Below are 57095 nucleotides of genomic sequence, written 5' to 3' on the forward strand. Positions count from 1 at the left end.
GCGCCGATGTTGCCAAGTCCGGCGGCGCCGGCCAGCCCCGAAATGAACCGCCCTTTGCCTTCGAGCTGGATCGACACGGTGACTTCCGTGCCGACCAATTTGTCTAGATCGAGATCGGCCGTGCGACTGGGGGAGACCGCATAGGCGTCGTCGGCTCGCAACGTGACGAGATAACGGCATGCATCGAGACGGCCAATGGTTTCGATGCCTTGCAACCGAACTGGAACAAAGACCGACAGCGCATCCATGCCGTAGGTGGGTAACGCCGCGCCGGAGATGGACAGCGTTCGGGCCTGAGTAAAAATCTCCATTTACTCTGCCCCTGCCGTTCGCTGGCCAATGACGATTGCACCGCAGCCGGTTTTGTCGCCGCGATATCCGACCAGGCGGCCATGGTGCGTGCTTGGACCGCTTGCCAGCAGCGGAAAGACGCCACCACATTTCGGATAACGAACGCCATGGCCGTCCAGCGCCACGCCGATTCCAAGATGTTTCAGGTCGTTCGCGCATTCGATGACTTCGCCGTCGTGGTCGGTTTGGTCCCCCAGGCGGACCATTTCATGGCCTTGTCCATTCTTCATCAGTGATCTCGCATCTCACGTGGAACGAGATTGATAACGCGGAAATGCAGCGTCGCCTATGGGATGAATACGATTTTTCCGATCTTGATCGTGAGGCGGGTACGCACCCATCATCAACGGGAGTGATGACACTCCCCTTTTTCTGCGGATTTGACCGGGGCCGGCTGCACCGACAACACTAGCCCGCAGTGCCGCATGCGTAGCGACGAAGACGGCACGCGCCCGCCCCCCTTCAGAGTCCGCCATGTACCCGACCGACACCGTGCAATCCCCGAGCGCCGCCCGGCCGCTCGCCGACCGGCAGCTTCGCCGGATCGTCATCGCCTCCGTCGCCGGCAACGCGATGGAGTGGTACGACTTCTTCGTGTACGGCACGGCCGCCGCGCTCGTGTTCGGCCACGTGTTCTTCCCGCCCGGCGCATCGCCGCTCGCGGGCAGTCTCGCCGCGTTCGCGGCGTTCGCACTCGGCTTCGTCGCGCGGCCGCTCGGCGGGATCGTGTTCGGCCATGTCGGCGACCGCTACGGGCGCAAGGCGTCGCTCGTGTGGACACTGCTGATCATGGGTGCGTCGACGTTCGCGATCGGCCTGCTGCCGACCTACGCGCAGGTCGGCCTGTGGGCACCGGCGGCGCTCGTCGTGCTGCGGCTGCTGCAGGGCATCGCGTCCGGGGGCGAATGGGGCGGCGGCGTGCTGATGATCAGCGAGAACGCGCCGCCGGAGCAGCGCGGCTACTACGCGGCGTGGAGCCAGCTTGGTGTGGGCGGCGGCTTCGTGCTGTCGTCGGCCGCGTTTCTCGCCGCGCAGGCGCTGCCGGACGACGCGTTCCGCACCTGGGGCTGGCGGCTGCCGTTCCTCGCGAGCATCCTCATCTTCGCGATCGGCATCTATATCCGTCGCCATCTGCCGGAAAGCCGCGACTTCGAGCAGGCCGGCAAGCGCGGTGCGCATACGCATCTGCCGATCGTCGAATGCATCCGCCGCCATCCGAAAGAGATCCTGCTCGCGATGGGGCTGCGCGTCGCCGAAAACGGCGGCGCCTACATCTTCCTCGCGTTCTCGCTCGTCTACGGCAAATACGTCGGCATCCCGAACGGCGTGATGCTGACCGGCGTGATGATCGCGATGATCGTCGAAATGGGTGCGATGCTCGCGTGGGGCCGGCTGTCCGACCGGATCGGCCGCAAGCCCGTGTACCTGATCGGCGCGCTGAGCCTCGTCGCGTGTGCATTCCCGTTCTTCTGGCTGCTCGACACGCGCGCGACGCCGCTCGTGTGGCTCGCGCTGACGGTCGGCACCGCGGTGAGCCACGGCGCGATGATCGGCACGCTGCCCGCGCTGGTCGGCGAGCTGTTCAGCACCGAGGTGCGCTATTCGGGCGTCGCGCTCGGTCATGAAGTCGCGTCGATCTTCGCGGGCGGGATGTCGCCGCTGATCGCGACCGCGCTGCTCGCGCACTGCAACGCGTCGTGGCCGGTGTCGCTGTTCCTCGTTGCGCTCGGCCTCGTGACGGTCGCGACGCTATGCGCGATGCGCGAAACGCGCATCGTGCGGGCTGGCGATTCGCACGGCGACGGGGCGTGAGCGTGCGGCGCGCCCGCACGCAGGTCGGGCCACGTCCGCCCGCCTGCTGTGGCCGATGCAGCAGCGCGCCGTGCGGCGCGGGCACCCCCACCCTGCCCGCACCGGCCGGCGCCCACGCGGCCCTGCCGCGACGGCTACATACCCGATGCCCGCTCCCGCGCGCCGTCGAATACCGGCGCCAGCCCCAGATGATCGAGCAGGCGCCCGAACTCGCCGAGCCGCTGCCGCATGTACGCGGCGACGTCGACATCCGCATAGTCGTGGAAGCCGGCCCCCGTGCGCACGCCGTCGCGCCCGGCCTCCATGTTGCGCACGACGCTGTCGGCGGGCGCAAAGCGCGGGCCGATCTCGCCGGCGAGATACGTCGACGCGTAGTACAGGATGTCGCAACCGCCCCAGTCGATGAACTCGAGCAGCCCGAGCACTGCGAAGCGCGGGCCAAAGCCGGTGCGGATCGCGGTGTCGATATCCTCGGCGCTCGCAACGCCCTCTTCCACCATGCGCGCGGCCTCGTTCATCGCGAGCGCCTGGATGCGCGGCACGATGTAGCCGGGCGCGGGCCCGCAGATCACCGGCTTCTTGCCGACGCGTTCGAGCAGCGCGGCCAGTGCATCGACGACCCGCTGATCGGTCGCATCGCTGCGGCTGATCTCGACGAGCGGCATCAGCAGCGCCGGGTTCAGCCAGTGCGCGTTCAGCATCCGTTCAGGATGCGCGACGTGGCGCTGCAGCTCGGTAATGACAAACGTCGATGTCGTCGACGCGATCGTTGCGCGCGCATCGACATGCGCGCCCAGCCAGCGCAACGCGTCGGCCTTCGCATCGAGCACTTCGGGCAGCGCTTCGAACACGATGCCGGCGTCGCGCACGGCGTCCGCCGCACCGTCGCGCGCGACCAGCGCGATACGCGCGACGACGGCGTCGGCCTGCGCGCCGTCGATACGCCTGAGCGCGACCTGCGCATGCAGCGGCCGCAGGATCTCTCCGCGCGTGCGATCCTCGAACGCACGCCATCCTTGTGCGTCGCGCGGCTTGAAGTCGATCAGCGTCACGTCGAGGCCCGCGAATGCAAAGACGAGCGCGATCCCCTGCCCCATGCGTCCTGCGCCGAGCACGTGCACGCGCGTCACGTCGATGGCGGACGTCATGCGGCGTACCCCGCATCGAGCAGCGTGCGCATCGCCTCGCGCGACAAGGCGGCAAGGCCGAGCCCGTCCAGCGTGCGCCCTTGCGCATACAGATCACGGCCGGTCACCGCCGACGCAACGCTCAGCAGCCCCTGCGCAACGGGCGTCGGCACGTTCGCCCAACGTCCGCACGACACGATGAACGACAGCCCGAGCCGGGTGTCCTCGAGCATGTAGCGATGCGTGCTCAAATCGATCTTCTCGCGCCAGTCGCCGCTGTCGGTCAGCTTGCCGTGTGCGCCGCGCCCGTACATCCATTCGTCGCCGTCGGTCGCGTAGTGGTCCGCGAGCGGAAAATGCGGCGCGCGGTAGCCGAGCGCTTCGCGCACGGCGATGCGTTCGGCGTCGAGCGCGTTCGTCACGCGGCGGATCGACGGTTGCGTGCCCTCGTTGTGGATGTCCCACGCGTCGAAGTGTTCGAGCGGCCCGGCGTTCATCAGGATCAGCGGCGGGTGGATCACCGGGCCCGCATTCATCAGCGCGCCGGACAGTGCGTCCTCGACTGGCTCGACCGACGGATAGCCCGCGCGCAGCACGTCGAACGCCCAGCCGGCAGCGTTCGCGGGAAACACACCGGTCGGCAGGCGCGTCGCATACGCGCTGATCACGACCGCGTTCTCGCCATGCTTGCGCACCAGGTACGGCAGCGTGCCCGTCTCGGCGTACGCGACGCGCGCACGGTTGCCGGCGTCGGCCGCCGCGCGCGCGAACACGAAGCTGCCGAACGTGCCGGGCGGCAGGAACACGACCTGGCCGTCCTCGAGCAGCGGCGCGACCTGCGCGGCGAGCGCGTCGTGCGAAACGGCCGGCAGCGGCACCACGACGAGCCGCGCGCCGCGCAGCGCGGCCGCGAGATCGTCGGTCAGGCGGACCGCGCCGGGCGCGTCGCCGAGCGGCACCGTGCGCTTGCCGCGATAGTCGGTCACGTCCAACGCGCCGAGCTCGCGCAGCCGCGCATGCGGTTCGCGGTCGCGCCGCCACCACGTCACGTCGTGGCCCTTCTCGAACAGGTCGATCGCGGCCGCATGGCAGCCGTGGCCGCCGCCCAGTACACATACCTTCATCGTTGTCTCCTGGTGAGTGAGTGGTTCCGAGATTACGGGGCGGCGCGCATCGCGTCGCTTCGAAACGCGCAACGGCACGCCCGTTCGCGCAACGCAATCGCGGCGACACGCATCGCGCCGCGCCCACGCATCCGACACGAGGCCACCCCATGGATATCGCGCTCTCCCGACATGCGCCGAACCGGCTCGGCACGCTGCATGCGCCCGACGAAGTCGAACGCGCGGTCGCGCACCGGCTCGGGCCGCACCGGATGGCCGCGCGCGGCCGCGATCCGTTTCACGCGGAGCTGTACGAGGTGCCGCTGCATCGCGGCGCGCTGCTCGAGCTCTGCTACGGCCGCGAAACGCGCATCGATTTCGGCGACGATGCCGATCATTTCCTGTTCCGGCTGACGCTGTCGGGTGCGTGCGAGCTGCGGGCCGGCCATGGGGTCGCGCGTGCGGGCCCCGGGGAACTGACCGTATCGTCGCCGGCGCGCGCGAGCCGCCTGAGCACGAGTCCCGATTGCCGCAACCTGGTGCTGCGGCTCGAACGCGGCGCACTCGAACGCAAGCTGCAGGACATGCTGCACGCGACGCTCACGCGGCCGCTGCACTTCGATCTCGCCGCCGGCGGCAACGGCGCGGGCACCGCGCTCGTGCTGCCGACCTTCGAATACCTGTGCCGGCTCGGCGCGCAGCCGCACATCGGCGCGTCGGCGACGACGTTCGGCGCCGATCTCACGGCATGGCTGATGTCGCTGCTGCTCACGCACCTGCGGCATTCGTACAGCGATGCGCTCGCGCGCGGCACGCCACCGCTGCCGGCGCACGTGCGCCGTGCATGCGACCACGTCGACGCGCATTTGGGCGACCCGCTCGCGCTCACTGCGCTGGCGGCCGTCGCGGGCGTCGCGCCGCGCACGCTGCAGCACGCGTTTCGCGCGTTCCTGAACACCACGCCGGCCGCCTACGTGCGCGAGCGCCGGCTGGCCGCGGTGCACGCCGCGCTGCAACGCGGCGACGCACGCAGCGTGACCGACGTGCTGATCGCGCACGGCATTCACGGCTTCGGCCATTTCGCGAAGGCCTACGCGCGGCGTTACGGCCACGCGCCTTCCGTCACCGCGAGGCAAGCACGATGACGCACTCCGCCACCGGCCGGCCGCCGGCCCGCAACGAAGCCGCGCCGCACGACGCGGACGCACCCGACGGCCTGCGCGTGCAGGACCTCGACCTGAACCTGTTGAAGACGTTTCGCGCGGTCTATACGGAACGGCATGTCGGCCGAGCGGCGTTGCGGCTCGGTGTCACGCAGCCGTCGGTCAGCTACGCGCTCGGCCGATTGCGGCTGATGTTCCGCGACGCGCTGTTCGTGCGCACCGGCACCGGCGTCGAGCCGACGCCGCGCGCGCAGCGGCTCGCCGTGTCGGTCGACAAGGCCCTCGCGATCCTGCAGGACGTGCTCGACGAAGGCTCGCGGTTCGCGCCGGACAGCACGCAGCGCGTGTTCCGGCTGCACATGAGCGACTTCGCGGCGAGCGCATTCCTGCCGACGTTGCTCGCGGCATTCGACCGGCGCGCACCGGGCGCGGTGATCGAGACGCTGCACGTCGACGAATGCCAGCTCAACGTCGCGCTCGAATCGGGTCGCATCGATTTCGCGCTCGGGCATTTCGCGGACGCGTCGAGCCATTTCCAGCGCACCGCGCTGCTGCACGAGCGCTGCGTGCTGCTGATGCCGCGCCGCACCGCGCAGCGCGTCGCGCTGCCCGACGATTTCGTGCTGGACGGCGACACGCCGGACACGTTGCGCTTCGTTGCGGTGACCGCGCATCCGCAGTCGATGCAATTGCTGGCGCGGCACGGGCTGATGCCGCGCGTGCGTGCGGCGCTGCCCGACTTCATGGTGGTGCCGGCCTTGCTCGAACAAGGCGATTACGCGCTGATCCTGCCGGAAACGATCGCGATCACGTTCGCCGCGCGGCAACCGTGTGCACTGTACGAGATCGCCGGTGCCGGCGAATGGGCGGTCAATGCATACTGGCACCGGCGCTTCGATGCGGACCCGGGCCACCGGTGGCTGCGTGCGCTGCTGCTGGAGTTGTTCGATATCGGCCGGCAGGCGCCGTTCGACGCATGGCTCGCGCCACAACCGCCCGCCTGCGCGTAGCGGCGCGGGCGGACAGGGGCAACCGTCGGCGATCAGAACGACGTGAGGATGCCCGCGACGATCGAGCTGGCGGTCGCGCCGGGTTTGGCGACCGCGACGCCGCCGCCCGCCGCGCCGTTGACGACGAAGCGCGCATGCGCGCCGTTGCGCACCATCGCGGCGCCCGTGTACAGCACCGTGCGTTTCGACAGCGGATAGTCGAAGCGGATGCCGTACGAATCGGCGTTGCCGTCGCTGTCGGCGACCTTCCGGTAATGGCCGATGCTCAGCAGCAGCGATGCGCGTCCGATCGGCACCGTCGCGCTGAGTTCCATCGTGTCGCTGTGCGGATACGCGCTCTGGCTGTCGATCGCCGCCGCGACGTCCGGGCCGCCGCGATGCCGCATGTACAGCGCGGCGACCTTCACGACGTTGAAGTCGTACGAGATCGCGCCGACCGTGTAGTTGCCGTTCGCGGCCGGGCTCGTGTCGCCGAGCGCGGACGCGGCGACCGGGCTGAACTTCTGCTGCATGTAGTCGACGTCGACCGACAACCCGCCGCGTACATAGTTGAGCCCCGCGCCATACGTGTCGCCGAGCGTCGCCGGCTGGCCGGCCGCGCCGTTGGTGCCGCGCGCGGCCATCGCACGCAGCATGAAGCCCGCATAACGCGGCGACGTGTAGCGCATCGAGTTGCGCACGCGCAGGAACGCGGGCCCGACGAAGTTATTCGTCGCGTTGCCCCATGCGAGGCCCGCGCCGAGGCCCGGCAGGCTGTACGTGACGAGCGTGGTGTGCACGATCGTGTAGAGCTCGCCGAACTGCACGCCGCCGAACGGCCCGGTGATGCCGACCCACGCCTCGCGGCCGAACAGCGCGCTGCTGTTCGACAGCGCGCCGCTCGCCGCGTTGAAGCCGTCCTCGAGCTTGAAGATCGCCGCGTAGCCGCCGCCGAGATCCTCGACGCCCTTCAACCCCCACTGCGATGCCCACAGGTTGCCGCTGCCCATGCGCGTTACATGGTTCGGCCCGGCGTTCACGTACTCGATCGCGGTATCGACGCGGCCGTAGAGCGTCACGCTCGATTGCGCGGCAGCCGGCAGCGATGCGCACGCAAGAACCGCGGCAGCCAGCGTGGCAAGCGGTGCGGCAAGCCGGTCGGCCCGCCCGTTCGGATGGTTCATCTTGGTCGTCCCGTAGAGATTGCGGCGCCTGTCGGCATCGCGCCGCTTGATGTGAAGCGCGTTCGCCATCCCGTGCGAACGCTGCCGATCAAAAACGGGCCGAGTCTAGGAACGACAATTTCGGACGTCGACGCAATCCGCTCTATAACGCTTATAGATGTGCCGCATGATGCGCGCGCGCCCCGCCGCACGCACGTTGCGCGGCGGCCCGTGCGCACGGCCTCGGTGTTTTCTTTATCCGGGTCGGTAAATGTCCGTGTGGCGCGGCTGTCACTCCGGCTATGGCGGCCGAATTTGGCCGACTACGCTGCATCTCCGATCGTGTCACCCGCACGCTTTCGCGCCGCGACGGCGCCCGGCCCGCGAGGCCCACGCCGCGCTTTTTCACCGCCCGCTCCTGGAGAATCCGCATGTCCGCACCCACGGCCCGCGCTGCCGACGGCAAGCGCTATACGTACGAATGGTATGTCGTCGTCATCTGCATGCTCGCGTATGTCTTTTCGTTCGTCGATCGCCAGGTGCTCGTCCTGATGATCGAACCGATCAAGCGCGACCTGCATCTCACCGACACGCAGTTCAGCCTGCTCAACGGCTTCGCGTTCTCGCTGTTCTACGCGGTGATGGGGCTGCCCGTCGCGTATCTCGCCGACCGCTACGCGCGCCCGCACATCATCTCGCTCGGCATCGCGCTGTGGAGCGTCGCGACCGCCGCGTGCGGGCTCAGCCAGCAGTTCGTGCAGATGTTCATCGCGCGGATGGGCGTCGGCGTCGGCGAGGCCGCGCTGTCGCCCGGCGCGTATTCGATGCTCGCCGACTACTTCCCGAAGGAGAAGCTCGGCCGCGCGATTGCCGTGTATTCGCTCGGCTCGTTCATCGGCGGCGGTGTCGCGTTCCTGATCGGCGGCTACGTGATCGCGCTGCTCAAGCATGCGAGCGCATTCACGCTGCCGGTCGTCGGGCAGGTGCACGCCTGGCAGGTCACGTTCCTGATCGTCGGGCTGCCGGGGATTCTCGTCGCGCTGCTGTTCGCGGCGACCGTGCGCGACCCGCAGCGCAAGGGGCTCGCGCAGGATCGCTCGGGCACCGTGCGGCGCGTGTCGATGCGCGACTCGTTGCGCTTCGTCGGCACGCATCGCGCGACCTTCGCGTGCCACTACCTCGGCTTCTCGTTCTATGCGATGACGCTGTACTGCCTGCTGAGCTGGACGCCCGCGTTCTATATCCGCCGCTTCGGGATGACCGCCGTCGAAGCCGGCTACACGCTTGGCATCGTGCTGCTCGTCGCGAATACGGCCGGCGTGTTCTGCGGCGGCTGGCTCAACGACTGGCTGCTGCGCCGCGGCCGCACCGATGCGCCGATGCGTGCCGGCGCGATCGGCGCCGCGTGCATGGTGATTCCCGCGACGCTGTTCACGCAGCTCGACAGCCTGCCGGCGTCGCTCGCGATGCTCGTCGTCGCGATGTTCTTCGCGTCGTTCCCGATGCCGACGTCGACCGCCGCGATGCAGACGCTCGCGCCGAACCAGATGCGCGCGCAGATCTCCGCGCTGTTCCTGCTCGTGTCGAACCTGATCGCGCTCGGCATCGGCACGACCGTCGTCGCGCTGTTTACCGATCGCGTGTTCGGCGTGCCGGCGGCGGTCGGTCATTCGATGTCGATCGTCAACGTCGCGGCAGCCACGCTCGCCGCGCTGCTGCTGGCGGTCGGATGCCGGCACTATCGCTACAGCCTCGATCGCGAACGTGGCCATGCGTCGGTAGCCGCGCCGCAGGCGGCAGAGGCAGGCAACGCGATCGCCGTCCGCTGAACATCGAGCGTAATCGGTCGCTCGACCATCATCCATCCCACTGATTCAAGCATCGCTTTTTAATCGATTTGATTTATGCGATGCCCATCCCTATTCTCGGTTGCATGACGGCGCGGCATCAGCCGCGCCGGTTTTCTCCCTACCCCACGGAACACCCCATGCAAGCGAACCGCCACCAGGTCCGGATCGACGCGCTGATCGACGCGGCGCAGGACATCCGCTGTTTCCGGGTCTCGCGCGTCGACGGCCAGCCGTTCGATGCGTACGAACCGGGCGCCCATATCGACGTCACCGCGCCATCCGGCGTCACGCGGCAATACTCGCTGTGCGGCCGCCCCGACGAGCGCGGCAGCTATCTGTTCGCGGTGAAGAAGGAAGCGCAGTCGCGCGGCGGCTCGCGCTCGCTGCACGACGACGTGCGCGTCGGCGCCGAGCTGTCGATCGGCGCGCCGCGCAACCTGTTTCGTCTGACGGATGAGGCGAGCGAGCATGTGCTGGTCGCAGCCGGGATCGGCATCACGCCGCTGCTGTCGATGGCGTATGCGCTCGAGCAGCGCGGCGCGCGCTATCGGTTGCACTACTTCGCGCGCAGCCGTGAACATGCGGCCTTCGTCGACGAGCTGTCTGCAGAACCGTTCGCGTCGCACGTGACGTTTCATTACGGGATCGACCCCGATGCGCTTGCGGCCGAACTCGGCCGCTGCGTCGAGGCGATCGACTCGAAAGCGCACGTCTATACGTGCGGCCCCGGTCCTTTCATGGATGCCGTCGTCGCCGCGGCGGCAACTCGGATTCCCGAGGACGCGATTCATCTCGAACGCTTCGCGGCGGAACCGGCCGCGGCCGACGCCGCCGCGGATGCCGCCCCGGCGGAAGGCTTCGAAGTGCGCCTGCAGCGCAGCGGCCAATCGGTGCGCGTCGCGCCCGACACGTCGATCGTCGATGCGCTCGCGCAAATCGGCATCGAGGTCGATACGTCATGCGGCGAAGGCGTGTGCGGCACCTGCATGGTGCCGGTGCTCGACGGCGAGCCCGATCATCGCGATCACTGCCTCAGCAAAGCCGAGCGTGCGAGCAACACGGTGATCTGCTGCTGCGTGTCGCGTGCGCGCTCGGCGGTGCTCGTCCTCGATCTTTGATGTGTCGGATGTGTCGGATGTGTCGGATGTGTCGGATGTGTCAATGTGTCGATGTGTCGATGTGTCGATGTGTCGATGTGTCGATGTGTCGATGTGTCGATACGCCGATGCGTCGATACGCCGGATGCATCGATGTACTGACATTCCGGCACGCGCGCCCGCCACGCGCCCGCCGCCCGCCACGCGCCGCGCACCGCGCAGCCGTCACGCGTCGAACCGCTCGACGATCTCGGCGAGCAGCGCGCGCATCCACGCGTTGCCCTCGTCTTCGTGGAAATGCTCGTGCCAGTGCATCGTCACCGGCGCGGGCGGCAGCGTGACGGGCAGGTCGTAAAGCCGGAACCCGTTATCGCGGTTCAGAATCTGCGCGAGCCGCTTCGGCAGCGTCGCATAGAGATCGGTGACCGACAGCACGCTCGGCAGCGCGACGAAGTGCGGCACTTCGAGCGCGATGTTGCGGCCAACGCCCTGCGCGCGCAACGCATCGTCGAGCGCGTGGTGACTGTGCTCGACCGATTTCACGTTGACGTGCGCGGCGCGCACGAACTGGTCGAGGCTCAGCGCGGCGCCGCTCGGCAGCCCGCGCCGGCGGCCCGTCATGCACACGTAGGTTTCCTCGAACAGCACCTGGTGGCGCGTGCGCGGCATCAGCTCGGGCAGGTTGCCGATCGCGAAATCCAGCCGGCTCGCGCGCAACGCTTCCTCGATCTCCTCCACCGGCAGCGGCTGCACGCTCAGCGTCACGCGCGGTGCACGCTCGCGCAGCGCCTGGCAGATCGCCGGCAAGTACGCCATCTCGCCCGCATCCGACAGCGACAACCGGAACGTGCGCGTGCTGGTGGCCGGATCGAAGCGCTCCGCGTAACGCAGCGCCACGCGCACCATGTCGAGCGCCTTGCCGACGATGCTCGCGAGTTCGAGCGCGACCGGCGTCGGCTGCATGCCCGCGCGCGTGCGCACGAACAGCGGATCGTCGAACAGCGTGCGCAGCCGCCCGAGCGAATAGCTGACGGCCGGCTGCGACAGCGCGAGCCGCTCGCCGGCCTTCGTCAGGCTGCGTTCCTCGACGATCGCCTGGAATACGCGCAACAGGTTCAGATCGAGATGATCGACCGATGTCATCGTGACCTCCATCATTTGCCATATTTATTTGACCATCAATTTTAGATCAATTTGACGGATATGTAGCGAAAGACGAGACTGGTCTTCCGACGCTGCGCACGGCGCGGCCCGATTTCGCGACTCTTTCCCCACGACGACGATGAGCGACATTCCCTACCAGACGATCGACACCCGCGCGCTGCACGGCTTCGCGCAGCCCGACCGCATCGCGCCCGCGATGTATCACGACCCCGCGCTGTTCGAGACCGAGCTCGACCGCATCTTCTACCGCACCTGGATCTGGGTCGCGCACGAAAGCGAGCTGCCGAACCCGGGCGACTTCATCACGACGACGATCGGCCGCCAGCCGGTGATCGTCGTGCGCGACAAGACCGGCGAGATCAACGTGCTGCAGAACCGCTGCCGCCATCGTGGCGCGACCGTGTGCGAATCGCACAAGGGCAACGCGAAGGGCTTCACGTGCCCGTATCACAGCTGGTCGTACGCGCTCGACGGCACGCTGCGCGCGCTGCCGTACGGCGACGGCTACGAAGGCGTGTGCGAGAAAGGCGACCTGCCGCTCGTGAAGCTGCGCGTCGGCGTGTACCAGGGGCTGATCTTCGCAAGCTTCAACGACGCCATCGAACCGCTCGAGGATTTCCTCGGCGGCGCGAAGCCGTGGATCGACCTGTTCATGAAACAGGGCGCCGGCTACCCGATCAAGGCGAACGGCGAGCACAAGTTCAAGTTCAAGGGCAACTGGAAGATCCAGCTCGAGAACACGACCGACCTCTATCACTTCCCGGTCGTGCACAAGTCGTGGATGAAGTCGATCGACGACGAGACGGCCGCCGCGATCACGAGCTTCATGACGAGCGAGGACGCGTTCTGCCGCGGGCTCGGCAACGGCCACAGCCTCGCGGTGCTGATGCCCGAACTGATCGATCTCGATGAAGACGACGGCGCGCCGCTGCCCGAGCGCTTCGCGCCGCTCGCGGCGAAACTCGCCGAGCGCCACACGCCGGAAGAAGTGCGCCGCATCGTGCGCTCGCTGATGGGTGTCGGCTTCAACCTGAACCTGTTCCCGAACCTCGCGCTGTCGATGGCGTTCTTCCGCGTGCTGCGGCCGATCTCCGCGAACGAAACCGAGATTCGCCACGTCGCGCTCGCGATGGACGGCGGCCCGGACGAAGCGAATCGCGAGCGGCTGCGCATCCACGAGCACTTCCAGGGCCCGTTCGGCTTCGGCAGCCCCGACGACGCGGAAGCATGGGAGCGCGTGCAGCGCGGCGCGCATGCGGGCCCCGACGTGCCGATCCTCGTGAATCGCGGGCTGAACCGCGAGACGACCGCCGCGAACGGCGAAAAGACCGCGCATGCGACCGACGAGACGGGCATGCGCGAGGCCTACCAGCAATGGCGAAAAATGATGGAGCAACAGTGATGGACGACCGCAACGCCCTTTTTTCCGAGCAGACCTTCGCCCGCGCGGTCGAATTCGTGTGGCGCGAAGCCGAGATGCTCGACCGCCGCGACTATCGCGGGTGGCTCGACCTGTGGGAACCGGCCGGTCACTACGTGGTGCCGATCGATCCCGATGCGACCGATTTCGCCGCGACGCTGAACTACGTGTTCGACGATCGGGACATGCGCGAGAAGCGCGTGCAGCGGATGGTGTCCGGCTACTCGGCGTCGGCGACCGACGCGGCGCGCACGGTGCGCACCGTGTCGCGCTTCACGCTGGAAAGCGGCAGTGCCGGCACCGTCGAGCTGAAATCCGCGCAGGTCGTCGTCGCATACAAACGCGGCGTCGCGACGCTGTTCGCGGCCGACGTCACGCACAAGCTGCACGTCGATGCCGAAGGCGAGATGCGGATCGCCGAGAAGGTCGTGCGCCTGATCGACTCGACCGAAGCGCTCAGCGCGATCGGCTTCCTGCTGTAAGCGATCGCCGGTTCGCCGCCGCCAGCGTAACGGTGAACCAGTCACCTTCACCTGTAAGCGGCCACCGGTTCGCCGTCGCCGGCGCAACGGTGAGCCGGTCACCTTCACCTGTAAGCAGTCACCGGTTCACCGTCGCCAGCGCAACGGTGAGCCGGTCACCTTCACCTTTCCCGACGACCATGCCCACACTCGAAGTTTTCCTGCCGGCCGGCCATGACGACGCACGCAAGGCCGAACTGATCGCACGGCTCAGCCACGCGACCGTCGACGCGATCGGCGCGCCGATCGAATCGGTGCGCGTGCTGCTCACCGAATTGCCGGCGACGCATATCGGTCTCGGCGGCCGCACGGCGGCCGATGGTGCGCCGCCGTCGCTGCCGGTGATCGTCGCGATCCTGATCGCCGGCCGCACCGACGAGCAGAAGCGCGCGTTGATCGCGGCACTTTCCGACGCCGCCGCGACCGTGCTCGATGCGCCGTTGCAGGCGACGCGCGTGATCATCAAGGACATCCCGAACACCGATTTCGGGATCGGCGGCCAGACCGCGCGGGCGCTGGGGCGCTGATCATGGGCCGGGCGTCGCTCCATCGTGCGCCGCCGCCCTGCCGTGATGTCAGTGATGCCCCTGGCGGCCGCGACGCAACGCAGCGGCTATGTGTGCGCTGCGCCGGCGAGCGGCAGCGTCACGCGGCAGTCGAGCCCGCCGCCTTCGGCCGGGCTCGCGCGGATACGGCCGCCGTGGCGCGTGACGATGCTCTTGCACAGCGACAGCCCGATCCCGTTGCCGCCCGCCTTCGACGACGAGAAGCCGTCGAACAGCCGGTCATGCGCACCTTCAGCGATACCGGGGCCGTTGTCGATCGCGCGCAGTTCCGCGTGCCCGTCGACATTCGCGGTGCCGAGCGTCAGCGTGCATGGCGCGCGCTCGCAGCCGGCGAATGCCTCGATCGCGTTGAAGGCGAGGTTGAGCATCACCTGCCCGATCAGCACGCGCTCGCAGCGGATCGGCAGCGGCGCATCGGCCTGCACGATCGCGACCGTCACGCCCGCCTCCTTCGCGCGCAGCTCGATGAAATATGCGACGTCGGCGAGGATCTCGCGCAGGTCGGCGAGCGCGACGACCGGCTCGCGCTTCACGATGAACTCGCGCACGCTCTTGATGATCAGCGCCGCATGCTCGGCCTGCCGGTCCGCGCTGCGCAGCCCCCAGATCGCATCGTCGACGGCGCCGCGCCCATTCAGCCGCTGCACCGCGCCCTCGATGAAGTTGCGCACGGCCGCGAGCGGCTGGCTCAACTCGTGCGCGATCACGCTCGCCATCTCGCCCATCGCGTTGTAGCGGCCCGCGTATTCGAGCATCCGCGCCTGCGCTTGTCGCGCATCCTCGATCGCGACTTCGTCGCTCACGTCGCGAAACTGCACGAGCAGCCCGTCGAGATCACCTTCGATCTCGACCTGCCGGCACAGGATGCGCAGCCAGCACGTCGAACCGTCGCGCCGCACGATCCGGTAACGCTGCGGCTCGGACGGGCACGCGGACGGCGCATCGCGCAGTTGCGCGACGAGCCGGTCGCGGTCGGCCGCGCTGCAATAGTCGAGCACCTCGCCGAGCGCTTCGTCCGGCGCGAGCCCGAGCACGCGACGGCCCGACTCGCTGATGAACTGCACGCCGCCGTGCGGCGTCACGACCGCGATCCCTTCGTCGAGATCCTGCATGAACTCGCGCAGCCGTGCCTCGTAGCGGCGCAGTTGCTGGCGCACCGCCTCTTCCGCGCTGATGTCGCGGAACTGCACCATCACGACGTCGCGCCCGCGCAGCGGCACATAGGTGGCGGTCGCCTCCGACAGCATGTCGACGCCCGTGCGCGAGCGGTAGCACCACTCGTACACCTGCGGCCCGTCGACGAGCGCGCGATCCCACGCGCTCACCGCGATTTCGCGGCGGTATTTCGGTTCGGGACGCGTCATGTCCGGCGCCTTCAGCGGCAGCAGCTCCTCGACGGAAAAGCCGAGCGCGATGCACGCGGCGCGGTTCGCCCACACGATCGCCTTGGTATGCGCGTCGTGCAGCAGCACGCAGGTGGTCAACGCGTCGAGCAGCCGGTGGAAATCGTCTTCGTCGGGAAAACTCATGATCGTCTTCGGATAAGGTCGCGCGGCATCGCGCGGCCGGAAACCCAACATAGCACCGGCGCGCGCCGCCCGCATCTGAAGATTTCTTTAGTCCGGCACGGAACGTCACCAGTCGCACGGCCCTACGCACCAATTGCTGCGTGTTTTCGGCGTTTCTAGACTAGGTCCATGCAGTGTCCACTCCCGCAATCGAACCCCATCCCCAGGAGACAGCCATGCCCAACGCCGCCCTCGCCATCGACGCCGCGCCCCCCTCGCCGCATGCGGTCCGCGACGTGGCCGCGCGGGTGTCGCCCCTCGACGCGGTGATCGAGACCGTCGCCGCGCGCCGCGACGAATTCGACCGCCTGTCGCACGTGCCGCGCGACGTGATCGCGCTGTTCAAGGAAGCCGGCATCTATCGCGCGGGCACGCCGCGCCGGTTTGGCGGCGATGCGCTCGCGCCAACCGCGTTCCTCGACATGATCGAGCGGATCGCGACCGCCGACGGGTCGGCCGCGTGGGTCGCGAGCTTCGGCTCGGCCAACGCCTATCTCGCCGCGCTGCCGCTCGCCACGCAGGCCGAACTGTACGCGAGCGGCCCCGACCAGGTGTTCGCGGGCGGGCTGTTCCCCGTGCAGCCGGCGCAGGCGGCACCCGGCGGCTGGCGCGTGACCGGCACGTGGAAGTTCGCGAGCGGCTGCAAGGGCGCCGACTGGCTCGGCGTCGGCATCGCGGTGCCCGGCGCGCAGGATGCCGCGCCGAACAAGCCGCGCACGGCCGTGTTCCGTGCCGCTGAAGTCGAGATCGTCGAGAACTGGAGCGTGGTCGGCATGCAGGGCACGGGCAGCCACGACCTGCGCGTCGACGACCGCTTCGTGCCCGAGGCGTGGACCTTCGTGCGCGGCGGCGAGGCGGCCGTCGACGAGCCGCTGTACCGCTATCCGACCGTCGCGTATGCGGCGCAGGTGCTCGCCGTGGTCAACCTCGGGCTGGCCCGCGCGGCGCTCGACGTCGCGAACCGGATGTCGGGCGGCCGCCAGACGACTACCGGCGCACCGCGCCTCGCCGATCGCGCGTATTTCCGCATCGAGCTCGCGAAGGCCGAGGCGCAGCTGCGCTCGGCGCGCGCGTTCTTCTACGACGCGACCGACTCGGTCTGGCAATCGATCCTCGCCGGGAACCCCGTGACGCCCGAGCAGGTCAGCCTGCTGAGGCTCGCCGCCACGCATATCGCGCGCGAAGGCGCGAGCGTCGTCGAGCGCGCGTACCGCCTCGGCGGCACGGCCGCGATCTATCGCACGCATCCGCTGCAGCGCCTCTTGCGCGACGCGATGGTCGTCACGCAGCACGCGTTTCTCGGTGAAGGCAACTTCGACGGCGCGGGCGCGGTGTTTACCGGCGTCACGCCGTTTCCCGGCTATCTGTAATCCGCGTCGATTCGCTTCGACGCCGCTCAACGCATTCTTCAGGAGAACCTGTCATGTCCGATTCGAATCCGCTGCCGCTGCGCGTGCTGTTCTGCTGCGGCGTGTCGCAAAACTTCTTCGACCTGCCGCGCGAGAAGATCGGCGAAGTGTGGCAAGCGTACGGCGCGATGCTCGCCGCCGTCGAGGCGATGCCCGGCGTGCGCGTGCTCGGCGTGATGGATGACGACCGCCTCGTCGTCGGCCAGGCCGACGGCGCGCCGTGGACGTTCTACATCATGGCCGACGTCGCCGACTTCGACACGACGGTCGCGGTCTGCAATCTGTACCGCACGACGCCCGTCGGCGAATACAACCTGTGGCGCTACGGCAAGATCGAGGCACGGGTCGGCCGCGCGCTGACCGTGCCGCCGGCCGCGAAGCCCGCAGCGTGAGGCGCGCGATGACCGGCCCCGATTCTTCGCGCTTGATCACGGCGCTCGAAGCGCTTGAGCGGCGCGTGGCGACGCTCGACGCCGAACGCGCGGTACGCGCGACGATCACGCGCTACATGGCGCTGTGCGACGTGCCCGAGGATGCCGGCGACGGCCCGGCGCTCGCTGCGCTGTTCACGGCCGACGCGGTGTGGGAAGGCATCGGCCCGCAGTACGCGCGCAAGTTCGGCCGCCTCGAGGGCACGGAGGCGATCGTCGCGATGCTGCGCCGCTATCTGCCGCCCGATCCGCATTTCGCGGCGAACCTGCATTTCCTGACGTCGGAGTCGATCGACGTCGGCGCCGATCATGCGAGCGCATGCGGCCGCTGGATCATGCTGCAAGCATCGCGCTACGCGGACGGCGCGGCCGAGCTGATCGCCGCGCGGCTGACCGTCGACTTCGCGCCAGCCGACGACGGCACGACCTGGCTGATCCGCCATTTCCGCACCGAGCGCGTGCTCGACGGCCCGTGGCCGCTCGCCGCCGCGCCGCAATCCTGAACCCTTTCACTCCGCTCGCACGCCATCGCACCATGACAGGCTTCATCGATACCTTCACGCTGGGCGGCCCGGGCCCGACGATCGCGATCAAGGACACGATCGACATCGCCGGCCATCCGACCCGCGCGGCCAGCCGCGCGCTCGCCGACGCGCCGCCCGCCGCGCAGCACGCGGACGTGGTCCGCCTGCTGCTCGACGCCGGCTGGCAGATCGCCGGCAAGGCGAACATGCACGAGCTCGCGTTCGGCATGACCGGCATCAACGACACCACCGGTACGCCGGTCAATCCGCAGGACCCGACGCGCATTCCGGGCGGCTCGTCGAGCGGGTCGGCGTCGCTCGTCGGGCTCGGCGTCGTCGACGCCGCGCTCGGCACCGACACCGGCGGCTCGATTCGCGGGCCGGCCGCCTGCTGCGGCGTGGTCGGGTTGAAGCCGACGTTCGGCCGCGTATCGCGGTGCGGCGTCGCGCCTGCCGACACCACGCTCGATTGCGTCGGGCCGTTCGCGCGCGACGTCCGCACGCTCGCGGCCGTGATGGCCGCCATCGCACCGGACTTCGATCCGGCGCGTGCGGCAGCGCCCGTTGCCGGCTGCACGGTCGCGCACGTGCTCGCCGATACCGATCCGGCGATCGCCGCCGCGCTCGACGCGGCGGTACGCGCAGCGGGCCTGCGCACGCACGATGTCGTGCTCGACGAACTGCCTGCCGCGTTCACGGCGGGGCTCGCCGTCATCAACGCGGAAACGTCGCGCGCATTCGGGCACCTCGTCGCAACCGGCAAGCTCGGCGCGGATCTCGATGCGCGGCTGCGCACGGCCGCACAGACGACGCCGGCCGCACTCGCGCAAGCCGAAGCCGTACGCGCGCGCTTCACCGCGCAGGTCGATGCCGCGCTCGACCGCGCGGACGTGCTGGTGCTGCCGACGCTGCCCGCGCTGCCGATCACGCTTGCGCAGGCACGCGACGGCGTATCGGTCATCGCGATGTCGTCGCTGATCCGGCCGTTCAACCTGAGCGGCCATCCGGCGCTCAGCCTGCCGCTGCCGCTCGCCGGAACGCCGCTGAAGGCCGGGTTGCAGATCGTCGGACGCAAGGGCGCGGACGAACTGGTGTGCGCGATTGCAGCACACTTCGAAGCGGCACTTGCCGCATGAACCACGATGCGGGCGCCGCTTCGGCCACGCGCCCGCGAACCAGGGAATCACGCACCATGTCAGACCGAGTCGTCCTCGTCACCGGCGCCGCGCGCGGGCTCGGCGCCGTCATCGCCGAACGCTTCCACGCGGCCGGCTATCGCGTCGCGCTGGCCGACATCGCCGCCGACGCCATTCATGCGCACGCACGCGAACTCGACCCGAGCGGCGAACGCGCGATCGCGCTGCCGCTCGACGTCACGTCGAAACGCGATTTCGAAGCCGCGCGCGATGCGCTCGTCGCGCGCTGGGGCGCGATCGACGTGCTCGTGAACAATGCCGGCGCATCGAAGGTCGTGCCCGCGATGGAGATCACGGCCGAGCAGTTCGACCAGGTGATCGACGTGAACCTGCGCAGCGTGCTGTTCGGCTGCCAGGTGTTCGGCCAGTACTTCGCGACGCGCGGCGCGGGCCGCATCGTCAACATCGCGTCGCTCGCCGGGCAGAACGGCGGCTCGGCGACGGGCGCGCACTATGCGGCCGCGAAAGGCGGCACGCTGACGCTGACCAAGGTGTTCGCGCGCGACCTCGCCGCGCAGGGCGTGACCGTCAACGCGATCTCGCCGGGCCCGCTCGATCTGCCGATCGTCCATGAAAGCGTCGCGCCGGAAAAGCTGCGGCAGGTGCTCGCGAGCCTGCCGGGCGGCAAGCTCGGGTCGGCCGGTTTCGTCGCGGATGCGGCGGTGCTGCTCGCGTCGGGCGACGCGCATTTCGCGAACGGCGCGTGCTGGGACATCAACGGCGGGTTGTACATGCGTTGAGCGCGTTGCGTGGCCGCGCGTGTCGTGCTTGTCGTGCTTGTCGTGCTTGTCGTGCTTGTCGTGCTTGTCGACCACGACGCGCGCTTCGACGCGTGCGAATCCGTCTAGCGCGGCGTGTCGCCGTCGTCGCCCCACACGACCATCACGTCGCGCACCAGCGCGGCGATCGACGTCGCACCGAGCTTCTCCTTGATGCTCGCGCGATGCACGTCGACGGTCTTCACGCTGATCGACAGGTCCGACGCGATCTGCTTGCTGCCCTTGCCGTCGACGACGCCGCGCAGCACCTCCTTCTCGCGTGCGGTCAACGCGTCGAGCCGCTGGCGCAGCACGCGGTGCCGCTGGCCGACCGCGTGCCGCTGCTGCGCGAGCCGCAGCGCGCGTTGCACGCGCTCGAGCATCTGCTGCGAGTTGTACGGCTTCTCGACGAAATCGATCGCGCCGTTCTGCAGTGCGCGCACGGACATCGGAATATCGCCGTGACCGCTGACGAAGATCACCGGCAGCGTCGCGCCGCGCGCGTTCAGTTCCGCCTGCACGTCGAACCCGCTTTTCTCCGGCATCCGCACGTCGAGCACCAGGCACGCGGGCAGGTTCACGTCGAAGCGCGCGAGGAAATCGGCCGCGTTCGCGAAGCCTTCGGATGCGATGCCGACCGATTCGAGCAGCCAGGCGAGCGACGTCCGCATGCCGCTGTCGTCGTCGACGATGTATACGATCGGAGCGGGTGACGTCATCGGGGTGTCTCGCAAGATATCGGTATCGGTGCCGCACGCGCCGCAGGTGATGCAAGCGTCGTTCGTCGGGGGTATGCGGCACATCATAGCGAGCCGAAAATGCGCTGAATACCCCTTTACGTCCCGCACGAACGCCCGATCGCACATTTTTTCGCGCGCCGTGCCGCGCATCTAGGTAGAACCTTTAGACGCGTTGGCGGGAACGCCAGCTTCGGCATCAATCGTGCGAATGTTCGCCCGCATTTTCGCGACGTACGCTTGAGTCAAACGTCGACGATCCGATGCCGCATCGACGGCAGGCACGATCGCCGCCCTCATTCACCCAGGAGCGCCCATGTCCGCAACGACCGATACCCCGCAACCGGCACGCGCCGAACCGACCGACGCGCAAAAGGCCTTCCGGCAAGCGATGGCCCACCTCGGTGCGGCCGTCAACGTGATCACGAGCGCGGGGCCGCACGGCCGCTGCGGGATCACCGCAAGCGCCGTCTGTTCCGTCACCGACGCGCCGCCGACGCTGCTCGTGTGCCTGAACCGTTCGAGCGCGATGCACGCGATCTTCGAACGCAATCGGCACGTGTGCATCAACGTGCTGCCGGCCGAGCACGAGCTGCTCGCGCGGCATTTCGCAGGGCTCACCGAGTTGCCGATGGAGCGCCGCTTCGAGCTGCCGGTGTGGGATCGCGGCGAGCAGGACGTGCCCGTGCTGCGCGATGCGCTTGCGAGCCTGCAGGGCACGATCGCCGAGATGAAGGAAGTCGGCTCGCATTCGGTGATGTTCATCGAGGCGACGTCGATCCGCGTGCGCAACGACGGCGACAGCCTCATCTACTTCAGCCGCGCGTTCCATCGCGTGTCGCGCACCGCCTGCGTGCGGTAACGGTCAGGGCAACGAAACGGTGCCGCGCTCGCCGGACGCGCGCTCACGCAGGGCTACGCCGCCGCCCGCAACGCGCGCTGGCCGGCCGCGAGCGCCGCGCCCGCGAACAGCGTCAGCGCCGAATACACGAGCCCGCGCGCGAGCCCCGCGCTGTCCGACACCCAGCCGATCGCGACGGGCCCGGCGATCTGCCCGAACGCGAAAACCGTCGTGAACGCGCTGATGCCTTTCGCCCAGCCTTGCGGCGGCAGGTTGTGGCGCACGAACGCGGTGGTCGCCGCGACCGCCGACAGGAACGTCGCGCCGAACAGCACGCCCGACGCGAACGCGGCCGCCGGATGCACGAACAGCGCCGGCATCAGCGTCGCGACGCCGAGCAGCGCGTTGAGCACGGCCAGCGCCTGGCCGCCGCGCATCCGGTCGAGCAACCCCGACCACAGCCGTGCCGACACGACGGTCGCGACGCCGAGCACCACGTAGAACGCGGATACGATCGTGCCGCTCATTCCCGCGCCGCGCAGCAGCGCGACGATGAACGTCATGTAGCCGATATACCCGACACCGAAGAGGCCGTAGCCCGCGAGCGCGAGTGCGAAGCGCGCGGGGCTCGCGGTCGCGGCCGGCGCGGCGCCGTCGCGCGGCGCGGCCGGTGCCGCATGCATGCGCTCGATGCGATGCGCGGCCGACACGGCCAGCATCGAGAACAGCACGCATGCGGCGGCGAGCGCGAACCACGCGGGCTGCCAGCCGTGCGCGTGCTGCGCGCCAGGCACGAGCGTCGCCGGCACGAGCAGCGACGACGCGACGATGCCCCACCCCGTGCCGCCGTAATAGAGCCCGAGCAGCAGCCCCGCATCGCGCGGCGACGCGGACGCGAGCCGCGCGGCCAGCACGCCGCCGCTGATGAAGATCAGCGCGCTGCCGACGCCCGTCGCGAGCCGCTCGACGAGCAGCGCATGCATGCTCGACGAGAGCCCGCATGCGGCCATCAGCACCGCGGTCAGCGCGCAGCCGGCCGCGAGCAGCGTGCCGGTGCGCCAGCGCCGCGACAGGAACGGGAACGTGAGCGCGCCGATCAGGTAGCCGGCCGCGTTGGCCGTGTTCAGCGCGCCGGCCTGCGCGAAGGTCCAGCCGAGATCGGCCTTCATCGGCGGCAGCAGCAGCGCATACGAGAAGCGCGCGAGACCGAGCGCGATCGCGCTGCCGAGCGACAGGCCGATCGCAAGCCGCCATGCGGCCATGCGGTCGGGTTCGGTGGCGCCGGCATCCGGCCGTGCTCGGCCGGCGTGCTCGGGCTGCGGCGCTGCGCGCATCGCGGTGTCTCCATCGTGGTTCGAATCGTGCCGCCGGGACGGCGGTGCGCGCGTGGTTGCAGCCCGCGCGTGAAGTCGTCAGATGGTGCCAGAAAATCGGCGCTGCCGCCGGAGCCGGCTCGCCCGCAGCCGGCCGCCGATTCGCGGGCACGATCGTCGCGCACGCGGCGTTCGTGAATGGTGGAAATCGAAACGATCGATACGATTGGATTCAGGGTTTAAAAAAGCCATATGAATCGATTAATCGGTCACGGCCCCGATATTCGATAAAAAATCGATGCGCTTCATAAGATTCGATTTATTCGCCTTCATCGCACGACGTCGAACGAACCCGCTTGTTTAGCACGTTTCGGCTAAAAATCTTGCAACGCATTGCATTCGCGAAATCGTCATACTAATATCGACGCCACTCGTCCGGTATTCAAAAAATGCCGGATGAGCGGCGGTAATCCCTTTACCGCGCTTTCATGTTGAATCGCTGTTCACCACAGGAGAATTGACATGCAGGAAACCCGGCAGATCGAATTGCTTGACTGGATGCAGGAAGACACGCATCCCGAGGCCGTCGACATGATGGTCGAGGATGCCGTGGTGCCGTTCGGCACCGCGCTCTGGCCGGTCTGAGCGGCCAGCCCGTTCCCGCGGAAGGGCCGCGGCCCTTCCGCCGCCTCCGGAGACACGCATGCTGAACCTGCATCGCGCGCTGGGTTGTCATCCGGCGCTGCGCGACAAGCTCGCACGCGGCGAGACGGGCAAACTGCTGGTCGGCTACGACACCCGCAATCGCGACACCGCGTTGCGCGCGTTTTCCGCCCTGCCCGACTCGCTCGATGCGACGATCCTCTGCCTCGAAAGCACCCCGCCCGCGGACCTCACCGCCGCGCTCGCGCACGCCGACCTGTTCGTGCTGCTGTACGACTCGTCGTGCCTGCCGACACCGTCGCCGAGCGGCCCGCCGTTCCTGGCCGCGATCCGTCCCGCGATCGTCGGGCACTGGAGCAAGTCGGTGCTGTTCAAGGATTACGGCCCGCATCTCGACGAGGCGTTCGCCGAATCGCTGGACGACATCGCCGCGCGCAACGGCCGGCTGATCGAAGCGGCCGCGCGCGCGTCGCAGATCCGCTTCATCGACGAAGCCGGCAACACGCTGGCCGGCTCGCTTTCCCCGGACCAGAAATGGACGAGCGTGGACGGGATGGGCAATCTCGACGTCGTGCCCGGCGAGATCGCGACACACGTCACCGATCTGCACGGCTCGATCGTGTTCAGCGGCACGTTTCTCGGCACCGTGCCGTTCGCGATCAAGTACCGCGTGGTCGAGCGGCTCGCGACGCTGCATGTCGAAGACAGCGTGATCGTCGATTTCGACAGCGACGACGCGAGCTTCCGGCGCGACTTCGCGTCATATCTCGACCGGCATGACAATCACCGGCGCATCGAGGAATTCGGCATCGGCACGAACCTGGGCATCCGCGGGCTGTACGGCCGCAACGCCGGATTCGAGGAACGCCATCCGGGCCTGCATCTCGGCCTTGGCGGCGGCGCGAACGGCAGCCACCACCTCGACCTGATCTTCGCGCGCGGCACGCTCGCGTTCGACGAGCGGATCGTGTTCGACGGCACGTTCGCCGTCTGACTCGAGAATCAGGCTTCGGCGGCCGCCGCGTCGCCGAGCCACTTGAACATCACGAAGCAGTCGACGAAGCCGAGCCGCGCGTGACGATATGCGCGCGGCAGCCGGCCGACGATCTCGAAGCCGAGCTTCTGCCACAACGCGACCGCCACTTCGTTCGTCGCGACCACCGAGTTGAACTGCATCGCGAGGAAGCCGCGTTCGCGCGCCACCTGCTGCGAGTGCTCGCACATCAGGCGCGCGACGCCCTTGCCGCGCGCGGCCTCGCCGACCATGTAGCCGCAGTTGCACACGTGATTGCCGGGCCCGGCCGCGTTCGCCTTCAGGTAGTACGAGCCGAGCAGCACGCCGTCCTCCTCGGCGACCCACGTGCACAGCGGCGCGTCGAGCCACAGCGCGCGAGCGGCTTCGCGCGTCTGCGCCGGATCGAATGCATAGGTCTCCTGCGCGGCGACGATCGCGTGGTATGTGGGCCAGAAGCGGGGGAAGTCGTCTTCGGTCATCGGGCGAAGCGTGATCATGCGGATTTTCTCGTGAAGGAGTGGGAGGATGCGCGCGGTGCTACGCCGCGTCGCTGCGGGCGCCGTCGTGCAGCAGGCCGCTGCGATAGGTGCCCGGCGGCACGCCATACCAGCGCTTGAATGCCTGCGAGAAACTCGACAGGTCGCTGAAGCCGAGCCGCTCGGCGACTTCCGTCAACGACAGATGTGCATCGCCGAGCAGCGTCTCGGCCATCGCGCCGCGCGCCTGCGCGAGCAGCGTGCGGAACGTCGTGCCTTCTTCCTGCAGCCGGCGCTTCAGCGTGCGCGGGCTCGTGTTCATCAGCCGCGCCATGTCCTCGAGCGAGAACGGCACGTTGCCGGGCGTCGCCGTCAGGTATTGCCGCACCATCTCCGACGTACCGACCCGCGCGCGCCGCGCTTCGACCAGCTGACCGCACATCTGCTCGCACATCGAGACCGTCAGCGGGTTCGCATGCGGCAGCGGCCGGTCGAGAAACGCACGGTCGAACGCGAGGCTGTTCGCGCGCGCGCCGAACGCGGGTTCGACGCCGGCGATGCGCGGTGCGGATGCGCGTGTGGACGTGGATGCGCTCGCCGCGCTCGCGGCCTGCATCGTGAAGCGCGACAACGCGAAATCGCCGCCGCCGATTTCCTGCAGCAGCACGGCCGCGGCCGCCATGTCGCGCTCGACGAGGAACCGGCTCAGGTCGGCATCGAGCTCCGGCGCGCCGAAATTGAGCACGCACGTCTGCGGCTCCTCGCGATACGTGATCACCGTGAACGCATACGTGAGCGGCAGGAAGCGCATCGCCAGCGCCAGCGCGTCGCGCGTGGTCGCGCTCGCGATCAGCCCGTAGCCCCACACGCCGTACGCGGAGAAGTGATAGCGCTGCCCGACCTCGAACCCGAGGCCCGGCGCGCGGCCGAGCGCGCGCAGCAGGTTGCCGGTCAGCCGCAGTTCCTGCGCGGCCGTCACCTCGACGTTCGGATCGGCGAGCTGCGCGTCCGCGAGGCCCGTGCCGGCCAGCAGCTTCGTGCGCGACACACCGCGTTCGTCGCCGAAATCGACCAGCAGCCGCGCGCTGGCCGGACTCCGGGTGAAGTCCCAGAAGCTCATGCGGAGAAACCCTCGAAGCGCCGATTTGGCCCAAATACTAAAACAATTGTCCCGAAGCAGCATTGGTGTTTTCCCATGCGGCCCGCACCATCGGCGTCATCAGTCGTCGCCTGAACGACGTCAACGCCCCGGAGGAGACACCATGCGACCCAGTCGCCCGCCCGACCTCGCGACCCGCTTCGAACGCCAGCGCGAAGCATTCGCCCGCGACCCCGCCCCGCCGCTTGCGATCCGCCTGTCGCGGCTCGATCGGCTGCGCGCGCTGCTCGATACGCATGAAGCGTCGATCGTGCGCGCGATCGACGCCGATTTCGGCGGACGCTCCGCGCACGAAACGCGTCTCGCCGAACTCTTCGTGGTTCGAAGCGGCCTGCGCCATGCCCGCGCACACCTGCGGCACTGGATGCGCGAACGCCGCGTGCCGACCGCCGCGCACTTCCGGCCCGGCTACAACCGGCTTGCGCCGCAGCCGCGCGGCGTCGTCGGCGTGATGGCTCCGTGGAACTATCCGCTTCAGCTCGCGATCGGCCCCGCCGTCGCGGCGCTCGCCGCCGGCAACCGCGTGCTGATCAAGCCATCGGAACTGACGCCGCGGCTGTCGGCCCTGCTCGACACGATCGTCGCCGACGCGTTCGACGCCGACGAGCTGGGCATCGTGACGGGCGACGTCGACATCGCGAAAGCGTTCGCGCGCTTGCCGTTCGACCATCTGTTCTTCACCGGCTCGACCGCGGTCGGGCGCGACGTCGCGCAAGCCGCGGCCGCGAACCTGACGCCCGTCACGCTGGAACTCGGCGGCAAGTCGCCCGCGATCCTCGACCCGTCGTGCGACGTCGCGCAGGCGGCCGGGCGCATCGCGTTCGGCAAGCTGCTCAATGCCGGCCAGACCTGCATCGCGCCCGACTATCTGCTGGTGCCGGCCGGCACCGCCGAGACCGTCGCCGCGCGGCTGTCGGACGCGATCGCACGCCGCTACCCGACGCTCGCCGGCAACCCCGACTACACGGCGATCATCGGCGCGCGGCATCGCGACCGCCTCGCGGCGCTGGTCGACGACGCGCGCGACGGCGGCGCACGCGTGCTCGAAGTCAATCCGGCCGGCGAACGCTTCGCCGCGGGCTCGCGCAAGTTCGCGCCGACGCTCGTGCTCGGCGCGCGCGACACGATGCGGGTGATGCGCGAGGAGATCTTCGGCCCCGTGCTGCCGATCGTCGAATATGCGGACCTCGACGACGCGATCGACCGCGTGAATCGCGGCCCGCGCCCGCTCGCGCTGTACTGGTTCGGCCGCGACGCCGCGCGCCGCGATCGCGTGCTGCGCGAAACGGTGTCGGGCGGCGTCACGGTCAACGACTGCCTGTGGCATCTCGTACAGGAGCATCAGCCGTTCGGTGGCGTCGGCCCGAGCGGCATCGGCGCGTATCACGGCAAATGGGGGTTCGACACGTTCAGCCATCACAAGCCCGTGTTCCACCAGGCGCGCCGCAGCGGCACCGCGCTGTTCCATCCGCCGTACGGCAAGACCTTCGAGTTGCTGCTGCGCGTGCTGACGCGCATCGCGTGATCCATCGACCATCGGGAGACGATTTCTTGAGCAAGACTTTCGACTACATCGTTGTCGGCGGCGGTTCGGGCGGGTGCGTCGTCGCCGGACGCCTGACCGAGGACCCGGCCGTCACCGTCTGCGTGCTGGAGGCCGGCGGCCGCGGCGACAGCGCGGTCGTCAACGTGCCGACCGGCGCGGTCGCGATGATGCCGACCCGCGTGAACAACTGGGCGTTCGACACGGTGCCGCAGCCGGGGCTCGGCGGGCGCATCGGCTATCAGCCGCGCGGCAAGGCGCTCGGCGGTTCGTCCGCGATCAACGCGATGGTCTACATTCGCGGCCATCGCGTCGATTACGACGGCTGGGCCGCGCTCGGCAACGAAGGCTGGTCCTACGACGACGTGCTGCCGTACTTCCGCCTGAGCGAGCACAACGAGCGCTTCGACGACGCGTTTCACGGCCGCGACGGCCCGCTGTGGGTCAGCGACCTGCGCACCGGCAACCCGTTCCATGCACGCTACCTGGAAGCGGCGCGGCAGGCCGGCCTGCCGCTCACCGACGACTTCAACGGCGCGCAGCAGGAAGGCGTCGGCATCTACCAGGTCACGCAGAAGCACGGCGAGCGGTGGAGCGCGGCGCGCGCGTATTTGCTGCCGCATGTCGGCCGTCGCGACAACCTGACGGTCGAGACGCATGCGCAGGTGTTGCGCATCCTGTTCGACGGCACGCGTGCGACGGGCGTCGAGGTGCGGCAGCACGGCAAGGTTCGCACGCTGCGCGCACGGCGCGAAGTCGTGCTCGCGGCCGGCGCGCTGCAGACGCCTCAACTGCTGATGCTGTCGGGCGTCGGTCCGGCCGGCGAACTGCAGCGGCTCGGCATTCCGGTGCGCGCCGAGCTGCCCGGCGTCGGCCGCAACCTGCAGGATCATCCCGACTTCATCCTCGGCTACCGCACGCGCAGCGTCGACACGATGGGCGTGTCCGCGCGCGGCGGCCTGCGCATGCTGCGCGAGTTCGCGCGCTTTCGTCGCGAACGGCGCGGGATGCTGACGTCGAATTTCGCGGAAGGCGGCGGCTTCCTCAAGACGCGTGCGGACCTCGATGCGCCCGACATCCAGTTGCACTTCGTCGTCGCGCTCGTCGACGATCATGCGCGCCGGCTGCACGCCGGCCACGGGCTGTCGTGCCATGTGTGCCTGCTGCGGCCGCGCAGCCGCGGCTCGGTCACGCTGCACAGCGCCGATCCGCTCGCCGCGCCGCGCATCGATCCCGCGTTCTTCGACGATCCGCGCGATCTCGACGACATGGTCGCCGGCTTCCGCATCACGCGCCGGCTGATGGAAGCGCCGGCACTCGCCGAATGGATCACGCGCGATCTGTTCGCGGCGAACGTGACGACCGACGACGAAATTCGCGACGTGCTGCGCCGGCGCACCGACACCGTGTATCACCCGGTCGGCACCTGCCGAATGGGGCGCGATGCGCTCGCGGTCGTCGATCCGCAATTGCGCGTGCACGGCCTGCAGGGGCTGCGCATCGTCGATGCGTCGATCATGCCGACCCTGATCGGCGGCAACACCAACGCGCCGACGATCATGATCGCCGAGAAGGCCGTCGACCTGATCCGCGGCGTGCGGCGTGCACCGGCACGTTCGCCTGCCGATACCGAATGCGAACCGGCCACCGTGCCGACACACCGCGATACCGTCCCTGCGTCGTGCGCGTCGCACGATGCGATCCAGCTAGAGGAAACCCGCCATGTCGTCGCCTGAAGCTTCCCGTCCTGCCGAAACCGCCGCGCCGCTGTCGGCGATCATCATCGGCGCCGGCTTTGCCGGCATCGGCATGGCCGTCGCGCTGCAACGCGCCGGCATTCACGACTTCGTGATCGTCGAGCGCTCGCACGACGTCGGTGGCGTGTGGCGCGACAATCGTTACCCGGGTGCCGCGTGCGACGTGCCCTCGCATCTGTACTCGTTCTCGTTCGAGCCCAACCCGAACTGGTCGCGCGTGTTCGCGCCGCAGCCCGAAATTTACGCGTACCTGCAACATTGCGCGCGCAAGTATGGCCTCGCACGCCATCTGCGTTTCGGTGCCGAGGTCGAGCGCGCGCAATACGACGAAGCCCGTGCGCTGTGGGATATCACGCTCGTCGACGGCACGACGCTCAGTGCCGCCATGCTCGTCAGCGGCACCGGTCAACTGAGCCGCCCGGCGATGCCCGACCTGCCCGGCATCGACACGTTTCGCGGCCGCGCCTTCCACTCCGCACACTGGGATCATGACTATCCGCTCGCCGGCACGCGTGTGGCCGTGGTCGGTACCGGCGCGTCGGCGATCCAGTTCGTCCCGGCGATCGCCGGCGACGTCGAGCGCCTCTTCGTGTTCCAGCGTTCGCCCGCCTATGTGATCCCGCGCCCGGACCGCGCGTATCGTCCGTGGGAGCGGGCGCTGTTCCGTCGGCTGCCGTGGGCGATGAAGCTGCATCGCGCGGCGATCTACGTGCGCTACGAATCACGTGCGATCGCATTCACGCGGCTGCACGGGCTGATGGATGTCGCGATCGGCCGGCCGTTCCGCAAGCTGCTCGCACGCGACGTGCGCGATCCCGTGCTGCGCGAACAGCTCACGCCCGACTATCCGATCGGCTGCAAGCGGCTCCTGCTGTCGAGCGACTACCTCGCCGCGATCGGCCGCGACAACGTCGAGCTCGTCACGCAGCGCATCCGGCGCGTGACCGAAACCGGCATCGAGACCGACGACGGCGTGCATCATCCGGTCGACGCGATCGTCTACGGCACCGGCTTCGCGGCGACCGCGTTCCTGTCGCCGATGCGCATCACCGGCCGCGACGGGCTCGACCTGAACGACGCGTGGCGGCGCGGCGCGCAGGCGTATCTCGGGCTCACCGTGCCGGGCTTTCCGAACTTCTTCATGCTGTACGGCCCGAACACCAACCTCGGCCACAACTCGATCGTCTACATGCTCGAAAGCCAGATCGCGCACGTGATGCGCTGCGTGCGCGCGATGCGGCGCGACGGCGCGCGTGCGATCGACGTCGACCCGCGTCGCTACCGGCGCTACAACACGCATGTGCAGCAGCGGCTCGAAGGCTCGGTATGGAGCGGCTGCAAGAGCTGGTACGTCGATGCGTCGGGCCACAACAGCACGAACTGGCCCGGCTTCACGCTGACCTATCGATGGATCACGCGCTTCACGGGGCTGTCCGCGTATCGCTTCACGCAGCCGCTGCCCGGCACGGCCACACCGACGCAAGGAGCCGTCGTCGCGCCGCCCGCCGGCCGCACGGAAGCACTCGCCGCCGCATCGCTGCGCGGCTTTCTGCGGGTGGCATTCCGGCCGTTGATCGGGCCGCCGTTCGGCGCGCGCATGCAGCGCCGAGTCGTCGCGCTGCTGTCGCCGCTGATGCCGGGCACGTGCGGCACGCTGCGCTACCGGACGTCCGCCGCCAGCGTGCCGGTCGAGGTGATCGCGCCGAAGCGCGGCGACACGGGCGGCGCGATCCTCTACCTGCACGGCGGCGCGTTCTGCCTCGGCGGCCCGCACACGCATCGCGGCGTGACGACGCGGCTCGCGACCGAATCCGGCCTGCCGGTGTGGGTGCCCGACTATCGGCTCGCGCCCGAGCATCCGAGCCCGGCGGCGCTCGACGACGCGCTGGCCGCATACGATGCGTTGCGCGCGCAAGGCTGTGCGCCGCACCGGATCGTGCTTGCCGGCGATTCGGCCGGCGGCGCGCTCGCGCTGGCACTCGCCATCGCGCTGCGCGAGCGTGGCGAGCCGGCCGCGGCCGCGCTGCTGCTGATCTCGCCCGTGACCGACCCGGCACTCAGCGGCGACACGCTCGCATCGCGCCGCCGCGACGATCCGATGATCCGTCGCGGCTGGCTCGAACAGGGGCTGCGCTGGTATCACGGCGCAGGCTCGGTGGCGGCGCGCGGCCCGCTCGACACCGACTTGCGCGGCCTGCCGCCGATCCTGATGCAGGCCGGCGACCAGGAAGTGCTGCTGTCGGATGCGCAGCGGCTCGCGGCGCATGCGCTCGCGTGCGGCGTGCCATGCCGGCTGGAGATTCATGCCGCGCGCTGGCATGTGTTTCATCTGCAGGCGTTCTATCTGCGCTCGGCGCGAGACGCGCTGCGGACGCTGGCGGGGTTTGCTGCGCAGCGGGTGGCGGCGACGGCGCAGTGATGCCGGCGATGCCGGTGTCGAGGCAGCGGCACGCGGCTGCCTCGATCGTCCCGCTTGCAACCGTGCGACACCCTCTTGCCCAAACCTGTCGCTTATTTTTTCCGGCACGCGTGGCCGGCATGATCGCCGCAAGCCTCGGCGCGATGCCGCGGCGGCCGCACCCGCGAAGCAGTAACGCGGTTGGGCCTGCCGGCGTCGCCCGTCGCGTCGTGCGGCGGCGCGCTGGGTCAGCCGTTCAAGCCGTTTCCCCCCACACGGCGCGTATCCCGAACGCGCCGATGAGATCGGCCGTTCGGCCGAATCGTCATCGCACGCCCCGAATGAAAGAATGAGCGTCGTTCGGGAAGCCAGCCTCACCCACCTTCCCCGAAACCCCGAGCCACGATGGCACCGCAGGCATTCCTGCGCAGCGCCTTTGCATGATGCTTCGTCTCGATTCGGCAGTCGGCCCGCGTACGCGTCACTTCGTCCGCCTCATCCGACTGACGATGCAATCACGTGGATACCTTGACCCATGATGTAGCTTATAAGTTACAACTCTCTCCAAGTTCGAACTGCTTCGCTATCAACGCGACGACGGTCGCGAACCCTTCACCGAATGGCTGAACGCCGTGCGCGACAAGGTCATCCAGGCACGGATTCGCGAACGCCTGCGACGCGTGCAGACCGGCAATTTCGGCGATTGCGAGCCTGTCGGCGAAGGCGTGGTCGAACTGCGCATCCACGTCGGTGCCGGCTATCGCGTGTACTTCGGCCGGTACGGCAGTGCGCTGGTGCTGCTGTTGTTCGGCGGCGACAAGCGCAGTCAACCCGACGACATCAGGCATGCGAAGGAACAGGGGTTCAACTGGAAACGGAGGCAAACATGAACAAGCTCAAAGGCGCGGTATCGCACCACGATGCGGAAGTCGCCGAACTCGGCGCCGACCGCGAACTCGCGGTGGCCTATCTGCGCGTCGCGATGGAATCGCTCGACGATCCCGACAACCGCGCGGCCGCGCTGCTCGCGCTGCGCACCGTCGCGGAAGCATCCGGCGGGCTCGGCGCGGTCGCGGCGGAAGCCGGGATCAGCCGCGAATCGCTGTATCGCACACTGTCGCCCAACGGCAACCCGACGCTGAAAACCCTGCTCGCGGTGCTCAAGACGGTCGGCCTGCGCCTGTCCGTCGTCCCCGCGCAACCGGCGCATGCGTCACGCGGCCCCCGCGCTTCAAGGCTGCACCATCCACACGAGCACCATCGCGGCCGGCGCCGCGCTCATCCCCGCCGGCGGCTGCTCGATCGTCGGCTCGACCTTCAGTGCTCGCGCGATCGTCGCCGCATCGTCTACCGTCGTCGTGTGCACGGTCGTCATCAACCGCGCGGGCCGATGCAGCGTCTCGCGGTACAGCGCGCCGTACCACAGCGGCCGCATGCCGAGCGCATCCTGCAGCACGTACGGATAACGCCACAGCCGCAGCACGAGACGGCTGTCCGGATCGGCCGGATCGACCCTCACGAACACGCGGCGCGTGCTCTCGCCGTGGGTGTAGCGCGGCAGCACGGGCAACGCATCGGCCGACGCCTGCGGCAGCAGCCAGCGCAGCGCGGTGGCGGGCGACCACGGCGTCGCGCGCTGCCAGCCGGCCAGCGACAGATGGCGATCGAGCGTGTCCGACGTCGCGCACCATTGCAGCGGCAGATATTCCTCGCGATCGCCGCCGATCTCGGTGCGCCGCGTCGGCACGCGCTGCCACCCGCCGCGCATCCACTGATCGACGGTCATCGCGACGACGTCGCCCACATGCGGACGCGCCGCACGATCGAGCTGCCACTGCACGGGCACGGTCCACACGCCGGCCGTCGCGAGCACGACGAGCACCGCAACGAGCGCACCGCGCGGCTGCACGTGCTCGCGCACCTGCCAGTACGCATAGGCGCCCGCCAGCACCGCGAACCACGCGAACCCGAGGCTCCAGCCGCCGAGCAGGCCCGACAGCCACGTATCGCCGACATACAGCCGCGCGAAGCCGCCGAGCACGATCCACAGCACGACCGCCGTCACGACCGGAACGCGCCACGGCGCGGGGCGGTCGCGCGTCAGCACCCAGCCGATCCCGCTGCTCGCGAGTATCGCGAACGCCGCATCGGCATCGGGCAGCGGCACGTGCAACGCGCCGGGCGGCAGGCTCGCGGGCGTCGAGCCGGGCATGCCGGCGCCGAACGCCGGCACAAGCACGACCGCGATGCCGATCGTCGCGAGCCACCATGCGGACGTCACCCAGCAGCGATGGATCATCAGCCAGACGAGAAACGCGGCCGCGACGATCAGCCCCGTATCGTGTCCGTGCAACACCGCGAGCGCGCGCATCGCGGCATCCACGGGCGGCGTGCGCAGGTTCTGCAGGAACGCATACAGCGCGATGTCGGTGTGCATCAGCGGATCGTTCGCGACGATGTCCTGCACGATGCCCGCGAACAGCCACACGCAGCCGACGAACAGCAGCGCGAACACGGGCACCACACCCGGCAGGCGGCGCAGCTTCCCGAGCCCGTCGTGCAGCCGGGCGGCAAAGCGTGGCCAGCGGTGCGTGCATGCGTGCACGGCCGCGCCGGCCGCCCGGCACAGCAACGGCCAGCCGCGCCGCAGCGCGAGGCGCACACCGAACCACACGAGCGCGACCAGCGCGGCAAGCACCAGCAGGATCGCGGCGACCCGCACGCTGATCGCCGCGGCCAGCACCGCCGACGCGCCGAACAGGACGCCCGGCGCGACGTGCACGGGCGCCCAGATCAGCGCCGACACGATGTTGACCGGGTAGAACGACCGGCGCGGCAGCGTCGCGCAGCCGACCACGACCGGCACGACCGCGCGCACCGGCGCCAGGAAGCGCGCGAGCACGATGCTCTTCATTCCGTGGCGCAGCACGAACTCCTCGCCGCGTGCGTAGGCATCCGCGTAGCCGAGACGCGTCCAGCCGTTGCGGATCGCACCGCGGTAGAGGCGTCCGAGCTCGTAGCTGATCCCGTCGCCGACGATCGCACCGGCGGCTGCGACGCCGATCGTCGTCCAGCCGTCGAGCGCGCCCGCGCCGATCAGCGTGCCGGCCGCGAACATCACGGCGCCGGCCGGCACGACCGTGCCGATCAGCGCGATCGCCTCGGCGCAGGCGGTGGCGAACACGACCGCGAGCACCAGCGCCGGATGCGCGCCGATCGCGCCCAGCCACGCGTGGATCGTGGCGCTCATCGCGGGCCGCGCGGTGTGGCGGCGCAGCGAGCCTGCACCGGGCCGGCGGTGGCGTGGGAAAGGTTCATCGGAGTGTGTGCGTGTGCGCGTTCGCGCCGGCCGGCGGGGTCAGTCGAACTCGTGTTGCCGCGCATCGGCCTCGAGCGGCGCGTCGTGGTAGCCGACCGTCGCGATCTCGTGCAGGTAGCGCGCGAGAAACGCGCCGATCGAACCGGCCTCCTCGTACTGATGCACGTGGCGGAACTCATGCGTGAGCAGGCGCCGCGTATCGTGGCCGCGCAGCACGAACACCGCATGGCCGAGCGTGAGGCCGATCGTCCCCGGCGACAGCAGCCCGGTATCGCGCGCGATCCCGCCCAGCGCCGGCGTGTCGGGAAACGGCAGCCGGTCGGCGACCACGACGCGGATCCGCTCCGGTTGCGCGACACCCACGGCACGCGCGTCGTCGGCCTGCGCGGGTGTCAGCGGCACGCCCTGCGCGAGCCCGTGCGCCGCCTGCGCGTCGGCCCATGCAACGGCGTCGGGCAGTGCGGACGGCAGGATGTCGGCGAGATCGATCATCGTGGAGCTCCTCGGGTCGGGACGGTGCAATCGGGCACCAGTTTATCTCTGAATCAGGGCGATCCGCGAGGCGCCGCGCCCGCCGCACTGCGGCGATTCCTCGGGAATACCCACCCCGTCTGACCCTATCGCCTGTACCATTTCACGCTGATTATTTCGTTGCAGGGCAAATTCCACATCCGGATGTCTCAAAAATTTCCCGAAGGGGCACCTTTTCCGGCTCCGGCGGAATATATTGGTCAGAAGAACGGCCGCGGCGACAACCGGCAGAGCAGCCCGCGGCGTCATCCCGAAGAGGACCGCTAGATGATCAGGGTAATTCTGGCTGACGATCACGCAGTCATGCGGGACGGACTGCGTCACATCCTGGAAACGGCCGGTGGTTTCGAAATCGTCGGCGAGGCGAGCGACGGTACGGCCACGCTCGCACTGGCCGAGCATCGCGCCGCCGACGTGCTGCTGCTCGACCTGTCGATGCCCGCGCCGACCGGTATCGAGCTGATCCGGCTGGTCAAGACGCATGCGCCGTCGCTGCGCATGCTGGTGCTGACGATGCATGCGGAAACGCAGTACGCCGCGCGCGCGTTCAAGGCCGGCGCGACCGGCTACCTGACGAAGGACAGCGCGACCGCCGAGCTCGTCGCGGCCGTCACCAAGGTCGCAGCGGGCGGCGTGTACGTGAGTTCGTCGGCTGCCGAGAGCCTCGCGCGCACGCTGCGCGCGCCGGCCGAGATGCTGCCGCACGAACGGTTGTCCGCGCGCGAACTCGACGTGATGCGCCGCATCGTCGCGGGGCAGACGGTCACGCGGATCGCGTCCGAACTCACGCTGAGCGCGAAGACGGTCAGCACCTACAAGACGCGCATTCTCGAGAAGATGGAGCTGCCGCACGAAGCCGCGCTGGTGCGCTACGCGGTGCGCCACGATCTCGACCTCGGCGTCGACGACGCATGATGTCCGCGTTCCGCTTCCGCTCCGCGGCCCCCGAAGACGACGACGACGCGCCGGATCCGGCGCGCCTGTTCATGTCGTCGCTGCCGCCCGGCCGGCGCGAGCGTCGGCTCGCGATCGCAACGGTGATCGTGTCGGCCGTGATCTTCGCCGCCCTCGCGCCGTTCGCGGGCATGCCGCTTGCTCGCGTGTGGGGCTTCATTCCCGTCTACCAGTCGGCGATCGTCGTCAACGACATGGTGACGGCCGGCCTGCTGCTCGGCCAGTACGCGATCCTGCGCGAGAAATCGCTGCTCGCGCTCGCGGCCGGCTACCTGTTCACGGGCTTCATGGCCGGCACGCACATGCTGACCTTCCCGGGGCTCTTCACGCCGACGGGCCTGCTCGGCGCGGGCGAACAGACCACCGCGTGGCTGTACCTGTTCTGGCACGGCGGCTTTCCGCTGGCGGTCGCCGCGTACGTGCTGCTGCGCACGGCGCCGCGCGCCCGCGCGCCGTCGCTCGAGCGGCGGCGCGCGGCGGTTCCGCTGCTGCTTTGCATCGTCCTGACGGCCGGCGCGACCGGCGCGCTCGCACTGCTCGCGACCGCCGGCCACGACCTGCTGCCGCGCATCATGCAGGGCAACCGGATGGCCCCGACGATGACCTACGCGATCGCGGTCGTCTGGATACTCAACCTGGCCGCGCTCGTGCTGATGTGGCGGCAGCGGCACCGCCATTCCGTGCTCGACCTGTGGGTGATGATCGTGCTCGTCGGGTGGCTGTTCGACATCGCATTGGCGTCGATGCTGAACCATGGACGCTTCGACCTGGGCTTCTACGCCGGGCGGACCTACGGGCTCGTCGCATCCGCCGTCGTGCTGTTCGCGCTGCTGTTCGAGAACGGCCGGCTGCATGCGCAGACGGTGCGTGCGCTGGCCGGCGCACGCTATCAGCACCTGCTCGTCGTGCAGAAGAGCGCGCAGCTCAACGAAGCGAACGAACGGCTCGAGCAGCGTGTCGCGGCGCGCACCGCGCAGTTGAGCGCGTCGAACCGCGACCTGCGGCGCGAAGTCGAGGAGCGCGTGCGCGCGGAGCGTGCGCTGCAGGCGTCGCGCGAGGAGCTGCGCGAGATCTCGGCGATCAGCGCGACCGCACGCGAGGCCGAACAGCGCCGCATCGCACGCGAACTGCACGACGAACTCGCGCAGACGCTCGCGACGCTGAAGAACGATCTCGAATGGCTGCTCGACCACGTGCCGCAGGACGACGCGCTACTCGCGCGCAAGATCGCGGCGATGCATGCGCTCGCGCGCGGCGCGGTGACGGCGACGCGGCGCATCGCGTCGGACCTGCGTCCGCTGATGCTCGACGATCTCGGGTTCGCGGCTGCGATGCAGTGGCTCGTGGAGGACTTCCAGCACCGTCACGGCATGGCGTGCGCGCTGCATGTCGAGCCGGGCGAACTGCAGCTCGACGAACCGTACGCGACGGCCGTGTTCCGCATCGCGCAGGAAGCGCTCGCGAACGTCGCGCGGCACGCGGCGGCATCGAACGCGACCGTGACGCTCGTGTACCACGACGAAATGATCGGACTGACGATTCGCGACGACGGTGCGGGCTTCGATCCCGCGGCGCCGCGCAAGTCGGGATCGTTCGGGCTGGTCGGGCTGCGCGAGCGCGCGTATCTGGTCGGCGGCACGCTGCGGATCGATACGACGCTCGGCGAAGGAACGACGGTGGAGGTGGATATTCCGGTGTCGTCGTCGCATGTGGCGCTTGCGCATGACGGACGGGGGACGTCGCGGACGGAGGGGTAACATCGGGAGCAGGAACCGCGCGGAACCGCAGCCCCTGGCCGAACGCTCACGCCCGCGCCGCCACCATCCCCCGCTCCGAGCGCGTCCACGCGACCAGCGCACCGATCCCGAGCAACGCGAGACACACGATCGGCACGATCATCGGCCCGAACGCCGTGCCCGTCACCTTGCCCGCGAACGGCATCAGGTTCTGGCTGAAGAAGCCGCCGAGGTTGCCGATCGAGTTGATCGCCGCGACGCTCGCCGCCGCACGCGCGCCGGTGAAGTAACGCGGCGGCATCGACCAGAAACACGGATACAGCAGCGGGATGCACGCACCGCCGAGCACGAGCGCGATGAAACGCAGTGGCGTCGACGGCAGCACGAGGCTCAGCAGGAAGCCCAGCGCGCCGAGCGCCGCGACGATCGCGATCGTGCGCAGGATGCTCTTCGCGCGGCGCAGCTTCGACGGCAGCCACAGCAGCAGCAGCACCGCGAGCGCCCACGGCAGCATGCTCAGCAAGCCGTTCGTGCCGCTCGACACGCCGAACGATTTCACGATCGTCGGCAGCCAGTACGTGACGCCGTACAGCGACGTCGACATCAGCATGTAGGTCGCCGCGAACAGCATCACGCGCGGATCGAGCAGCGCCTTCCACGGCTGAGCATGCTCGGCTTGCGCGGGCTTCTCGCGTTCGAGCGCGGCCGCGACGATCTGCTTCTCGCGTTCGTCGAGGAACGGCGCATCGCGGAACGACGCCGGCAGCACGCGGAACACGACGACCGCGACGAGCACGGCCGGGATGCCCGTCGCCACGAACACCCACTGCCAGCCCGCCAGCCCCCACACGCCGTTCAGGCTCAGCAGCACGCCGCCGACCAGCGAGCCGAGCATGTTCGCGAGCGCGCTGCCGAGCGTGAAGATGCCGAGCACCTTCGCGCGGTAGCTCTGCGGAAACCACAGCGTCAGGTAATAGATCACGCCCGGATAGAAGCCGGCCTCCGCGATCCCGAGCAGGAAGCGCAGCGAACAGAACGCGGGCATCGACGTCGTGAAGCCCATCAGCACGGTGATGAGGCCCCACGTCAGCATGATCCGCGCGAGCCACACGCGGGCGCCGTAGCGGTGCAGCGCGAGCGTGCTCGGCACCTCGAACAGCAGGTAGCCGATGAAGAACAGCGACGACGCGAGACCGAACGCGGCCTCGGTCATCCCGAGGCTGTGCACCATCTGCAGTTTCGCGAAGCCGACGTTCTGCCGGTCGATGAACGCGATCAGGAACATCACGACGAGGATGGGCAGCAGGCGCCGCGCCATCTTCGACATGATGCGCTGCTCTTCGGCGGACGCGGGGTCCAGGGTTTCGGTGGCATTCACTGCGGGCTCCTCCGGGAATCGGTTGCTTGTCGGTTGAATCGGCGCCGCGCGCGACGAACGCGCGGGCGCAGGGTATTCGATGAAATGGGGTCCGGCGGCGGACGGCGGCGCTCAGCCTGTCCGGTAGTCGTCGAGCATCGGCGCGAACATCTCGTGCCACGCGCGCGGCTTCGCCTTGATCGTGCCGGCGAGATAAAGGAATTCCACGTAGTCCATCAGCTGGTTCGGCCGCACCGAGAAGCGCGTGTCCGGCGCGGCGAGCATCTGCATCACGTCGTCGTGCGACACGCCGACACCCGACGACGACGCATACAGCGCGGCCGCCGCGCGCGGATCCTGCGCGATCAGGCGGTTCGCTTCGTCGAGCGCGCCGAGAAACGCCGCGGCCAGTGCAGGCTCCGTGTCCACGAGCCGCTTCGGCGCGAACACGACGTCGAGCGTCATCGGGCCGAGCACGTCGACCGAATTCACGATGCGATGAATGCCGGGCTGCCGCAATTCGAGCGTCGAGAACGGCGGCGACGTGAAGTGCGCGGTGACGCCGTTCTCGCGGCGGATCAGCGCCTGCATCGCCTGCGGATGCGGCAGGTTCACGGTGATCGAATCGAGCTGCGCGAAATGCTTCGCGCCGAGCTGCCGGCTCGCGACCATCTGCAGCACGACCGCCGACAGCGACGTGCGGATGCCCGGCACCGCGATCCGGTCGGCCGGCGTGAAGTCGCGCAGCGTCGCGAGGCCCGGACGGTTCGCATTGAGCGACAGCGACGTCGTCGACAATCCGCTGATGCCGATCACCTCGACGTTCGGAATCCCGCGCGCCCGCGCCCACAGCTCGATGAAACCCGGCGCGCCGGCCCCGGCGAAGTCGAGCGTGCCGGCCATCATCGCGTCGTTGACCGAATTGCCGCCGTCGAGCAGCACCCAGTCGACCGCGACGTCGCGCAGCCCGTGCCGCGCCGCGTGCCGCTCGAACAGCCGCTGCTTTTCCATCACGAGCAGCGGCAGGTACAGCACGCCATAGCCTTTCGAGATCCGTACCGTGCGCGGCTTCGAGCGCACCAGCGACGGCGCGGCGAGCGCGCCGAGGCCGGCGGCGAGCAACGCGCGGCGGCGCGGCGACGTCGTCATGCGCCCGCCTTCCCGGCACACACGGCACGGCCGGCGCACGCCATCGCATCGGCCGCCATGCGGCTGCGGCCAGCTTCGCCGCACCGGCGAGCGCCGGGCGGCGGCGCGCTGTGCCGCGCGTTCGTCGCTTCCGCTTCCTGTTGCATGTTGCCGTCTCCTGTGGTTCTGGTATTAATGGCCGTCTTCGCTTGTTCCGGCTGAATACAGGTTATCGAGCGAGTCTGAGAAAATGCTGACATCCCGACCCCGGGAAAACCCGTAACCCTCTACCTGCAAACGGCACCATGCGCATTCTCGTCGTGGAGGACGATGCCGAAATCGGCGCGGCGATCCGCAGCCGCCTCGCGCGGCTCGGCCATGCCGTCGATCTCGAAACCGACGGCTCGACCGCGAACAGCCTGCTGCGCGTCGAGCGCTTCGACCTCGTCGTGCTCGACGCGAACCTGCCCGGCCTCGACGGCTTCGCGGTGCTGCGCAACCTGCGCGCGTCGGGCAGCACGACGCCGGTGCTGCTCGTCACCGCGCGCTCGGCGATCGACGATCGCGTGAGCGGCCTCGGCCTCGGCGCCGACGACTACCTCGTGAAACCGTTCGACTACCGCGAGCTCGATGCGCGCGTGCAGGCGCTGCTGCGCCGCAACAGCGGCCATGCGAACGACGTCCTGACGCTCGGCGGCCTCGTGATCGACCGCAGCAGCCGTCTCGCGGAACTCGACGGCCAGCCGCTGTCGCTGTCGCGCCAGGAGTTCGCGCTGCTCGAGATTCTCGCGAGCCGACCGCAGCGGATCTTCTCGAAGGACGAGCTGCTGAACCAGCTGTTCAGCTTCGGCAACGAGCCGACCGCGAACGCGGTCGAGCAATACGTGACGCGCGTGCGCAAGAAGCTGCAGGGCAGCTCGGTCGAGATCCGCACCGCGCGCGGGATGGGATATCAGATTGCCGCGCATTGACTGGTTCCCGAAGACGCTGTTCGGGCGCACGCTGCTGTTCATCGCGCTCGTCGTCGCGACCGGCGCGCTCGCCCTCGCGGTGATCGCACGCTACTACGCGGGCGTCGCGGCCGAGCGCGCATACGACCAGTTGCTTGCGGGCGCATCGATCCAGGTCGCGGAGAACCTGTACGTGCAGGGTGGCGTGCTCGCGCTGAATCCGCCGGTCGCCGCGCTGTCGACGCTGTCGCGCTACGACCTCGTCTACTACAAGGTCGTCGATTCGCGCGGCGTCGTCGTGGCCGGCTACAACGATCTCGCGAGCCCCGCGACGCTCGCCGCCGCGAAACAGGGCCCGGCGTTCGCGAACGCCGTCTACCAGGGGCACAGGATCCGCACCGCGACCATCGCACGCTACATGCCCGAGGAAAGCACGCCGGGCTGGGCACTCGTTACCGTTGCGCAGACAACCAATGCACGACAGCAGCTCACGAACGACATGAGCATCAAGGTATGGACGCTGATCCTGCTGATGAGCGTACTCGCGATCGGCGCGAGCGGCCTCGCGATCCGGCGAGGATTGCGCCCGCTCGCGCAGATCGGCACGATCATCGCCGCGCGCGACCCGGCCGACCTGCGGCCGGTGGCCGTCGATACGCCGAGCGAGATCGACGCGATCATCGGGTCGATCAACGGGCTGATGCGCCGGCTGGCCGAGCGGATCAACGCGATGCAGCGCTTCATCGCCGACGCCGCGCACCAGATGCGCACGCCGCTCGCACGGCTCGACGCGCAGATCGAACTGCTCGACGGCGAGGCCGATCCCGCGCGTCATGCGGCGCGGCTCGATGCGCTGCGCGCGACCTGTTCGGATGTCGGGCGCCTTACCGGGCAGTTGCTCAATCATGCGATGGTGATCCATCGCACCGAGGTCGTGCCGCTGCAACCCGTCGATCTCGTCGCGCTCGCGAAGGATGTACTGGGCCGCACGATTCCGCTCGCGGACGCGCGCGACGTGGCTGTCGCGTTCGCGAGCGATGCGCCGCATGCGTGGATCGACGGCGATGCGATCAGCTTGCAGGAGGCGTTGTCGAACGTGCTGCACAACGCGCTGCTGCATGGGCATGCGGACGATATCGTCGTGTCGGTAGCGACCGCGGGCAACGTGGATGATGCAGTCACGCTGACCGTCACCGACAACGGTCGCGGGATTCCGCGCGAACATTGGGATGCGGCGTTGCAGCCGTTCGTGCGGATCGCGCCGGACGGCACCGAGCGCCGCACGGGGTCGGGGCTCGGGCTCGCGATCGTGCAGGAAGTGATGAAGGCGCACGGCGGGCGCGTGGGGTTCGCGTTTCCCGATGCGGGCGGGTTCGCGGTGGTGCTGACCTTTCCGCGGGCAACGGGGACGCGCGCCCGCAACGCATGAAGCGACGGCCGCTGGCGTACCGCTGGGCCTCTTCTCGCGCCACCGACGCCGCCACCGCCTGCCCACCCGGATACGCATCGCGCACACGCTCTCATCAAGAGGCGTTCTCGCGGGACCATGAAGCGCGACACACGACACGCCTCGTCTGCAGCACGTAGTGCGGATCACCCACATGCGAAAACGTCCGACTATGACTTGCCGTTCGTGCCTCTGCCCGAAGCCCTGCGACGGTGCTCGGGTGTGTTTAACCTGATCATGCGCGACGCAAGCGGCCTGTCACGTGCGCCGCCATGCGTCACGCCTTGTGCGTCGACAACAAAATACTCGTCTCGGTATTCGCGATCCCGTCGATCAACCGAATCGCGCCAAGCACGCGATCGAAATGCTCGAGCGAATCGGCGTGCAGCTCGGCGACCAGATCCCAGCGCCCGTTGGTACTGTGGATCGACGCGACGTTCGGATGCCCGCGCAGCACCTTCACCACTTCGGCACCGCGATTGCCCTGCACCGCGATCGACATCAGCGCGCGGATCCGATGCCGCTCGGCCGCCGGCTTGAGCCGCACCGTATAGCCGACGATCACGCCGTTCTTCTCCAGCCGCGTCAGCCGGTTCTGCACGGTCGCACGCGCGACGCGCAACGCCTTCGCGAGGGCGACGACGGGCATTCGCGCGTTGTCGCGCAGCAGCGCGATGAGCTGCCGGTCGACGTCGTCGAGCGTAATCATGAACGGATCTTCCTGTTGAGCATGAGCCGGCCGCCAGCGTGCCGGACGGTGTGCATTTCGACTAGTGCAATTTGAACAAACTGCCATATCTGACCAGCAATTTGCCAAGTCTATCGATAAATCTGCCACTTTTGCCGTCTTTTTGTTGGCTCGACTCCCGGAAATAATGACTCCATCGACCGGCTGCACACGCCGGACAACGCTTTTGATGGAGCCGGGGCCCGGGCCGAAGCGCCCGCCCCGGTCGACCAGGACGCCTGGACACCCGTACCGGCAAAAAAATGGAGACAGACCGATGACTCGCTTCCTCGACGTTCCCGCCACCGCCCGACTGATCGCCAAGACCGGCGTCACGCCGTTCCTGCGTGAGCTCGTCGACACGCTGCGCGCCGATTACCTGCACTGGGCCGACTTCGACAAGTCGTCGCGTGTCGCCTGCCATTCGCGCGACGGCGTGATCGAGCTGATGCCCGTCGCGAACGCGTCGCTGTTCGCGTTCAAGTACGTGAACGGCCACCCCGTCAACGCCGCACGCGGCATGCACACGGTGATGGCCTTCGGCGCGCTCGCCGAAGTCGACACCGGCTACCCGCTGCTGCTCGCCGAACTCACGCTGACCACCGCGCTGCGCACGGCCGCGACCTCGGTGCTGGCCGCGCAGGCACTCGCCCGCCCCGACTCGCGCACGATGGCGCTGATCGGCAACGGCGCGCAGAGCGAATTCCAGGCGATCGCGTTCCACACGCTGCTCGGCATCGAAGAGATCCGCGTGTTCGATGTCGATCCGCACGCGACCGACAAGCTGGTGCAGAACCTCGCCGCCTATCCGGCCCTGCGCGTCGTGCGCGCCGCATCGACCGCCGACGCGGTGCGCGGCGCCGATATCGTGACGACCGTCACCGCCGACAAGGCCTACGCGACGATCGTCACGGCCGACATGATCGAGCCCGGCATGCACCTGAACGCGGTCGGCGGCGATTGTCCTGGCAAGACCGAACTCGAAGCCGGCGTGCTGACCGCGGGCCGCGTGTTCGTCGAGTTCGAGCCGCAGTCGCGCATCGAGGGCGAGATCCAGCAGATGCCGGCCGACTTCCCGGTGACCGAACTGTGGCGTGTGCTGCAGGGTGAGACGACCGGCCGCGAACGCGCGGACGAAGTCACGGTATTCGACTCGGTCGGCTTCGCGCTCGAGGACTACTCGGCGCTGCGCTACCTGTACGCACTGGCGCAGCAGCACAACGCGGGCGTCGAGATCGCGCTGATTCCGCCGGCCGTCGATCCGAAGAACCTGTTCGCGCTGATCGACGATCCGGCCGCGATCGCGCAGGGTCACGCGGCGTTCGTGACCGAAGCCGTCGCTGCGTTCGCGCGCTGATCGTCATCGTCGGGCGGCGTGCGCGCCGCCCGCCTCACCGCCTCTCGCCTCTACCGTTCATGAATCTCGTATCGATCCAGGCGCCCGCCGCCGTCGTGATGATCCGGCCGCACCGCTTCGTGCCGAACCCGCAGACCGCGGCCGACAACGCGTTCCAGCGCATGGCGGCCGGCGGCGCGAACGACACGTCGTCGGTGTCGGCCGCCGCGCGCGACGAAGTCACGGCCGCCGCGCAAACGCTCGCCGATGCAGGTGTGCGCGTACACGTGTTCGACGACCACGGCGAGCGCGACACGCCCGACTCCGTGTTCCCGAACAACTGGTTCTCCACGCATCCGGGCGGACACGTCGCGCTGTATCCGATGTATAGCCCGAACCGCCGCCGCGAGCGGCGCGCCGACATCGTCGAAATGCTGAAGGCCGAGTACCGCGTGCAGGACGTGATCGACTACTCGGGGCTCGAATACGACGACGTGTTCCTGGAAGGCACCGGCGCGATGGTGCTCGATCACGTCGCGCGGATCGCGTACGCCGCACGTTCGCGCCGCGCCGATCCGGTCGCGCTCGAGCGCTTCTGCACGAACTTCAACTTCGAGCCGATCTGCTTCGACACGGCCGATGCGAACGGCCGCCCGATCTATCACACGAACGTGATGATGAGCGTCGCCACCGAATTCGCGATGGTCGGCCTCGACCTGATCGCCGACCGCCGGCGCCGTGACGAGATCGCGCAACGCCTCGCCGAAACGGGGCGCACGGTGATCGCGCTCGATCACGCGCAGATCGCGAATTTCGCGGGCAATACGCTGGAACTGTCGGGCAAGGACGGGCGCGTGCTTGCGCTGTCGCGGCGTGCGTTCGACTGTCTCACCGGCGACCAGCGCGCGACGATCGAGCGCTCCGCGCGGCTGCTGCCGCTCGACGTGCCGACGATCGAACTGGCCGGCGGGTCGGTGCGTTGCATGTTGGCGGGGATTCATCTCGCGCGGCGCTCGGCAGCGGACAGCGTGACGGAAGTTGCGTCAGTCACGCGGCAGCACGAGCCGGCGCTTCAGCACTGAAAACAGCGATCGGCTGCCGATGCGTGGCGCCGGCAACCGCTATCCCGATGTCGAACGGAAGGTGGCGCGCCGGCGATGTACGCACACCGGCGCGTCACCTCGACATGCATCGTCATACTGACGATATTCGTGCATGCGCACGACAGCGCTCAACCGCCCAGCAGCTTCAACCCGGCCGGCAGCGTTTCGCCGAACACGCGCGCCGTATCGGCTTCGTCGAACGCAATCGCTTCGCGCACCATGTCGATCCACGCGGCCGATGCATTCGCGGCCGACAGACGCTTGATCACCGCTTCACGCGTGTCGTCCGGCAAATCGCGTTCGCGGTCGCCCGTCATCCGCGCGATTTGCGCAACCGCGAATGCAGCGGGTTCGACCTGCTTCCAGTCCAGCGCGAACAGCGCGTCGAGCCAGCGATTCGCCATCTCGGCCGGCACGACGCTGTGCGCGCTGCCGTAGAACGGCCGCCGCGCGCCGATCCGCCCGAGCGCCCACGCGCACAACGTGCGCTCGGCCGGCTTCTGCAACTGCACGATCAATCGCTCGGCCAGCTCCACCTTGCGCTCGACGGGCAATCGCTCGAGCGACGCGGACAAGCGCGTCATGTCGGCCGGGCCGACCTTGGCCGGGTCGAACGGCAGCTTGCGGCGCTTGTCGTCGGATGGTTCGAGGAATGCGATCGCGTCGCGCACCTGCGTTTGCGCGTCGTCGTCGAGACCGCCGGCCACGCGCCGCCACAGCGTCCACCACTCCGACCACACCTGCGCGTCGTTCACGTACTGAATCCCGTCGTCGAACAGCGGCCACAGCTGCTCGATACGCCATGCATCGAGCGGATGACCGAAGCCCGGACGCAGGCAATAGCCGGCGAGGTTCAGCCATGCGCGTTCGTGATCGGCCGAGCGCCGCCGCCTGCGCGCTCGTGCGAGCAACGCATCGAACAGTTCGCGGGCGAGCGCGACGTCCCACTCGTCGCGCGGGCCGAGCACCTGTTCAAGTTGCGCGCGCAACCGTCGCGTATCCTTCGGCGTGACGTCCGCGGACTTGCCGCCGAACGAGCGGTCGATCAGCTCGATCGCGTGGTCGAGACGCGGATGGCGCGCGAGCGCGGCGTCGTCACCCTGCGTGGGCGCATCGCCGCGCAACTGGAACTCGAGCCGCCAGCGCCGCGCGGCATCATCGGTCGCGATGCAATGCATTTCAAGCGTGCCGACCTCGGTCAGCGACGCGGTGAGTTTCACCGGCGTTTCGCGTGCGTCGCCGCCGGCCTGCCGATCGACGACCGTCGCGATCGGCGGCAGCCGCACGAAATCGCCGCCTTCCAGCTCGACGAGATCGCCGGGCCGGTATGCGGCCTCGGCCACCGTCGACACGAGGTGGAAACGCACCGGCTGCCCGAGTTGCAGCGCGAACGTGCGCTCGTCGAGCCGGATCTCGCGGCCTTCCTCGGTGCCGCGCGGCAGCAGGCAGACGCCGCGCGGTGCCGCGCCCCCGTCACCATCGTCGAGCACGAGGAAATAGCTGCGCGCGGAGCCGCCGCCGATGCGCGGTGCATGCCCGGCCCGCGCGAGGCCATAGGCCACCGCGCCGCGCGCGACCGCCACGTCCGGATGCGCGTTGTGCAACACATCGAGCGGCGCGCCGCGCCATGCGCCGAGCGTCTGCGCGAGACGGCCGGCGAGTGCGCCCGCGCGGAACACGCCACCGTTGAGCAGCAGCGTGTCGGGCAGCGGGCCTTGCGCATGACGATTCAGGAACGCGGCGACGTGGCGCGTAACGGCCGGGTCGCTCGCATACGGCAAGCCGAATTCGACGATCGCGGTCCGCGCACGGCGCGGCAGCTCGCCGGCCTCGACCTGCGGAAAGAAACCGTCGACGACGATCTGCTCGACTTCCTGCCGCGTCAGCTCGGCCGAGCGCGCGCCGCCGACGAGCTTGCTGCCCGCGCCGAGCAGGGTCACGGTGACGGACGCCGGCGCGTCGTCGCCGAGCAGCCGCTCCTTCGCGGTACGGCAGCGTTCGACGAGCTGCGACAGGCTCGCGGCGGACAGCCGCGTGCCGGGCTCGGTCAGCCGTGTCTCGACCAGGCGCGCGAGCGCGAGGTCCATGTTGTCGCCGCCGAGCATCAGGTGATTGCCGACGCCAACGCGCGTGAAGGCCGGTTCGCCGTCGTCGCCGGGCGCGACGTCGACCAGCGTGAGATCGGTCGTGCCGCCGCCGACGTCGCAGATCAGCACGCGGCGCGGTGCGGCGAACGTGTCGCGCAACGTCGCGCGCTGGCCGTACAACCAGTCGTAGAACGCGGCCTGCGGCTCTTCCAGCAACCGCAGCGCCGGCAGTTTCGCGCGCCTGGCGGCCTCGACCGTCAACGCGCGCGCGCCGTCGTCGAACGACGCAGGCACCGTCAGGATGACGTCCTGCTTCGCGAGCGGCGCATCGGGAAAGTGCGCATCCCACGCGGCGCGCACGTGCGCGAGATAGCTCGCGCTCGCGTCGACCGGCGACACCTTGTCGACGCCTTCGGCCGCGCCCCACGGCAGGATCGCCGCGAGCCGGTCGACCGACGCGTGCGACAGCCAGCTCTTCGCGCTGGTGACGAGCCGGCCCGGCACCTGTGCGCCGAGCGTGCGCGCATAGCGGCCGATCACCGGCGGCAGCGCGCCGGCGCTGCCGTTTCCATCGTCACGATCACCCGGGCCGCCAGCACGGCCGCCGCCCGAACGGGCGGCCGCGTCGCGCGCGCCGGACATCTGCCACGGCAGCCGCAGCGCCTCCGCCGCGAGTTCGCCCGCCGCCGGGTGATAGCGCACCGACGGCAGCAGCGGCTGCGCGGCCACCGCGCCGGGGCCGACCAGTTGCTCGACGTCGAACACGCGGATCGCGTCGGAGCCGGCCTCGACGTATGCGACGACCGTGTTGCTCGTGCCGAGGTCGATGCCGACCGTATAGCGCTTCATCGCGCTCAGGCGGCGCCGCGCACGTCGAACTCGACCTTCCAGCGCTCGTTCGTGCCACTCGGGATCGCCTCGAGTTCGAGCGTGCCGGCTTCGGTCACGCGCGCATGCAGCTTCACCGGCACGATCTCGCCGACCGTGCGCCCTTCGGCGGGCAGCGTGGCCTGGATTTCCTCGAGTTCCTGCAGCTCTTCCGGCGACCAGTAGTCGAGCAGCGTGCCGACCTGGTCCTGGCGGCGCACCGACGACCCGAAGAAGCGGAACTGCACCGGTTCGCCAACGACGAGCCCGAACTCCTGCGGCGGCAGCGCCGCATCCGAGCCTTCCTCCATCCCGAACGGCGCGACGCACAACGCCTGCACCGGCGGCTCCAGTCCCGGCACCGCGGGCATCGCCGACTCGATCGCGACGTAGTACGCACGCGCCGTGCCGCCGCGAATGCGCACGCCACGGCCGCGCTTCACGTAGCCGTAGTACGCCGCGCCACGCGCGACCGCGAGATCGAGGTCCGCGCCTTCGAGCAGGCGCGCGGCCGGCGCGCCTTCGGCTGCGAGCCAGCTGTTGAGCGTATCGAGCACGCGCTGCGTGAGCAGCGTCGACTTGAACACGCCGCCGTTGAACAGCACGGCGGTCGGATGCAGGAACGTCGCGCCCTGCGGCAGCGTGCGCTGCACGCCTTCGAGCGCATCGAGTGCTGCGACCTGACGGCCGAGGAACGCGGCAAGATGGCGCGTGATGCCCGCGTCCTGCGCATACGGCAGGCCGAGTTGCGTCAGGCCGACGCGCGCGCGGCTCACCGGGCGCGCGGCTGCGTCGACTTGCGGGAAGAAGCCTTCGAGGATCGTCTGCGTGAGTTCCGCGCGCGTGAGCTCCGTGCGGATCGACCCGCCGATCAGCTTCGAGCCGCGGCTCGGCACGACGAGCGGCACCGCGTCGGTCGTCGGGTCGGACAGCAGCGTTTCCTTCGCGGCGCGGCACGCGTAGGTCAGCGCGCGCAGTTGCCACGGATCGGCCTGCGTGCCCTGCTGCGCGAGCTTGCGCGCGACCACGTGCGCGAGCGCGAGATCCATGTTGTCGCCGCCGAGCAGGATGTGCTCGCCGACCGCCACGCGATGCAGTTCCAGGTTGCCGTCGCGCTCGACCACCGCGATCAGCGACAGGTCGGTCGTGCCGCCGCCGACGTCCACGCACAGGATCAGGTCGCCGACCTGCACCTGCTTGCGCCAGCCGCCTTCGCTCTTCTGGATCCAGCTGTAGAGCGCCGCCTGCGGCTCCTCGAGCAGCGTCATCCGCGCGTAGCCGGCGGCACGCGCGGCTTCCGCCGTCAGTTCGCGCGCGGCCGGGTCGAACGACGCGGGGATCGTCACCGTCACGTCCTGGTCGACGAACGGCGCGTCGGGATGCGTGTGGTCCCACGCCTCGCGCAGGTGCGTCAGGTAGCGGATCGAGCTTTCCAGCGGCGACACGCGCGACACTTCGGGCGGCGCATCGCTCGGCAGGATCGCCGCGCGGCGATCGACGCCCGGGTGGCACAGCCAGCTTTTCGCGCTCGACACGAGGCGGATCGGCGTGCCCGCGCCGCGCGTGCGTGCCATTTCGCCGACCGCGAAGCCGCGCGAGGCCGTCCACGGCAGCGTCAGGTCGCCCTGCGTGAGTTCGCTTTCATGCGGAAGATAGAGGAACGACGGCAGCAGGTCGCGCGACTCCAGCGCGCCGGGCGCGGTGAGCTGCGCGATCGGCAGCACCTGCTGCGTGATGGTTTCGCCGTCGCTCGCGGCGCTGTCGACGTACGACAGCGCGCAGTGGGTGGTACCAAGGTCGATACCGATCGAATAGCGCGGATCGCTCACAGTTCCACCTCCGCCGGTGCGACGACCGATGCGTCGTGACTGCCCGTCAGCTTCGGCAGGCGCACGTCGGCCACGCGCCAGCCGCGATGGCTGACCGTGCCCGAGAACGGTGCCGAGCCGACCACGTTGCCCGTCACGCGCACGGCCGTCGCGTCGAAACCGGCCGGCAGCGTCACACGGCTGCCTTCGGCTTCGTCACGCACCGGCACGATCGTGAAGTGTTCGCGCAGTGCGGCGCGGCAACCGTCGTGCACGAGGCGGGCGGCGGCGCCAATGTCGGCGTCCGCGTAGCCGGCGATGTCTTCCTCGACGAAGTCGATGAAGCGCGCATCGCGCTGCAGCAGGCCGAGCAGTTGCAGCGCGGCTTGCGGGCTGGCTTCGCGCAGCTCGGGGGCCTTCACGGGCGCGGGTGCCGGAGCCGGCGCTGCGGCGGGCGCCGGCGCAACCGGGGCCGGGGCGCCGTCGCGCACGCGCAGCACGCCGGCCGCGAACTCGCGGTTGCCGAGCACGGAGAAGAACGTGCCGACGGCCAGCGATAGCCGGCCGAAGAAGGACAGGTTGGATTCGGGCATGGGGTCTGGACTCCTGTGGGCTCGCGACGCGGCGAGCATCTTACCTGGGCGCCCTGCAACGGCGTGCGATTGCGCACTGCCGCCGCCCGGCGCGTGATTCGGACGCACCCTCTCGGGTGCGGAAAACCCGTATTTTGCCCTGTGACGGGCAAACCGGGCAGAAGTTGGGGGACAGAACACGATGGCGCACGATTTCGCGCCGCGCCGGATTACGTCGGACTACCGGCTATCTGCGATCGGCCGCGATGTTGCGGCGCGTCAGCGCGGCTTGCGGCGGCGCGCCGCCTTCGCTTCGAAATCGCGCGACAGCATGCCCAGCGTGACCTCGCCGAAACGCGCGAGCAGCACCGCTTCCGCCTCTTTCAGCGTGGCCGACAGATGCGCATTGACCGTCTGTTCGAAGCGGAAGCGGCGCTGCTCCGCACACGTGGCGTGCGTATCGAGCGGTCGCCGGTCGTCGACATCCTCGGTGATGCACCGCGTATCGAAGCGCTGCGGCTCGCCGACGGGCAGGTCGTGCCGATCGATGCGCTGTTCGTCGGCGCGCGTACGGAAATGGCGAGCGATCTCGCGCAACAGCTCGGCTGCGCGTTCGACGAAGGGCCGCTCGGCATGGCGATTCGCGTCGATACATGGAAGCAGACGAGCGTTTCCGGCGTGTTCGCGGCCGGCGATGCGTCGAGCCTGATGACGAATGCGACGTTCGCGTCGGGCGTCGGGCGTCGGGCGTCGGGCGTCGGGCGTCGCGGCCGCCGTGGGCGCGCATCGTTCGCTGATTTTCGGACTCGCGGCGTGAGGCAGGTGAAGCCGCGTGCTGCGTGACGCGGCATCGCCCCTTCCTCGAGGCCTCGCTCACGTCGATCCACGCGCGCGCTTGTCGATATCCATGGTCGCATCGTTGGATTCACCCAGCGATGTAATGTTTAATGCTCGGCAACGCCAGCATTAAGAGACACGAAATGCTCGACCTCGAAGACCTTCGCCTCGTGCGCGCGATCGGCGCATCGCGCTCATTGGCATCCGCCGCTCGACTGCTCGACCTCACCCCGCCCGCGGTCACGATCCGCCTGCAGCGGATGGAGGCGCGGCTGGACGTCCGCCTTGCCGTGCGACAGCCGAAAGGGATCGCATTGACCGACGAAGGTCAGCGGCTGTATCAGGAAGCCGTCGAGATTCTCGAGCGCGTCGAGGCGCTGCCGGTCAACCTCTCCGGCGATCACGGCGACGTGCAGGGCACGCTGCGCGTCGTCGCGCCGTTCGGCTTCGGACGCAAGTACGTCGCGCGGATCGTGCGTGACGTGCAACGCGCGCATCGGAAGCTCGAGATCTCGCTGCACCTGTCGGAAAGCCCGTTGAGCAGCGCGTCGGGCGCCGACGTGGTCGTGCACGTCGGCAGCCTGAAGTCGTCGTCGTGGATCGGCTATCCGCTCGCCCCCAACGAGCGCTTCCTGTGCGCGAGCCCCGGTTACGCGCGTCGCATCGGCGAACTGAATCATCCGTCGGACCTGGCCCGGTATGACTGCCTGTGCCTGCGCGAGAACGACGAGGACATCCCGCGCTGGCACTTCTCGCAAACCGGCCACAACAAGGGCGAACCCAGGCGATCCGCGGTGATTCGCGTAACGGGCGCGCTTTCGTCGAACGACGGCACTGTCATCACCGACTGGGCACTGGCCGGGCTCGGCATCGTGGAGCGCTCGGAATGGGACGTCGCGCCGCTGCTGGCGAACGGCAAGCTGGTCAGGCTGCTGCCCGACTGGCATCTGCCGCCCGCGCCGGTGACCGCGCTGCTGCCGTCGCGCACCGGCCGCTCCGCGCGGCAACGGGTTTTTCTCGATGCCGCGAAGCAATTTCTCGATCCGCCGCCATGGCGCGGCAAGGCATGAGCGGCTTTCCTGGATTAAATATCGCTTAATGATCGATTTGGCATGCGTTAAACACGCCGCTTGCCAAACACCCTACAGTGTTCGCTGTCGGCAACCCACCGAGGCAACGCATCATGGGCATCCCACCCGTCAACACCCCCGCCGCATTGATCGACGTCGATCGCATGCGCGAGAACATCGCGCGCATGCAGGTGCATCTCGACGCGCTGGGCGTCAGGTTCCGGCCGCACGTGAAGACCACCAAGTGCCGGCACGTCGTCGACGCGCAGATCGCGGCCGGCGCGCAGGGCATCACGGTATCGACACTCAAGGAAGCCGAACAGTTCTTCGCGGGCGGCGTGCGCGACATCGTCTACGCGGTCGGGATGATTCCCGCGAGGCTCGGCCAGGCACGCGCGCTGCGCCGGCAGGGCTGCGACCTGAAGATCGTCGCCGACAGCCTGCAGACCGCGAACGCCATCGCCGAATTCGGGCGCGCGCACGGCGAGCGCTTCAACGTGTGGATCGAGGTCGACGTCGACGGCCACCGTTCGGGGATTCGGCCCGACGACGGCCTGCTGATCGACGTCGGCCGCGCGCTGGTCGACGGCGGGATGACGCTCGGCGGCGTGCTCGCTCATGCCGGCTCCAGCTATGAATGCGACACGCGTGACGCACGGGTCGCGATCGCCGAACAGGAGCGCAGCCGCACCGTGCGCGCCGCCGAGCGCCTCAGGGCGGCCGGCTTGCCGTGCCCGGTCGTGAGCATCGGCTCGACGCCGACCGCGCTGACCGCCGAGAACCTCGACGGGGTGACGGAAGTTCGCGCAGGCGTCTACGTGCTGTTCGACCTCGTGATGCACAACATCGGCGTATGCGCGCTGTCCGACATCGCGCTGTCGGTGCTGACCACCGTCATCGGACACCAGGAAGAAAAAGGCTGGGCCATCGTCGATGCAGGCTGGATGGCGATGAGCCGCGATCGTGGCACACAGCGGCAGGCGCGGGATTTCGGCTACGGGCAAGTGTGTACCGAAGACGGCGACGTGCTCGGCGAATACGTGATGAGCGCGGCCAATCAGGAGCACGGCATCGTGTCTCGCATCGATACGCCCGACACGGGCATCGCGCAGCGGTTTCCGATCGGTACCCGTTTGCGGATCCTGCCGAACCACGCGTGCGCGACCGGTGCGCAACATCCGGAATATCACGCGCTGAGCGGCGATGGCACGGTACAGACCTGGCCGCGCTTCTACGGGTGGTGAGGGTCACGCGCACGGTAGCCGGTGCGGCGATCCGATGCCCGGCGAAATCGGCCATCGCTCCCTCATTTGAAGAAAATTGACAGTTTGTCTACATTTGTACAAACTATAAATATCGCGATTCGCATTGCACCTTCACAGGCTCGCCCACCATGCCGTCAGACGCCCAACTCCTCCTTCTCGACCGGGATGTCGTGGAACCCGCCCTTCAGGCCGACCACGTGATGGCGGCGGTCCGCGAAGCCTTCGTGCTGCACAGCCAACGCGCCGGGCGCGTGTTCCCGGTCGTACGCGAGAAGCTGCATACCGGCGGTGTATTCGGCATCAAGTCGGGCGACGTCGCGCGCCAGGATCTGCTCGGTTTCAAGGCGGCCGGGTTCTGGCCCGGCAATCGGAGCCGCGGCGGCGAACCGCATCAGGCGACGATCGCGCTGTTCGATCCGGCCACGGGCCGCCCACTCTGCATCATGGACGGCAACGCGATCACCACGGCCCGAACCGGTGCAGCAGGCGGCATCGGGCTGCAGGCGCTCGCCCGCCGCGACAGCACGCGCATCTGCGTATTCGGCACCGGCGTGCAGGCGTGCGTCCAGCTCGACTACGCGATCAGGCTGCTGCCGCAGCGGTGCACGGTGCAGTACGTGAACGTCAGCGGCAAATCGGACTCGCTGTTCGAATCGGCATTCCGCGAACGCTGCGACATCCGCGTCGCACGGGGCCGGAACGATGCGGTGGCCGGCAGCGACGTGGTCATCACCGCGACACCGGGCGGCGGCCCGCTGTTCGATGCGGATGCGGTTCAGCCGGGCACCCATCTGACCTGCGTGGGCGCGGATACCGCAGGCAAGCGCGAACTTCCGGAAGGCGTATTGGAACGTGCACGCGTTTTCGTCGACGATCACGAGCAGGCGCGCGGCATCGGCGAGTGTCAGTGGGCGCCGGATTTGCCGCACACTGAAATCGGCGACATCCTTGCGGGAGTTGCATCGGTTAATCGCGCCCCGAACGAAATCACGGTATTCGACATGACCGGACTCGCGCTCCAGGACCTGACCGTTGCGCGCTTGCTGTATCGGCAGGCCGTCGAAAACGGCGCGGGACGCTCCGTCCCGTGGCCGTGGTGAACGGCAACTGCGTGGTATCTTCCGTCGCCATGCACCTGCCCCACGTTTCCGCCATCTCGTTCGATCTCGACGACACGCTGTGGCCGTTCGGACCGTCCGTCGAACGGGCCGAGGCGTCATTGCATGCGTGGCTCATCACGCACGCGCCCAATACCGCGAGCGTGCTGCCTGCGTCGCAGACACTGAGCCAGTTGCGCGACGAATACGAACGCGCGCGGCCGGACCTCGTCGGCGACTATCGTGCGTTGCGCATCGGCTCGATCCGACTCGCGCTGGAACGCGCGAACGAAGACATCGCGCTGACCGATCACGCGTATGACGTGTTCTATTCCGCGCGGAACCAGGTCGAATTCTTCGACGACGCATTGCCGGCGCTCGCGTGGTTGAGCGCGCGCTTTCCGCTGATCGCGGTGACGAACGGCAATGCTGACCTTCGGCTGACGGGCGGCGGCGAGTTCTTCCGCGAAACGCTCAGCGCGCGTGCGTGCGGGTTCGCGAAACCCGAGCCGGCGATCTTCCACACGGCCGCCGCGACGCTCGGCGTGCCCGCGGCCGAACTGCTGCACGTCGGCGACGATTTTCAGCTCGATATCGTCGGCGCGTTGAACGCGGGGCTTCAGGCGGCCTGGGTCGTGCGCGGCGAAGGTCGGGAAGCGGAGCACGCCGCGCATCGTGCTCCGTCCCCGCATCTGACCGTTCGCGACCTGTCGATGCTGTGTCGCGCGCTCGGCGGCCCCGTCGAGGGGGTGTAACCGCAGGCCCGTGAAATCACGCAAGCGAAGCCGAT

48 protein-coding genes and 4 pseudogenes are annotated in these 57095 nt (G+C 69.0%); 32 read left to right on the top strand and 20 right to left on the bottom strand.

Going from position 1 to position 57095, the window contains the following annotated elements; all coding sequences use genetic code 11:
* Both DIE15_RS31765 and DIE15_RS31770 read right to left on the bottom strand, forming a co-directional pair.
* Positions 1 to 311 (bottom strand): annotated as a pseudogene (locus DIE15_RS31765) (phage late control D family protein); the annotation flags it as partial.
* Positions 312 to 581: a PAAR domain-containing protein gene (locus tag DIE15_RS31770; RefSeq protein ID WP_124835292.1), complete on the bottom strand. Its 270-nt coding sequence runs from the start codon at positions 579 to 581 to the stop codon at positions 312 to 314. It abuts the pseudogene before it with no gap.
* Between the two features lie 244 nt (positions 582 to 825).
* On the opposite strand from DIE15_RS31770, the gene DIE15_RS31775 reads away from it, so the two are divergent.
* Positions 826 to 2163, top strand: coding sequence for an MFS transporter (locus tag DIE15_RS31775; protein ID WP_124835294.1), 1338 nt, complete (start codon positions 826 to 828; stop codon positions 2161 to 2163).
* 134 nt (positions 2164 to 2297) lie between these two features.
* Here the strand turns inward: DIE15_RS31775 and DIE15_RS31780 are convergent, their stop codons facing one another.
* Both DIE15_RS31780 and DIE15_RS31785 read right to left on the bottom strand, forming a co-directional pair.
* Positions 2298 to 3311 (bottom strand): 3-hydroxybutyryl-CoA dehydrogenase, encoded by a 1014-nt coding sequence (locus DIE15_RS31780; RefSeq protein WP_124835296.1) that lies wholly within the window; start codon positions 3309 to 3311, stop codon positions 2298 to 2300.
* Positions 3308 to 4414, bottom strand: coding sequence for an NAD/NADP-dependent octopine/nopaline dehydrogenase family protein (locus tag DIE15_RS31785; RefSeq protein WP_124835298.1), 1107 nt, complete (start codon positions 4412 to 4414; stop codon positions 3308 to 3310). The genes DIE15_RS31780 and DIE15_RS31785 overlap by 4 nt, the downstream gene beginning before the upstream one ends.
* A 149-nt stretch (positions 4415 to 4563) precedes the next feature.
* Here DIE15_RS31785 and DIE15_RS31790 point away from each other — a divergent pair, with 149 nt between their 5' ends.
* Complete coding sequence (locus DIE15_RS31790) at positions 4564 to 5538, top strand: AraC family transcriptional regulator (protein ID WP_124835299.1); 975 nt, start codon at positions 4564 to 4566, stop codon at positions 5536 to 5538.
* Positions 5535 to 6566, top strand: coding sequence for a LysR family transcriptional regulator (locus DIE15_RS31795; RefSeq protein ID WP_124835301.1), 1032 nt, complete (start codon positions 5535 to 5537; stop codon positions 6564 to 6566). Before DIE15_RS31790 ends, DIE15_RS31795 begins: the two co-directional genes overlap by 4 nt.
* A 32-nt stretch (positions 6567 to 6598) precedes the next feature.
* Here the strand turns inward: DIE15_RS31795 and DIE15_RS31800 are convergent, their stop codons facing one another.
* Positions 6599 to 7729, bottom strand: coding sequence for a porin (locus tag DIE15_RS31800; protein ID WP_124835303.1), 1131 nt, complete (start codon positions 7727 to 7729; stop codon positions 6599 to 6601).
* Positions 7730 to 8139: 410 nt separating this feature from the next.
* On the opposite strand from DIE15_RS31800, the gene DIE15_RS31805 reads away from it, so the two are divergent.
* Positions 8140 to 9537 carry an MFS transporter gene (locus tag DIE15_RS31805; protein ID WP_124835305.1) on the top strand — a complete coding sequence of 466 codons (1398 nt, stop codon included), beginning with the start codon at positions 8140 to 8142 and terminating at the stop codon, positions 9535 to 9537.
* Between the two features lie 158 nt (positions 9538 to 9695).
* The gene (locus DIE15_RS31810; RefSeq protein WP_124835306.1) at positions 9696 to 10676 is read left to right on the top strand and encodes a PDR/VanB family oxidoreductase; all 981 of its coding nucleotides are present in this window, start codon (positions 9696 to 9698) and stop codon (positions 10674 to 10676) included.
* Positions 10677 to 10880: 204 nt separating this feature from the next.
* Here DIE15_RS31810 and DIE15_RS31820 read toward each other — a convergent pair whose 3' ends face one another.
* Positions 10881 to 11798, bottom strand: a complete 918-nt coding sequence (locus DIE15_RS31820; protein ID WP_124835308.1) for a LysR family transcriptional regulator — start codon at positions 11796 to 11798, stop codon at positions 10881 to 10883.
* Between the two features lie 139 nt (positions 11799 to 11937).
* Here DIE15_RS31820 and DIE15_RS31825 point away from each other — a divergent pair, with 139 nt between their 5' ends.
* From DIE15_RS31825 to DIE15_RS31835, 3 genes are all read left to right on the top strand, one after another.
* Complete coding sequence (locus DIE15_RS31825; protein ID WP_124835310.1) at positions 11938 to 13221, top strand: Rieske 2Fe-2S domain-containing protein; 1284 nt, start codon at positions 11938 to 11940, stop codon at positions 13219 to 13221.
* Positions 13218 to 13721, top strand: a complete 504-nt coding sequence (locus DIE15_RS31830; RefSeq protein ID WP_124835312.1) for an aromatic-ring-hydroxylating dioxygenase subunit beta — start codon at positions 13218 to 13220, stop codon at positions 13719 to 13721. The genes DIE15_RS31825 and DIE15_RS31830 overlap by 4 nt, the downstream gene beginning before the upstream one ends.
* Positions 13722 to 13900: 179 nt before the next feature.
* Positions 13901 to 14287, top strand: coding sequence for a 2-hydroxymuconate tautomerase family protein (locus DIE15_RS31835; protein WP_124835314.1), 387 nt, complete (start codon positions 13901 to 13903; stop codon positions 14285 to 14287).
* A gap of 86 nt (positions 14288 to 14373) precedes the next feature.
* Here DIE15_RS31835 and DIE15_RS31840 read toward each other — a convergent pair whose 3' ends face one another.
* Positions 14374 to 15930: a sensor histidine kinase gene (locus DIE15_RS31840; RefSeq protein WP_124835315.1), complete on the bottom strand. Its 1557-nt coding sequence runs from the start codon at positions 15928 to 15930 to the stop codon at positions 14374 to 14376.
* A gap of 140 nt (positions 15931 to 16070) precedes the next feature.
* On the opposite strand from DIE15_RS31840, the gene DIE15_RS31845 reads away from it, so the two are divergent.
* Genes DIE15_RS31845 through DIE15_RS31865 form a run of 5 tightly spaced genes read left to right on the top strand, consistent with a single transcriptional unit; the run spans position 16071 to position 20194 of the window.
* A complete protein-coding gene (locus tag DIE15_RS31845) occupies positions 16071 to 17264 on the top strand; it encodes an acyl-CoA dehydrogenase family protein (protein ID WP_124835317.1) in 1194 nt (397 codons plus the stop codon).
* A gap of 53 nt (positions 17265 to 17317) precedes the next feature.
* On the top strand, positions 17318 to 17695 hold the full coding sequence (locus DIE15_RS31850; protein WP_011356094.1) for a hypothetical protein: 378 nt from the start codon (positions 17318 to 17320) through the stop codon (positions 17693 to 17695).
* 8 nt (positions 17696 to 17703) lie between these two features.
* Positions 17704 to 18237: a nuclear transport factor 2 family protein gene (locus DIE15_RS31855; RefSeq protein WP_057925846.1), complete on the top strand. Its 534-nt coding sequence runs from the start codon at positions 17704 to 17706 to the stop codon at positions 18235 to 18237.
* A 32-nt stretch (positions 18238 to 18269) separates the two neighbouring features.
* Positions 18270 to 19394: an amidase gene (locus DIE15_RS31860; protein ID WP_124835319.1), complete on the top strand. Its 1125-nt coding sequence runs from the start codon at positions 18270 to 18272 to the stop codon at positions 19392 to 19394.
* A gap of 56 nt (positions 19395 to 19450) precedes the next feature.
* Positions 19451 to 20194, top strand: coding sequence for an SDR family NAD(P)-dependent oxidoreductase (locus DIE15_RS31865; RefSeq protein WP_124835321.1), 744 nt, complete (start codon positions 19451 to 19453; stop codon positions 20192 to 20194).
* A 104-nt stretch (positions 20195 to 20298) separates the two neighbouring features.
* Here the strand turns inward: DIE15_RS31865 and DIE15_RS31870 are convergent, their stop codons facing one another.
* Positions 20299 to 20931 (bottom strand): response regulator transcription factor, encoded by a 633-nt coding sequence (locus DIE15_RS31870; RefSeq protein WP_057925849.1) that lies wholly within the window; start codon positions 20929 to 20931, stop codon positions 20299 to 20301.
* A 334-nt stretch (positions 20932 to 21265) separates the two neighbouring features.
* Here DIE15_RS31870 and hpaC point away from each other — a divergent pair, with 334 nt between their 5' ends.
* Positions 21266 to 21811 (top strand): 4-hydroxyphenylacetate 3-monooxygenase, reductase component, encoded by a 546-nt coding sequence (gene hpaC, locus DIE15_RS31875; RefSeq protein ID WP_057925850.1) that lies wholly within the window; start codon positions 21266 to 21268, stop codon positions 21809 to 21811.
* A gap of 53 nt (positions 21812 to 21864) precedes the next feature.
* Here the strand turns inward: hpaC and DIE15_RS31880 are convergent, their stop codons facing one another.
* Complete coding sequence (locus tag DIE15_RS31880) at positions 21865 to 23124, bottom strand: YbfB/YjiJ family MFS transporter (RefSeq protein WP_124835323.1); 1260 nt, start codon at positions 23122 to 23124, stop codon at positions 21865 to 21867.
* Between the two features lie 501 nt (positions 23125 to 23625).
* Here DIE15_RS31880 and DIE15_RS37870 point away from each other — a divergent pair.
* Together DIE15_RS37870 and DIE15_RS31885 are read left to right on the top strand one after the other, a co-directional pair.
* Positions 23626 to 23748, top strand: coding sequence for a hypothetical protein (locus DIE15_RS37870; protein WP_006752127.1), 123 nt, complete (start codon positions 23626 to 23628; stop codon positions 23746 to 23748).
* Positions 23749 to 23806: 58 nt separating this feature from the next.
* The gene (locus DIE15_RS31885; protein WP_124835325.1) at positions 23807 to 24760 is read left to right on the top strand and encodes a leucyl aminopeptidase; all 954 of its coding nucleotides are present in this window, start codon (positions 23807 to 23809) and stop codon (positions 24758 to 24760) included.
* Between the two features lie 8 nt (positions 24761 to 24768).
* Here DIE15_RS31885 and DIE15_RS31890 read toward each other — a convergent pair whose 3' ends face one another.
* Positions 24769 to 25278 carry a GNAT family N-acetyltransferase gene (locus DIE15_RS31890; protein ID WP_057925853.1) on the bottom strand — a complete coding sequence of 170 codons (510 nt, stop codon included), beginning with the start codon at positions 25276 to 25278 and terminating at the stop codon, positions 24769 to 24771.
* Positions 25279 to 25318: 40 nt separating this feature from the next.
* The gene (locus DIE15_RS31895) at positions 25319 to 26377 is read right to left on the bottom strand and encodes an AraC family transcriptional regulator (protein WP_057925854.1); all 1059 of its coding nucleotides are present in this window, start codon (positions 26375 to 26377) and stop codon (positions 25319 to 25321) included.
* Positions 26378 to 26519: 142 nt separating this feature from the next.
* On the opposite strand from DIE15_RS31895, the gene DIE15_RS31900 reads away from it, so the two are divergent.
* The 5 genes and pseudogenes from DIE15_RS31900 to DIE15_RS37875 form a co-directional block, all read left to right on the top strand.
* Positions 26520 to 27941, top strand: a complete 1422-nt coding sequence (locus DIE15_RS31900; protein ID WP_124835327.1) for a coniferyl aldehyde dehydrogenase — start codon at positions 26520 to 26522, stop codon at positions 27939 to 27941.
* 26 nt (positions 27942 to 27967) lie between these two features.
* A complete protein-coding gene (locus DIE15_RS31905; RefSeq protein WP_057925856.1) occupies positions 27968 to 29695 on the top strand; it encodes a GMC family oxidoreductase in 1728 nt (575 codons plus the stop codon).
* Positions 29682 to 32135, top strand: coding sequence for an alpha/beta hydrolase fold domain-containing protein (locus tag DIE15_RS31910; RefSeq protein ID WP_124835329.1), 2454 nt, complete (start codon positions 29682 to 29684; stop codon positions 32133 to 32135). The genes DIE15_RS31905 and DIE15_RS31910 overlap by 14 nt, the downstream gene beginning before the upstream one ends.
* 554 nt (positions 32136 to 32689) lie before the next feature.
* Complete coding sequence (locus tag DIE15_RS31915) at positions 32690 to 33004, top strand: type II toxin-antitoxin system RelE/ParE family toxin (RefSeq protein ID WP_124835369.1); 315 nt, start codon at positions 32690 to 32692, stop codon at positions 33002 to 33004.
* A pseudogene (locus DIE15_RS37875) lies at positions 33001 to 33327 on the top strand (addiction module antidote protein); the annotation flags it as partial. The gene DIE15_RS31915 and the pseudogene DIE15_RS37875, both read left to right, overlap by 4 nt.
* An 18-nt stretch (positions 33328 to 33345) precedes the next feature.
* Here DIE15_RS37875 and DIE15_RS31925 read toward each other — a convergent pair.
* A complete protein-coding gene (locus DIE15_RS31925) occupies positions 33346 to 35364 on the bottom strand; it encodes an LssY C-terminal domain-containing protein (protein WP_124835331.1) in 2019 nt (672 codons plus the stop codon).
* 108 nt (positions 35365 to 35472) lie between these two features.
* A complete protein-coding gene (locus DIE15_RS31930; protein ID WP_057925860.1) occupies positions 35473 to 35925 on the bottom strand; it encodes a hypothetical protein in 453 nt (150 codons plus the stop codon).
* Positions 35926 to 36231: 306 nt separating this feature from the next.
* Here DIE15_RS31930 and DIE15_RS31935 point away from each other — a divergent pair, with 306 nt between their 5' ends.
* Together DIE15_RS31935 and DIE15_RS31940 are read left to right on the top strand one after the other, a co-directional pair.
* Entirely contained in the window at positions 36232 to 36879 is a 648-nt protein-coding gene (locus DIE15_RS31935) for a response regulator transcription factor (RefSeq protein WP_124835333.1), read from the top strand.
* The gene (locus DIE15_RS31940; protein ID WP_057925862.1) at positions 36876 to 38675 is read left to right on the top strand and encodes a sensor histidine kinase; all 1800 of its coding nucleotides are present in this window, start codon (positions 36876 to 36878) and stop codon (positions 38673 to 38675) included. Before DIE15_RS31935 ends, DIE15_RS31940 begins: the two co-directional genes overlap by 4 nt.
* Positions 38676 to 38721: 46 nt before the next feature.
* On the opposite strand, the gene DIE15_RS31945 is transcribed toward DIE15_RS31940, so the two are convergent.
* Together DIE15_RS31945 and DIE15_RS31950 are read right to left on the bottom strand one after the other, a co-directional pair.
* Positions 38722 to 40032, bottom strand: coding sequence for an MFS transporter (locus tag DIE15_RS31945; RefSeq protein ID WP_057925863.1), 1311 nt, complete (start codon positions 40030 to 40032; stop codon positions 38722 to 38724).
* 111 nt (positions 40033 to 40143) lie between these two features.
* Positions 40144 to 41160, bottom strand: a complete 1017-nt coding sequence (locus tag DIE15_RS31950; RefSeq protein WP_124835334.1) for an ABC transporter substrate-binding protein — start codon at positions 41158 to 41160, stop codon at positions 40144 to 40146.
* A 284-nt stretch (positions 41161 to 41444) separates the two neighbouring features.
* Between DIE15_RS31950 and DIE15_RS31955 the strand changes: the two genes are divergently transcribed.
* Positions 41445 to 42110 carry a response regulator transcription factor gene (locus DIE15_RS31955; RefSeq protein WP_057925865.1) on the top strand — a complete coding sequence of 222 codons (666 nt, stop codon included), beginning with the start codon at positions 41445 to 41447 and terminating at the stop codon, positions 42108 to 42110.
* Complete coding sequence (locus tag DIE15_RS31960) at positions 42097 to 43518, top strand: sensor histidine kinase (protein WP_124835336.1); 1422 nt, start codon at positions 42097 to 42099, stop codon at positions 43516 to 43518. The genes DIE15_RS31955 and DIE15_RS31960 overlap by 14 nt, the downstream gene beginning before the upstream one ends.
* Positions 43519 to 43813: 295 nt before the next feature.
* On the opposite strand, the gene DIE15_RS31965 is transcribed toward DIE15_RS31960, so the two are convergent.
* A complete protein-coding gene (locus DIE15_RS31965; RefSeq protein WP_044845386.1) occupies positions 43814 to 44245 on the bottom strand; it encodes an Lrp/AsnC family transcriptional regulator in 432 nt (143 codons plus the stop codon).
* 295 nt (positions 44246 to 44540) lie between these two features.
* On the opposite strand from DIE15_RS31965, the gene DIE15_RS31970 reads away from it, so the two are divergent.
* Together DIE15_RS31970 and ctlX are read left to right on the top strand one after the other, a co-directional pair.
* The gene (locus DIE15_RS31970) at positions 44541 to 45620 is read left to right on the top strand and encodes an ornithine cyclodeaminase (protein ID WP_124835337.1); all 1080 of its coding nucleotides are present in this window, start codon (positions 44541 to 44543) and stop codon (positions 45618 to 45620) included.
* Positions 45621 to 45679: 59 nt separating this feature from the next.
* Positions 45680 to 46681, top strand: coding sequence for a citrulline utilization hydrolase CtlX (ctlX, locus tag DIE15_RS31975; protein WP_057925868.1), 1002 nt, complete (start codon positions 45680 to 45682; stop codon positions 46679 to 46681).
* Between the two features lie 149 nt (positions 46682 to 46830).
* On the opposite strand, the gene DIE15_RS31980 is transcribed toward ctlX, so the two are convergent.
* The 4 genes and pseudogenes from DIE15_RS31980 to DIE15_RS37885 form a co-directional block, all read right to left on the bottom strand.
* Complete coding sequence (locus tag DIE15_RS31980; RefSeq protein WP_124835339.1) at positions 46831 to 49638, bottom strand: Hsp70 family protein; 2808 nt, start codon at positions 49636 to 49638, stop codon at positions 46831 to 46833.
* Positions 49639 to 49643: 5 nt separating this feature from the next.
* Positions 49644 to 51485 (bottom strand): Hsp70 family protein, encoded by a 1842-nt coding sequence (locus tag DIE15_RS31985; protein ID WP_057925870.1) that lies wholly within the window; start codon positions 51483 to 51485, stop codon positions 49644 to 49646.
* On the bottom strand, positions 51482 to 52057 hold the full coding sequence (locus tag DIE15_RS31990; protein WP_124835341.1) for a DUF2760 domain-containing protein: 576 nt from the start codon (positions 52055 to 52057) through the stop codon (positions 51482 to 51484). The genes DIE15_RS31985 and DIE15_RS31990 overlap by 4 nt, the downstream gene beginning before the upstream one ends.
* A gap of 258 nt (positions 52058 to 52315) precedes the next feature.
* Positions 52316 to 52456, bottom strand: a pseudogene (locus DIE15_RS37885) (transcriptional regulator); the annotation flags it as partial.
* On the opposite strand from DIE15_RS37885, the pseudogene DIE15_RS32000 reads away from it, so the two are divergent.
* The 5 genes and pseudogenes from DIE15_RS32000 to DIE15_RS32020 form a co-directional block, all read left to right on the top strand.
* Positions 52457 to 52853: pseudogene (locus DIE15_RS32000) on the top strand (FAD-dependent oxidoreductase); the annotation flags it as partial. It abuts the pseudogene before it with no gap.
* A gap of 163 nt (positions 52854 to 53016) precedes the next feature.
* Positions 53017 to 53943, top strand: coding sequence for a LysR family transcriptional regulator (locus DIE15_RS32005; protein ID WP_260428395.1), 927 nt, complete (start codon positions 53017 to 53019; stop codon positions 53941 to 53943).
* 113 nt (positions 53944 to 54056) lie between these two features.
* The gene (locus DIE15_RS32010; protein WP_124835345.1) at positions 54057 to 55187 is read left to right on the top strand and encodes a DSD1 family PLP-dependent enzyme; all 1131 of its coding nucleotides are present in this window, start codon (positions 54057 to 54059) and stop codon (positions 55185 to 55187) included.
* 149 nt (positions 55188 to 55336) lie between these two features.
* Positions 55337 to 56308: an ornithine cyclodeaminase family protein gene (locus DIE15_RS32015; RefSeq protein WP_124835346.1), complete on the top strand. Its 972-nt coding sequence runs from the start codon at positions 55337 to 55339 to the stop codon at positions 56306 to 56308.
* A gap of 29 nt (positions 56309 to 56337) precedes the next feature.
* Positions 56338 to 57060, top strand: coding sequence for an HAD family hydrolase (locus DIE15_RS32020; protein ID WP_124835348.1), 723 nt, complete (start codon positions 56338 to 56340; stop codon positions 57058 to 57060).
* Positions 57061 to 57095: the final 35 nt, after the last annotated feature.

It is taken from the genome of Burkholderia sp. Bp9031 (assembly GCF_003857965.1).
In the GTDB taxonomy this organism is placed as follows: domain Bacteria; phylum Pseudomonadota; class Gammaproteobacteria; order Burkholderiales; family Burkholderiaceae; genus Burkholderia; species Burkholderia ambifaria_A.

What these genes read in the sequence shown, in the direction of transcription:
- DIE15_RS31880 (WP_124835323.1), bottom strand. Translation starts at nt 23,124, where the DNA reads ATGCGCGCAGCGCCGCAGCCCGAGCACGCCGGCCGAGCACGGCCGGAT.
- DIE15_RS31810 (WP_124835306.1), top strand. Translation starts at nt 9,696, where the DNA reads ATGCAAGCGAACCGCCACCAGGTCCGGATCGACGCGCTGATCGACGCG.
- ctlX (WP_057925868.1), top strand. Translation starts at nt 45,680, where the DNA reads ATGAATCTCGTATCGATCCAGGCGCCCGCCGCCGTCGTGATGATCCGG.
- DIE15_RS31805 (WP_124835305.1), top strand. Translation starts at nt 8,140, where the DNA reads ATGTCCGCACCCACGGCCCGCGCTGCCGACGGCAAGCGCTATACGTAC.
- DIE15_RS31910 (WP_124835329.1), top strand. Translation starts at nt 29,682, where the DNA reads ATGTCGTCGCCTGAAGCTTCCCGTCCTGCCGAAACCGCCGCGCCGCTG.
- DIE15_RS31800 (WP_124835303.1), bottom strand. Translation starts at nt 7,729, where the DNA reads ATGAACCATCCGAACGGGCGGGCCGACCGGCTTGCCGCACCGCTTGCC.
- DIE15_RS31955 (WP_057925865.1), top strand. Translation starts at nt 41,445, where the DNA reads ATGCGCATTCTCGTCGTGGAGGACGATGCCGAAATCGGCGCGGCGATC.
- DIE15_RS31825 (WP_124835310.1), top strand. Translation starts at nt 11,938, where the DNA reads ATGAGCGACATTCCCTACCAGACGATCGACACCCGCGCGCTGCACGGC.
- DIE15_RS31900 (WP_124835327.1), top strand. Translation starts at nt 26,520, where the DNA reads ATGCGACCCAGTCGCCCGCCCGACCTCGCGACCCGCTTCGAACGCCAG.
- DIE15_RS31990 (WP_124835341.1), bottom strand. Translation starts at nt 52,057, where the DNA reads ATGCCCGAATCCAACCTGTCCTTCTTCGGCCGGCTATCGCTGGCCGTC.
- DIE15_RS31895 (WP_057925854.1), bottom strand. Translation starts at nt 26,377, where the DNA reads ATGAGCTTCTGGGACTTCACCCGGAGTCCGGCCAGCGCGCGGCTGCTG.
- DIE15_RS31970 (WP_124835337.1), top strand. Translation starts at nt 44,541, where the DNA reads ATGACTCGCTTCCTCGACGTTCCCGCCACCGCCCGACTGATCGCCAAG.
- DIE15_RS31850 (WP_011356094.1), top strand. Translation starts at nt 17,318, where the DNA reads ATGTCCGATTCGAATCCGCTGCCGCTGCGCGTGCTGTTCTGCTGCGGC.
- DIE15_RS31890 (WP_057925853.1), bottom strand. Translation starts at nt 25,278, where the DNA reads ATGATCACGCTTCGCCCGATGACCGAAGACGACTTCCCCCGCTTCTGG.
- DIE15_RS31855 (WP_057925846.1), top strand. Translation starts at nt 17,704, where the DNA reads ATGACCGGCCCCGATTCTTCGCGCTTGATCACGGCGCTCGAAGCGCTT.
- DIE15_RS31790 (WP_124835299.1), top strand. Translation starts at nt 4,564, where the DNA reads ATGGATATCGCGCTCTCCCGACATGCGCCGAACCGGCTCGGCACGCTG.
- DIE15_RS31925 (WP_124835331.1), bottom strand. Translation starts at nt 35,364, where the DNA reads ATGAGCGCCACGATCCACGCGTGGCTGGGCGCGATCGGCGCGCATCCG.
- DIE15_RS31795 (WP_124835301.1), top strand. Translation starts at nt 5,535, where the DNA reads ATGACGCACTCCGCCACCGGCCGGCCGCCGGCCCGCAACGAAGCCGCG.
- DIE15_RS31780 (WP_124835296.1), bottom strand. Translation starts at nt 3,311, where the DNA reads ATGACGTCCGCCATCGACGTGACGCGCGTGCACGTGCTCGGCGCAGGA.
- DIE15_RS31840 (WP_124835315.1), bottom strand. Translation starts at nt 15,930, where the DNA reads ATGCGGGCGGCGCGCGCCGGTGCTATGTTGGGTTTCCGGCCGCGCGAT.
- DIE15_RS32015 (WP_124835346.1), top strand. Translation starts at nt 55,337, where the DNA reads ATGCCGTCAGACGCCCAACTCCTCCTTCTCGACCGGGATGTCGTGGAA.
- DIE15_RS31870 (WP_057925849.1), bottom strand. Translation starts at nt 20,931, where the DNA reads ATGACGTCACCCGCTCCGATCGTATACATCGTCGACGACGACAGCGGC.
- DIE15_RS32005 (WP_260428395.1), top strand. Translation starts at nt 53,017, where the DNA reads ATGCTCGACCTCGAAGACCTTCGCCTCGTGCGCGCGATCGGCGCATCG.
- DIE15_RS31845 (WP_124835317.1), top strand. Translation starts at nt 16,071, where the DNA reads ATGCCCAACGCCGCCCTCGCCATCGACGCCGCGCCCCCCTCGCCGCAT.
- DIE15_RS31950 (WP_124835334.1), bottom strand. Translation starts at nt 41,160, where the DNA reads ATGACGACGTCGCCGCGCCGCCGCGCGTTGCTCGCCGCCGGCCTCGGC.
- DIE15_RS31935 (WP_124835333.1), top strand. Translation starts at nt 36,232, where the DNA reads ATGATCAGGGTAATTCTGGCTGACGATCACGCAGTCATGCGGGACGGA.
- DIE15_RS31860 (WP_124835319.1), top strand. Translation starts at nt 18,270, where the DNA reads ATGACAGGCTTCATCGATACCTTCACGCTGGGCGGCCCGGGCCCGACG.
- DIE15_RS31940 (WP_057925862.1), top strand. Translation starts at nt 36,876, where the DNA reads ATGATGTCCGCGTTCCGCTTCCGCTCCGCGGCCCCCGAAGACGACGAC.
- DIE15_RS31980 (WP_124835339.1), bottom strand. Translation starts at nt 49,638, where the DNA reads ATGAAGCGCTATACGGTCGGCATCGACCTCGGCACGAGCAACACGGTC.
- DIE15_RS31775 (WP_124835294.1), top strand. Translation starts at nt 826, where the DNA reads ATGTACCCGACCGACACCGTGCAATCCCCGAGCGCCGCCCGGCCGCTC.
- DIE15_RS31930 (WP_057925860.1), bottom strand. Translation starts at nt 35,925, where the DNA reads ATGATCGATCTCGCCGACATCCTGCCGTCCGCACTGCCCGACGCCGTT.
- DIE15_RS32020 (WP_124835348.1), top strand. Translation starts at nt 56,338, where the DNA reads ATGCACCTGCCCCACGTTTCCGCCATCTCGTTCGATCTCGACGACACG.
- DIE15_RS31820 (WP_124835308.1), bottom strand. Translation starts at nt 11,798, where the DNA reads ATGACATCGGTCGATCATCTCGATCTGAACCTGTTGCGCGTATTCCAG.
- DIE15_RS31785 (WP_124835298.1), bottom strand. Translation starts at nt 4,414, where the DNA reads ATGAAGGTATGTGTACTGGGCGGCGGCCACGGCTGCCATGCGGCCGCG.
- DIE15_RS32010 (WP_124835345.1), top strand. Translation starts at nt 54,057, where the DNA reads ATGGGCATCCCACCCGTCAACACCCCCGCCGCATTGATCGACGTCGAT.
- DIE15_RS37870 (WP_006752127.1), top strand. Translation starts at nt 23,626, where the DNA reads ATGCAGGAAACCCGGCAGATCGAATTGCTTGACTGGATGCAGGAAGAC.
- DIE15_RS31865 (WP_124835321.1), top strand. Translation starts at nt 19,451, where the DNA reads ATGTCAGACCGAGTCGTCCTCGTCACCGGCGCCGCGCGCGGGCTCGGC.
- hpaC (WP_057925850.1), top strand. Translation starts at nt 21,266, where the DNA reads ATGTCCGCAACGACCGATACCCCGCAACCGGCACGCGCCGAACCGACC.
- DIE15_RS31835 (WP_124835314.1), top strand. Translation starts at nt 13,901, where the DNA reads ATGCCCACACTCGAAGTTTTCCTGCCGGCCGGCCATGACGACGCACGC.
- DIE15_RS31965 (WP_044845386.1), bottom strand. Translation starts at nt 44,245, where the DNA reads ATGATTACGCTCGACGACGTCGACCGGCAGCTCATCGCGCTGCTGCGC.
- DIE15_RS31885 (WP_124835325.1), top strand. Translation starts at nt 23,807, where the DNA reads ATGCTGAACCTGCATCGCGCGCTGGGTTGTCATCCGGCGCTGCGCGAC.
- DIE15_RS31770 (WP_124835292.1), bottom strand. Translation starts at nt 581, where the DNA reads ATGAAGAATGGACAAGGCCATGAAATGGTCCGCCTGGGGGACCAAACC.